This window comes from Micromonospora okii (assembly GCF_020884795.1).
GTDB classification, from domain to species: Bacteria; Actinomycetota; Actinomycetes; order Mycobacteriales; family Micromonosporaceae; genus Micromonospora; species Micromonospora okii.
In genome coordinates this window covers 107060-154165 of the sequence record NZ_BBZF01000016.1, presented here as the reverse complement: position 1 = coordinate 154165, position 47106 = coordinate 107060, and the positions used below count along the sequence as shown (strand labels likewise).

At 69.3% G+C, this 47106-nt stretch carries 54 protein-coding genes, 4 tRNA genes and 1 pseudogene; 6 read left to right on the top strand and 53 right to left on the bottom strand.

The features are described 5' to 3' along the window. The 49 genes from map to LPU43_RS12440 form a co-directional block, all read right to left on the bottom strand. The coding region (map, locus tag LPU43_RS12680; RefSeq protein ID WP_229400554.1) for a type I methionyl aminopeptidase at nucleotides 1-561 on the bottom strand (561 nt) is incomplete at its 3' end. A 90-nt stretch (nucleotides 562-651) separates the two neighbouring features. After that, complete coding sequence (locus LPU43_RS12675) at nucleotides 652-1305, bottom strand: adenylate kinase (RefSeq protein ID WP_229400552.1); 654 nt, start codon at nucleotides 1303-1305, stop codon at nucleotides 652-654. Continuing rightward, on the bottom strand, nucleotides 1306-2634 hold the full coding sequence (secY, locus tag LPU43_RS12670; RefSeq protein WP_229400550.1) for a preprotein translocase subunit SecY: 1329 nt from the start codon (nucleotides 2632-2634) through the stop codon (nucleotides 1306-1308). It abuts the gene before it with no gap. A gap of 237 nt (nucleotides 2635-2871) precedes the next feature. Then, nucleotides 2872-3315, bottom strand: coding sequence for a 50S ribosomal protein L15 (rplO, locus tag LPU43_RS12665; RefSeq protein ID WP_229400548.1), 444 nt, complete (start codon nucleotides 3313-3315; stop codon nucleotides 2872-2874). Then, nucleotides 3315-3497, bottom strand: coding sequence for a 50S ribosomal protein L30 (gene rpmD / locus LPU43_RS12660; protein WP_229400546.1), 183 nt, complete (start codon nucleotides 3495-3497; stop codon nucleotides 3315-3317). The genes rplO and rpmD overlap by 1 nt, the downstream gene beginning before the upstream one ends. After that, nucleotides 3497-4111 carry a 30S ribosomal protein S5 gene (gene rpsE / locus LPU43_RS12655; RefSeq protein ID WP_007073019.1) on the bottom strand — a complete coding sequence of 205 codons (615 nt, stop codon included), beginning with the start codon at nucleotides 4109-4111 and terminating at the stop codon, nucleotides 3497-3499. The genes rpmD and rpsE overlap by 1 nt, the downstream gene beginning before the upstream one ends. 33 nt (nucleotides 4112-4144) lie before the next feature. Continuing rightward, nucleotides 4145-4534 carry a 50S ribosomal protein L18 gene (rplR, locus tag LPU43_RS12650; RefSeq protein WP_229400540.1) on the bottom strand — a complete coding sequence of 130 codons (390 nt, stop codon included), beginning with the start codon at nucleotides 4532-4534 and terminating at the stop codon, nucleotides 4145-4147. Beyond that, nucleotides 4531-5073 carry a 50S ribosomal protein L6 gene (gene rplF, locus LPU43_RS12645; RefSeq protein ID WP_229400539.1) on the bottom strand — a complete coding sequence of 181 codons (543 nt, stop codon included), beginning with the start codon at nucleotides 5071-5073 and terminating at the stop codon, nucleotides 4531-4533. Before rplF ends, rplR begins: the two co-directional genes overlap by 4 nt. A 16-nt stretch (nucleotides 5074-5089) precedes the next feature. Next, complete coding sequence (gene rpsH / locus LPU43_RS12640; RefSeq protein WP_018784557.1) at nucleotides 5090-5497, bottom strand: 30S ribosomal protein S8; 408 nt, start codon at nucleotides 5495-5497, stop codon at nucleotides 5090-5092. 94 nt (nucleotides 5498-5591) lie between these two features. After that, entirely contained in the window at nucleotides 5592-5777 is a 186-nt protein-coding gene (locus LPU43_RS12635; protein ID WP_007073023.1) for a type Z 30S ribosomal protein S14, read from the bottom strand. Between the two features lies 1 nt (nucleotide 5778). Continuing rightward, nucleotides 5779-6348, bottom strand: a complete 570-nt coding sequence (gene rplE / locus LPU43_RS12630; RefSeq protein WP_145773674.1) for a 50S ribosomal protein L5 — start codon at nucleotides 6346-6348, stop codon at nucleotides 5779-5781. Then, nucleotides 6348-6668 (bottom strand): 50S ribosomal protein L24, encoded by a 321-nt coding sequence (gene rplX / locus LPU43_RS12625; RefSeq protein WP_013288626.1) that lies wholly within the window; start codon nucleotides 6666-6668, stop codon nucleotides 6348-6350. The genes rplE and rplX overlap by 1 nt, the downstream gene beginning before the upstream one ends. Continuing rightward, complete coding sequence (gene rplN, locus LPU43_RS12620; protein ID WP_007465279.1) at nucleotides 6665-7033, bottom strand: 50S ribosomal protein L14; 369 nt, start codon at nucleotides 7031-7033, stop codon at nucleotides 6665-6667. The genes rplX and rplN overlap by 4 nt, the downstream gene beginning before the upstream one ends. Nucleotides 7034-7130: 97 nt before the next feature. Continuing rightward, nucleotides 7131-7409: a 30S ribosomal protein S17 gene (gene rpsQ, locus LPU43_RS12615; RefSeq protein WP_229400537.1), complete on the bottom strand. Its 279-nt coding sequence runs from the start codon at nucleotides 7407-7409 to the stop codon at nucleotides 7131-7133. Further along, a complete protein-coding gene (gene rpmC, locus LPU43_RS12610) occupies nucleotides 7406-7642 on the bottom strand; it encodes a 50S ribosomal protein L29 (RefSeq protein WP_074472523.1) in 237 nt (78 codons plus the stop codon). The genes rpsQ and rpmC overlap by 4 nt, the downstream gene beginning before the upstream one ends. After that, a complete protein-coding gene (rplP, locus tag LPU43_RS12605) occupies nucleotides 7642-8067 on the bottom strand; it encodes a 50S ribosomal protein L16 (protein ID WP_229400536.1) in 426 nt (141 codons plus the stop codon). Before rplP ends, rpmC begins: the two co-directional genes overlap by 1 nt. Nucleotides 8068-8070: 3 nt before the next feature. After that, nucleotides 8071-8937 (bottom strand): 30S ribosomal protein S3, encoded by an 867-nt coding sequence (rpsC, locus tag LPU43_RS12600; protein WP_229400534.1) that lies wholly within the window; start codon nucleotides 8935-8937, stop codon nucleotides 8071-8073. Then, entirely contained in the window at nucleotides 8937-9395 is a 459-nt protein-coding gene (gene rplV / locus LPU43_RS12595) for a 50S ribosomal protein L22 (RefSeq protein WP_229400532.1), read from the bottom strand. Before rplV ends, rpsC begins: the two co-directional genes overlap by 1 nt. A gap of 40 nt (nucleotides 9396-9435) precedes the next feature. After that, nucleotides 9436-9717, bottom strand: a complete 282-nt coding sequence (rpsS, locus tag LPU43_RS12590) for a 30S ribosomal protein S19 (RefSeq protein ID WP_046567212.1) — start codon at nucleotides 9715-9717, stop codon at nucleotides 9436-9438. A gap of 12 nt (nucleotides 9718-9729) precedes the next feature. After that, nucleotides 9730-10569, bottom strand: a complete 840-nt coding sequence (rplB, locus tag LPU43_RS12585; protein WP_229400531.1) for a 50S ribosomal protein L2 — start codon at nucleotides 10567-10569, stop codon at nucleotides 9730-9732. Nucleotides 10570-10581: 12 nt separating this feature from the next. Then, entirely contained in the window at nucleotides 10582-10884 is a 303-nt protein-coding gene (gene rplW, locus LPU43_RS12580) for a 50S ribosomal protein L23 (RefSeq protein WP_229400530.1), read from the bottom strand. Further along, nucleotides 10881-11531, bottom strand: a complete 651-nt coding sequence (gene rplD, locus LPU43_RS12575; RefSeq protein ID WP_229400528.1) for a 50S ribosomal protein L4 — start codon at nucleotides 11529-11531, stop codon at nucleotides 10881-10883. The genes rplW and rplD overlap by 4 nt, the downstream gene beginning before the upstream one ends. After that, entirely contained in the window at nucleotides 11528-12193 is a 666-nt protein-coding gene (gene rplC / locus LPU43_RS12570; RefSeq protein WP_229400526.1) for a 50S ribosomal protein L3, read from the bottom strand. Before rplC ends, rplD begins: the two co-directional genes overlap by 4 nt. 11 nt (nucleotides 12194-12204) lie before the next feature. Further along, nucleotides 12205-12513, bottom strand: a complete 309-nt coding sequence (gene rpsJ, locus LPU43_RS12565; RefSeq protein WP_007073037.1) for a 30S ribosomal protein S10 — start codon at nucleotides 12511-12513, stop codon at nucleotides 12205-12207. 357 nt (nucleotides 12514-12870) lie between these two features. After that, entirely contained in the window at nucleotides 12871-14064 is a 1194-nt protein-coding gene (gene tuf, locus LPU43_RS12560) for an elongation factor Tu (RefSeq protein ID WP_229400524.1), read from the bottom strand. Between the two features lie 222 nt (nucleotides 14065-14286). After that, nucleotides 14287-16383 (bottom strand): elongation factor G, encoded by a 2097-nt coding sequence (fusA, locus tag LPU43_RS12555; protein ID WP_255685317.1) that lies wholly within the window; start codon nucleotides 16381-16383, stop codon nucleotides 14287-14289. A gap of 77 nt (nucleotides 16384-16460) precedes the next feature. Next, nucleotides 16461-16931: a 30S ribosomal protein S7 gene (gene rpsG / locus LPU43_RS12550; protein ID WP_013735957.1), complete on the bottom strand. Its 471-nt coding sequence runs from the start codon at nucleotides 16929-16931 to the stop codon at nucleotides 16461-16463. 1 nt (nucleotide 16932) lies between these two features. Further along, nucleotides 16933-17307 (bottom strand): 30S ribosomal protein S12, encoded by a 375-nt coding sequence (gene rpsL / locus LPU43_RS12545; RefSeq protein WP_007465318.1) that lies wholly within the window; start codon nucleotides 17305-17307, stop codon nucleotides 16933-16935. Between the two features lie 727 nt (nucleotides 17308-18034). Next, a complete protein-coding gene (locus LPU43_RS12540) occupies nucleotides 18035-18403 on the bottom strand; it encodes a hypothetical protein (protein ID WP_229400522.1) in 369 nt (122 codons plus the stop codon). A 646-nt stretch (nucleotides 18404-19049) separates the two neighbouring features. Next, nucleotides 19050-19418, bottom strand: coding sequence for a hypothetical protein (locus tag LPU43_RS12535; protein ID WP_229400521.1), 369 nt, complete (start codon nucleotides 19416-19418; stop codon nucleotides 19050-19052). Nucleotides 19419-19562: 144 nt separating this feature from the next. Further along, a complete protein-coding gene (locus LPU43_RS12530) occupies nucleotides 19563-23450 on the bottom strand; it encodes a DNA-directed RNA polymerase subunit beta' (protein WP_229400519.1) in 3888 nt (1295 codons plus the stop codon). A 120-nt stretch (nucleotides 23451-23570) separates the two neighbouring features. Then, complete coding sequence (rpoB, locus tag LPU43_RS12525; RefSeq protein ID WP_229400517.1) at nucleotides 23571-27002, bottom strand: DNA-directed RNA polymerase subunit beta; 3432 nt, start codon at nucleotides 27000-27002, stop codon at nucleotides 23571-23573. A 576-nt stretch (nucleotides 27003-27578) separates the two neighbouring features. Continuing rightward, entirely contained in the window at nucleotides 27579-27965 is a 387-nt protein-coding gene (gene rplL, locus LPU43_RS12520; protein ID WP_229400515.1) for a 50S ribosomal protein L7/L12, read from the bottom strand. Between the two features lie 52 nt (nucleotides 27966-28017). Further along, the gene (rplJ, locus tag LPU43_RS12515; protein WP_229400514.1) at nucleotides 28018-28566 is read right to left on the bottom strand and encodes a 50S ribosomal protein L10; all 549 of its coding nucleotides are present in this window, start codon (nucleotides 28564-28566) and stop codon (nucleotides 28018-28020) included. A gap of 335 nt (nucleotides 28567-28901) precedes the next feature. Beyond that, a complete protein-coding gene (locus LPU43_RS12510) occupies nucleotides 28902-29591 on the bottom strand; it encodes a hypothetical protein (RefSeq protein ID WP_229400513.1) in 690 nt (229 codons plus the stop codon). Next, nucleotides 29588-30394, bottom strand: coding sequence for an ABC transporter ATP-binding protein (locus LPU43_RS12505; protein ID WP_229400511.1), 807 nt, complete (start codon nucleotides 30392-30394; stop codon nucleotides 29588-29590). The genes LPU43_RS12510 and LPU43_RS12505 overlap by 4 nt, the downstream gene beginning before the upstream one ends. A gap of 78 nt (nucleotides 30395-30472) precedes the next feature. Further along, complete coding sequence (gene rplA, locus LPU43_RS12500) at nucleotides 30473-31186, bottom strand: 50S ribosomal protein L1 (RefSeq protein ID WP_229400509.1); 714 nt, start codon at nucleotides 31184-31186, stop codon at nucleotides 30473-30475. 84 nt (nucleotides 31187-31270) lie between these two features. Continuing rightward, complete coding sequence (gene rplK / locus LPU43_RS12495) at nucleotides 31271-31702, bottom strand: 50S ribosomal protein L11 (RefSeq protein WP_229400506.1); 432 nt, start codon at nucleotides 31700-31702, stop codon at nucleotides 31271-31273. A gap of 183 nt (nucleotides 31703-31885) precedes the next feature. After that, nucleotides 31886-32608 carry a transcription termination/antitermination protein NusG gene (gene nusG / locus LPU43_RS12490; protein WP_229400504.1) on the bottom strand — a complete coding sequence of 241 codons (723 nt, stop codon included), beginning with the start codon at nucleotides 32606-32608 and terminating at the stop codon, nucleotides 31886-31888. Nucleotides 32609-32647: 39 nt separating this feature from the next. Continuing rightward, on the bottom strand, nucleotides 32648-33037 hold the full coding sequence (gene secE / locus LPU43_RS12485; protein WP_229400502.1) for a preprotein translocase subunit SecE: 390 nt from the start codon (nucleotides 33035-33037) through the stop codon (nucleotides 32648-32650). Between the two features lie 207 nt (nucleotides 33038-33244). After that, nucleotides 33245-33317: transfer RNA gene (locus tag LPU43_RS12480), tRNA-Trp, on the bottom strand. Between the two features lie 127 nt (nucleotides 33318-33444). Continuing rightward, the gene (locus LPU43_RS12475) at nucleotides 33445-33837 is read right to left on the bottom strand and encodes a MaoC family dehydratase (protein ID WP_229400500.1); all 393 of its coding nucleotides are present in this window, start codon (nucleotides 33835-33837) and stop codon (nucleotides 33445-33447) included. A gap of 2 nt (nucleotides 33838-33839) precedes the next feature. Next, nucleotides 33840-34286 carry a MaoC family dehydratase N-terminal domain-containing protein gene (locus LPU43_RS12470; protein WP_229400498.1) on the bottom strand — a complete coding sequence of 149 codons (447 nt, stop codon included), beginning with the start codon at nucleotides 34284-34286 and terminating at the stop codon, nucleotides 33840-33842. A 119-nt stretch (nucleotides 34287-34405) separates the two neighbouring features. Continuing rightward, nucleotides 34406-34573, bottom strand: a complete 168-nt coding sequence (gene rpmG, locus LPU43_RS12465; protein ID WP_092378713.1) for a 50S ribosomal protein L33 — start codon at nucleotides 34571-34573, stop codon at nucleotides 34406-34408. Between the two features lie 133 nt (nucleotides 34574-34706). After that, a tRNA-Met gene (locus LPU43_RS12460) sits at nucleotides 34707-34779 on the bottom strand. A gap of 25 nt (nucleotides 34780-34804) precedes the next feature. Further along, a tRNA-Thr gene (locus LPU43_RS12455) sits at nucleotides 34805-34877 on the bottom strand. 124 nt (nucleotides 34878-35001) lie between these two features. Next, the gene (locus tag LPU43_RS12450) at nucleotides 35002-37533 is read right to left on the bottom strand and encodes a bifunctional diguanylate cyclase/phosphodiesterase (RefSeq protein ID WP_229400496.1); all 2532 of its coding nucleotides are present in this window, start codon (nucleotides 37531-37533) and stop codon (nucleotides 35002-35004) included. 107 nt (nucleotides 37534-37640) lie between these two features. Beyond that, entirely contained in the window at nucleotides 37641-37781 is a 141-nt protein-coding gene (locus tag LPU43_RS12445) for a hypothetical protein (RefSeq protein WP_229400494.1), read from the bottom strand. An 851-nt stretch (nucleotides 37782-38632) separates the two neighbouring features. Further along, nucleotides 38633-39367, bottom strand: coding sequence for an alpha/beta fold hydrolase (locus LPU43_RS12440; protein WP_229400492.1), 735 nt, complete (start codon nucleotides 39365-39367; stop codon nucleotides 38633-38635). 83 nt (nucleotides 39368-39450) lie between these two features. Between LPU43_RS12440 and LPU43_RS12435 the strand changes: the two genes are divergently transcribed. Beyond that, nucleotides 39451-40407, top strand: a complete 957-nt coding sequence (locus LPU43_RS12435; protein ID WP_229400490.1) for a helix-turn-helix transcriptional regulator — start codon at nucleotides 39451-39453, stop codon at nucleotides 40405-40407. A 170-nt stretch (nucleotides 40408-40577) separates the two neighbouring features. On the opposite strand, the gene LPU43_RS12430 is transcribed toward LPU43_RS12435, so the two are convergent. Continuing rightward, nucleotides 40578-41249, bottom strand: a complete 672-nt coding sequence (locus tag LPU43_RS12430; RefSeq protein WP_229400488.1) for a hypothetical protein — start codon at nucleotides 41247-41249, stop codon at nucleotides 40578-40580. Between the two features lie 44 nt (nucleotides 41250-41293). Beyond that, the gene (locus LPU43_RS12425; protein ID WP_306416132.1) at nucleotides 41294-41626 is read right to left on the bottom strand and encodes a site-specific integrase; all 333 of its coding nucleotides are present in this window, start codon (nucleotides 41624-41626) and stop codon (nucleotides 41294-41296) included. Between LPU43_RS12425 and LPU43_RS12420 the strand changes: the two are divergent. Then, nucleotides 41598-42088: pseudogene (locus LPU43_RS12420) on the top strand (bifunctional DNA primase/polymerase); the annotation flags it as partial. The gene LPU43_RS12425 and the pseudogene LPU43_RS12420 sit on opposite strands and share 29 nt — an antisense overlap. Before the next feature lie 22 nt (nucleotides 42089-42110). On the opposite strand, the gene LPU43_RS12415 reads toward LPU43_RS12420, so the two are convergent. Beyond that, nucleotides 42111-43280 (bottom strand): MrcB family domain-containing protein, encoded by a 1170-nt coding sequence (locus tag LPU43_RS12415; protein WP_229400486.1) that lies wholly within the window; start codon nucleotides 43278-43280, stop codon nucleotides 42111-42113. A gap of 124 nt (nucleotides 43281-43404) precedes the next feature. Here LPU43_RS12415 and LPU43_RS12410 point away from each other — a divergent pair, with 124 nt between their 5' ends. Further along, complete coding sequence (locus LPU43_RS12410; protein ID WP_229400484.1) at nucleotides 43405-43818, top strand: DNA cytosine methyltransferase; 414 nt, start codon at nucleotides 43405-43407, stop codon at nucleotides 43816-43818. A 417-nt stretch (nucleotides 43819-44235) separates the two neighbouring features. Here LPU43_RS12410 and LPU43_RS12400 read toward each other — a convergent pair. Continuing rightward, nucleotides 44236-44319, bottom strand: a tRNA-Tyr gene (locus LPU43_RS12400). Between the two features lie 150 nt (nucleotides 44320-44469). On the opposite strand from LPU43_RS12400, the gene LPU43_RS12395 reads away from it, so the two are divergent. The 3 genes from LPU43_RS12395 to LPU43_RS12385 all read left to right on the top strand — a co-directional run. Continuing rightward, nucleotides 44470-44964 (top strand): YajQ family cyclic di-GMP-binding protein, encoded by a 495-nt coding sequence (locus tag LPU43_RS12395; RefSeq protein ID WP_229400482.1) that lies wholly within the window; start codon nucleotides 44470-44472, stop codon nucleotides 44962-44964. 171 nt (nucleotides 44965-45135) lie between these two features. Beyond that, nucleotides 45136-46350: a PP2C family protein-serine/threonine phosphatase gene (locus LPU43_RS12390; protein ID WP_229400481.1), complete on the top strand. Its 1215-nt coding sequence runs from the start codon at nucleotides 45136-45138 to the stop codon at nucleotides 46348-46350. Between the two features lie 110 nt (nucleotides 46351-46460). Next, a partial coding sequence (locus LPU43_RS12385) for a hypothetical protein (protein ID WP_229400479.1) occupies nucleotides 46461-47106 on the top strand: 646 nt, incomplete at its 3' end.

Genomic DNA, 47106 nt, shown 5'->3' with positions numbered 1-47106 from the left:
CATCTCGGTGCCGATGCCGTGCCCGCCGTAGCCGTCGACGATGCCGTACCGACCGCCCTTGCGGACCGCGTTCTCCACCGCGTGGGAGATGTCGGTGAGCCGCCCCCGGCCGCTGGCCGCCCCGCGCGCCGCGGCGGCGATCCCGGCCCACATCGCGTCCTCGGCCACCGCGGCCATCTTCAGCAGCGCCGGGTCGACCTCCCCCACGCCGACCGTGATCGCCGCGTCGCCGTGCCAGCCGGCGAGGACGGCGCCGCAGTCGATCGAGATGATGTCGCCCTCCCGGAGCACCTGCTCCGGCGCGGGGATCGCGTGGACCACCTGCTCGTTGACCGAGGAGCAGATCGAGGCGGGGAAGCCGTGGTAGCCCTTGAACGAGGGGGTTCCGCCCGCTTCCCGGATGGTCGACTCGGCGATCGCGTCCAGGTCGGCGGTGCTGACCCCGGGGGCTACCGCCTCCCGCATCCGACGCAGCGCCTCGGCGACCACCAGGCCGGCGGCACGCATCTTCTCGATCTGGTCGGGGGTCTTCAGCTGGATGTCCAGCTGGGGACGGCGCATGGAGCCGGTACCTTTCGTCGCACGGAACAGCGGGGCACGTCGGACGTACCCCGCTGTTCGCACTCTATCCGCCGGAGCCGGCGGTCGTCGTCAGCCGCCGTAGGAGCGGAGGGCGTCGATGGCGCGGACGGTGACGTCCTCCACCGGGCCGGTGGCGTCGATGCCCACCAGCTTGCCCTGGGCGCCGTAGTAGTCGACCAGCGGCGCGGTCTTCTCGGCGTACTCCCGCAGCCGGGCGGCGATCGTCTCCGGCTTGTCGTCGTCGCGCTGGAACAGCTCGGCGCCGCAGCGGTCGCAGATGCCGTCCCGGGTCGTCGCGTCGAACTCGACGTGCCAGATCTTGCCGCAGCCCCGGCAGGTGCGCCGGCCCGACAGCCGCCGGATCACCTCGTCGTCGTCGACGACCAGCTCCAGCACCAGGTCCAGCGCGGTGCCGAGGTCGGCGAGGAGCTTGTCCAGCGCGGCGGCCTGCGGCGTGGTGCGCGGGAACCCGTCGAGCAGGAAGCCCTCGGAGGCGTCCGGCTCGGCGAGCCGGTCCCGGACCATGTTGATGGTCACCTCGTCCGGGACCAGCTTGCCCGCGTCCATGTAGCGCTTGGCCTCGACCCCGAGCGGGGTGCCCTGGGAAACGTTCGCCCGGAAGATGTCACCGGTCGAGATCTTCGGGACCGAGAGGTGCGCGGCGACGAACTCCGCCTGCGTGCCCTTGCCCGCACCCGGCGGGCCAACCAGAACGAGTCGCATCTACCGCAGGAACCCTTCGTAGTTCCGCTGCATGAGTTGGCTCTCGATCTGCTTCACGGTCTCCAGACCGACGCCGACCATGATGAGCACAGCGGTGCCGCCGAACGGGAAGTTCTGGAACTGCTGGTTGTTCAGCCAGATGAAGAAGAAGTTCGGCAGGACCGCGACGATGCCCAGGTAGAGCGCACCCGGCAGGGTGATCCGGCTGAGGATGAAGTCGAGGTAGTCGGCGGTCGGCTTGCCGGGGCGGATGCCCGGCACGAAGCCGCCGTACTTCTTCATGTTGTCCGCGACCTCGGTCGGGTTGAACGTGATCGAGACGTAGAAGTACGTGAAGAAGATGATCAGCAGGAAGTAGATCACGATGTGCAGCGGGCTCGACGGGTCGACCACGTTGTTCTGGATCCAGGCCTGGGTCTTGCCCGGGTTGGTCTGGTCGAAGAACTGGAGCGCGAGCTGCGGCAGGTAGAGCAGCGACGAGGCGAAGATGACCGGGATGACACCCGCCTGGTTGACCTTCAGCGGGATGTAGGTCGAGGTGCCGCCGTACATCCGCCGGCCGATCATCCGCTTGGCGTACTGCACCGGGATGCGGCGCTGCGCCTGCTCGATGAAGGTGACGGCGGTGATGACCACCAGGACCAGCGCGATCACGAGGAAGAACTTGGGCCAGCCCTGCTCCGTCTTGATCTTCCATCCCTCGCTGGGGAGGCGGGCGGCGATCGAGGTGAAGATCAGCACCGACATGCCGTTGCCGACGCCCCGGTCGGTGATCAGCTCGCCGAGCCACATCACCATGCCGGTGCCGGCGGTCATCGTCATGACCAGGATGGTCAGCGTCAGCCAGTCCGGGATGCCGGTGCCCTCGGGCACGATCGGGAACTGGTCGCACTTGTTCTGGAAGAGCTGGCCCGAGCGGGCCAGCGCCACGAACGCCGAGGCCTGGAGGACACCCAGCCCCAGGGTGAGGTAGCGGGTGTACTGGGTGATCTTCGCCTGGCCGGCCTGACCCTCCTTGCGGAGCTGCTCCAGCCGCGGGATGACCACGGTGAGCAGCTGCAGGATGATCGACGCGGTGATGTAGGGCATGATCCCCAGCGCGAAGACCGAGAGCTGGAGCAGTGCCCCGCCGGAGAACAGGTCCAGCAGGTTGAGCACGCCTGTCGACTCCCCCTGGAGGGTGTCGAGGCACTTCTGCACGTTGCCGTAGGAGACACCAGGGCTGGGCAGGGTCGCGCCGAGCCGGTAGATCGCGATGATGCCTACCGTGAACAGCAGCTTCTTGCGCAGGTCAGGCGTTCGGAACGCACTGAGAAAGGCGGACAGCAACTTCTTCCTCCTGCGCGAGGCGGGCCGCCGGTGGGTGTCCCTGGCGGGTCGGGGTGGGTGCCGGGCGAGTGCCCGATATCCATAGCTGGGAAGGGACTCTAACAGTCCGATGCCCGTCCGGGCAGGTGTGCCCGGCTACATAAATCGAATCCGATGTTACCCGGTGGGGGTCGTCGGCGTAGACCGAGACGCCCGCCCAGTCATCGAGGACTGGGCGGGCGCCACGGCTTCCTGTGCCTACAGCTCGGTGGCGGAGCCACCGGCGGCAGTGATCTTCTCCTTGGCCGACGCGCTGAACGCGTGCGCCGACACCTGGAGGGACACGCCGTTCAGGTCGCCGGTGCCGAGGACCTTGACCGGCTGGCCCTTGCGGACCGCACCGGCCTCGACCATCTCGGCCGGGCCGACCTGGCCGCCGTTGGGGAACAGCTCGGCGAGCTTGTCCAGGTTGACGACCTGGAAGACCACCTTGAACTTGTTCTTGAAGCCCTTCATCTTCGGCAGGCGCATGTGGATGGGCATCTGCCCACCCTCGAACGCCGCCGAGATGTTCTTGCGGGCCTTGGAGCCCTTGGTACCGCGACCGGCGGTCTTGCCCTTGGAGCCCTCACCGCGACCCACGCGGGTCTTCGCGGTCTTGGCACCGGGCGCCGGGCGCAGGTGGTGGACCTTGATCGTCATTACTCGACCTCCTCGACCTTCACGAGGTGGTTGACCGCGAAGATCATGCCGCGAATCTCCGGCCGGTCCTCCTTGACCACCACGTCGTTGATCCGCTTGAGACCGAGCGAGCGCAGCGAGTGACGCTGGTTCTGCTTGGTCCCGATCTCGGACCGGACCTGGGTGACCTTCAGGCGAGCCATCAGGAAGCCACCCCCGCCCGCGACGCGAGCATCGCGGCCGGCGCGACGTCCTCGACCGGCAGGCCACGACGGGCCGCGACGGCCTCCGGGGACTCCAGCCCCTTCAGCGCCGCCACCGTGGCGTGCACGATGTTGATCGGGTTCGACGAACCGAGGCTCTTGGAGAGCACGTCGTGGATGCCCGCGCACTCCAGCACGGCACGCACCGGACCACCGGCGATGACACCCGTACCGGCGGACGCCGGCTTGAGCAGCACCACGCCGGCGGCGGCCTCACCCGTCACCGGGTGCGGGATCGACGAGGCGATCCGCGGCACCTTGAAGAAGTGCTTCTTGGCCTCCTCGACACCCTTGGCGATCGCCGCGGGCACCTCCTTGGCCTTTCCGTAGCCCACACCGACGGTGCCGTCGCCGTCGCCCACGATCACCAGGGCGGTGAAGCTGAAGCGACGACCACCCTTCACGACCTTGGCGACGCGGTTGATCGCGACGACCCGCTCGAGGTGCGGGGTCTTCTCGACGGGCGCGTTTCCGCGGCCGCCCTCACGGCGGTTGTCGCGGCGACCACCCTCGTTGCCACCGGACCCGCCGCCACGGCGCTGTTGACCTGGCATCAGCAGCCTTCCTTCTCTCTCGTGACGGGGTTTCTAGAACTCGAGGCCGGCTTCGCGGGCGCCGTCGGCAAGCGCGGCGACCCGCCCCGCGTACCGGTTGCCACCGCGGTCGAAGACGACCTTCGAGATGCCGGCGGCCTTGGCGCGCTCGGCGAGCAGGGCGCCGACCTTGCCGGCCAGGGCGCTCTTGTCGCCCTCGGTGCCGCGCAGCGAGGCGTCCAGGGTCGAGGCCGACGCCAGGGTGTGACCCTTGGTGTCGTCCACGATCTGGGCCACGATGTGACGCAGCGACCGGGTGACGACCAGGCGGGGACGCTCGGCGGTGCCGCTGATGTTCTTGCGGACCCGGAAGTGCCGACGCGCACGCCCGACGGCGCGCTTGGCGGCAACGCCGCGGCGGCGCTTGAGCAGCGTGGCGCTCACTTCTTACCTGCCTTTCCAGCCTTGCGGCGGATGACCTCGCCCTGGTACTTCACGCCCTTGCCCTTGTAGGGCTCCGGCGGGCGGATCTTCCGGATGTTGGCGGCGACCTCGCCGACCAGCTGCTTGTCGACGCCGGCCACGTGGAACAGCGTCGGCTTCTCCACCGTGAAGGTGATGCCGTCCGGCGCGGGCACCAGCACCGGGTGCGAGAACCCGAGCGCGAACTCCAGGTCCTTGCCCTTGGCCGTGACGCGGTAACCGGTGCCGGCGATCTCCAGGCTCTTGCGGTAGCCCTCGGTCACACCGACGATCATGTTGGCGACCAGGGTACGGCTCAGGCCGTGCAGCTCCTTGGCCTTGCGCTCGTCGTTCGGCCGGTTGACGTGCAGCTGGCCGTCCTCGCCCCGCTCCGCCGTGATCGGCTCGGCGAGGGTGTGGGTCAGCTCGCCCTTGGGGCCCTTGACCTTGACGGTCGGGCCGTCGATCGTGATGTCGACGCCGGCAGGCACCGGGATCGACTTACGTCCAATACGCGACATTTCTACCTGTCTCCCGTTACCAGACGAAGGCGAGGACTTCCCCGCCAACGCTCCGCTTGCGGGCCTGCCGGTCGGTGAGCAGCCCCTGGGACGTCGAAATGATCGCCACGCCGAGCCCGCCGAGCACCCGCGGGAGCCCGTCCGACTTGGCGTACACCCGGAGACCGGGCTTGGACACGCGCTTGATGCCAGCCAGGCTCCGCTCGCGGTTCTGGCCGTACTTCAGCTCGACGACCAGTCGCTTGCCGACGGCGCCCTCCTCGGGCTCCTCGACCGACCAGGTGGCGATGTAACCCTCGGACTTGAGGACCTCGGCGATGTTCGCCTTGATCTTCGAGTAGGGCATCGTCACCCGGTCGTGGTACGCCTGGTTGGCGTTACGCAGACGCGTGAGCATGTCTGCGATCGGGTCGGTCATCGTCATGAAACTCGTCAACCTTTCTCGCCGGGGTTCCCCGGGCCAGGCCCGGGGCCTACGGCGAAGAGACAGTTCAGCACGCGCGGAGCGCGCCGGGCTATTACCAGGAAGCCTTGGACACGCCGGGCAGCTCACCGCGGTGGGCCATCTCCCGGATGCACACCCGGCAGAGCCCGAACTTGCGGTAGACCGCCTTCGGACGCCCGCACCGCTGGCAGCGGGTGTACGCGCGCACCGAGAACTTCGGCTTCGCGGCCGCCTTGAGGATCAGCGCCTTCTTGGCCATCTCAGTTCTCCTTGAACGGGAAGCCCAGGAGCTTGAGCAGCGCCCGGCCCTCGTCGTCGGTCGTGGCGGTCGTGACCACCGTGATGTCCATGCCCCGCTGCCGATCGATCTTGTCCTGGTCGATCTCGTGGAACACCGACTGCTCGGTCAGGCCGAACGTGTAGTTGCCGTGCCCGTCGAGCTTGCGCCCGTCCAGGCCGCGGAAGTCGCGGATACGGGGCAGCGCGATGGAGAGCAGGCGGTCCAGGAACTCCCACATCCGGTCGCCCCGGAGGGTGACCTTCGCGCCGATCGGCATGCCCTCGCGGAGCTTGAACTGCGCGATGGACTTGGTCGCCCGCCGGACCTGCGGCTTCTGGCCGGTGATGGTGGCCAGGTCACGCACGGCGCCGTCGATCAGCTTGGCGTCCCGGGCGGCCTCGCCGACACCCATGTTCACGACGATCTTGACCAACCGCGGCACCTGCATGGGGTTGCCGTAGTTGTGCTGCTCCTGCAGCTTCGCCACGATCTCGTTGCGGTACCGCTCCTTGAGGCGCGGCATGGTCTTGGTTTCGGTAGCCGTGGTCATCACAGGTCCTTACCGGTGCTACGCGCGATGCGGACCTTCTGGCCGTTGTCGTCGATCCGGTAACCGACGCGGGTCGGCTTGCCGTCGGAGTCCAGGACCATCACGTTCGAGACGTGGATCGGGGCCTCCTGGGTGACGATGCCACCGGTCTTGGCGCCACGCTGGGTGGTGCTGATGCGGGTGTGCTTCTTGACCCGGTTCACGCCCTCGACCAGGACCTTGTCCTGCCGCGGGTAGGCCGCGATGACCTTACCCTTGGCACCCTTGTCCTTGCCGGCGATGACGACGACCGTGTCGCCCTTCTTGACCTTCACGGTCACAACACCTCCGGCGCGAGGGAAATGATCTTCATGAACCGCTTGTCCCGCAGCTCCCGGCCCACCGGGCCGAAGATACGGGTGCCGCGCGGGTCGCCGCCGTCCTTGATGATGACCGCGGCGTTCTCGTCGAAGCGGATGTACGAGCCGTCCGGACGCCGCCTCTCCTTGGCGGTGCGGACGACGACGGCCTTGACCACGTCGCCCTTCTTCACACCGGCACCCGGGATCGCGTCCTTGACCGTGGCCACGATGACGTCGCCGATGCTCGCGTAGCGCCGACCGGAGCCACCGAGAACCCGGATGCACAGGATCTCCCGGGCACCCGTGTTGTCGGCGACGCGCAGTCGCGACTCCTGCTGAATCACGTCTATCTCCTATGTCTGCCGGTTCTCCGGCCGCCTGCCGCGGCCGGAGCCTGGCGGAACCTGCGCCCGACCGACGCCGGGCGAGCTCGAGCCTTCGCTACTTGGCCTTTTCCTGGATCTCCACGAGCCGCCACCGCTTGGTGGCGGACAGCGGCCGGGTCTCCATGATCAGGACCCGGTCGCCGATGCCGGCGGCGTTCTGCTCGTCGTGCACCTTCAGCTTGCTGGTCCGGCGCATGATCTTGCCGTACAGCGCGTGCTTGACCCGGTCCTCGACCTCGACGACGATGGTCTTGTCCATCTTGTCGCTGATGACCAGGCCCTCACGCACCTTCCGGCGGGCCCGCGCGTCGGCGGTGGTGGTGTTCTCACTCATGATGCAGTCACCTCAGTCGGCGCGACCGAGAGACCCAGCTCGCGCTCACGCATGATCGTGTAGATCCGGGCGATCTCCCGACGGATGACCTGCAGCCGCCGGTTGTTGTCCAGCTGCCCGGTTGCGGCCTGCACGCGGAGGTTGAACAGCTCCGCCTTCGCCTCGCGCAGCTTCGTGACCAGCTCCTCCTCGGAGAGCTCACGCAGCTCGGAGGCCTTGACGCCCGCTGCCATCAGGATTCACCCACTTCGCGCGTAACAATGCGGCACTTCATCGGGAGCTTGTGGATCGCGCGACGCATCGCCTCTCGCGCGATCTGCTCGTTGGGGAAGGACATCTCGAACAGGATCCGCCCCGGCTTGACGTTGGCCACCCACCATTCGGGCGAGCCCTTGCCGGAACCCATCCGGGTCTCGGCCGGCTTCTTGGTCAGGGCCTGGTCCGGGAAGATCGAGATCCAGACCTTGCCGCCACGCTTGATGTGGCGGGTCATCGCGATACGCGCCGACTCGATCTGCCGGTTGGTCACGTACGCCGGCTCGAGAGCCTGGATCCCGAACTCGCCGAACACCACGCGGTTGCCACCCTTGGACGCGCCACTGCGGTCCGGGTGGTGCGGCTTGCGGAAGCCCTTCGGGGGCTTGCGCGGCATCAGCATCTGTCAGCCCTCCTGCTGCGTTTCTGCCGGAGTCGAAGCGGCCGAGGCGACAGCAGCGCTGTCCACCGGCTCGCCGCTCGGCGTCTCGGCCTGCTGCGCGATGGTGGTCGCGGCAGCCCGGCCGGCCTCGGTACCACCGGCGGTCGTGCCGGACGAGCCGGACCGACCACGGCGCGGCCGCTCGGGGCGGTCGCCGCGCTCACGGCGCGGACGCGACGGAGCCTCGGCCGGAGCCTCCCGACCCGGCACCGCGTCGCCCTTGTAGATCCAGACCTTCACGCCGATGCGGCCGAAGGTCGTACGGGCCTCGAAGAAGCCGTACTCGATGTTGGCCCGCAGCGTGTGCAGCGGAACCCGACCCTCGCGGTAGAACTCGGTCCGGCTCATCTCGGCGCCGCCGAGGCGACCCGAGACCTGGACCCGGATGCCCTTGCAGACCGGGTTCTTCATCGCCGACTGCATCGCCTTGCGCATGGCCCGACGGAAGCTGACCCGGCTGGAGAGCTGCTCGGCGACGCCCTGGGCGACCAGCTGCGCGTCCGACTCGGGGTTCTTCACCTCGATGATGTTCAGCTGCACCTGCTTGCCGGTGAGCTTCTCCAGCTTGCCGCGGATCTTGTCGGCCTCCGCACCCTTACGGCCGATGACGATGCCCGGCCGGGCGGTGTGGATGTCGACGCGGACCCGGTCGCGGGTGCGCTCGATGTCGACCTTGGAGATGCCGGCACGCTCGAGGCCCTGGGACATCATGCGGCGGATCTTGACGTCCTCGCCGATGTAGTCCTTGTAGAGCTTGTCCGCGAACCAGCGGGACTTCCAGTCGGTCGAGATGCCGAGCCGGAACCCGGTGGGGTGAACCTTCTGACCCATTACTCGGCGCCCTCCGTCTTGCTCTCCGTCTCAGCGGCCTCGGCCTGCTGCGCCGGGGCGGCCTTCTTCGCCGCGGACTTCTTCGGCGCGGCCGGAGCCACCGCCTCGACCGCCACGGTGATGTGGCACGTGCGCTTGCGGATCCGGTACGCCCGACCCTGCGCCCGCGGCCGGAACCGCTTCATCGTCGGGCCCTCGTCGACGAACGCCTCGCTGACGAGCAGCGCGTCGGGGTCCAGCCGCTCGTTGTTCTCCGCGTTGGCGATCGCGCTCGCGAGCACCTTGTACACCTGCTCGCTCGCAGCCTGCGGCGCGAACTGCAGCACCGTGAGCGCCTCCTTCGCGGGCAGGCCGCGGACGAGGTTGACCACCCGGCGCGCCTTCATCGGCGAGATGCGCACGTGCCGCGCAATCGCCCGCGCGCCCGGAAGCACCGGAGCGTCGCCCTTTCCTGGCATCGCTGTAACCCCTTGTTCCTCTATCCGTATGCCCGCGGCGTCAGCGCCGGCGGCTCTTCCGGTCGTCCTTCTCGTGACCCTTGAACGTGCGGGTCAGCGCGAACTCGCCGAGCTTGTGCCCGACCATCGCCTCGGTGACGAACACCGGGACGTGCTTGCGTCCGTCGTGCACGGCGATCGTGTGGCCCAGCATCTCGGGGATGATCGTCGAGCGCCGCGACCAGGTCTTGATGACGTTCTTCGAGCCCTTGTCGTTCTGCGTCTCCACCTTCTTGATCAGGTGGTCGTCGACGAACGGGCCCTTCTTCAGGCTGCGAGGCATGTCTTATCTCCCTCAGCCGCGCTTACGCGTGGCGTAGCGGCGGCGGACGATCAGCCGGTCACTCGGCTGGCCCTTGCGACGGGTGCGGCCCTCGGGCTTACCCTGCGGGTTGACCGGGTGACGGCCACCGGAGGTCTTACCCTCACCACCACCGTGCGGGTGGTCGACCGGGTTCATGGCGACACCACGGACGGTCGGGCGCTTGCCCTTCCACCGCATCCGGCCGGCCTTGCCCCAGTTGATGTTCGACTGGTCGGCGTTGCCGATCTCGCCGACGCTGGCGCGGCAGCGCACGTCGACCCGCCGGATCTCACCGGACGGCATACGGAGGGTCGCGTACGCGCCCTCACGGCCGAGGAGCTGGATGCCGACGCCGGCCGAGCGGGCCAGCTTGGCGCCGCCGCCGGGACGCAGCTCCACGTTGTGGATCGTCGTACCGACCGGGATGTTGCGCAGCGGCAGGTTGTTGCCCGGCTTGATGTCGGCGCCCGGACCGGACTCGACGGCGTCGCCCTGCTTCAGGTCCTTCGGCGCGAGGATGTAGCGCTTCTCGCCGTCGGCGTAGTGCAGCAGCGCGATGCGCGCGGTGCGGTTCGGGTCGTACTCGATGTGGGCGACCTTCGCCGGGATCCCGTCCTTGTCGACCCGCTTGAAGTCGATCAGACGGTACTGGCGCTTGTGCCCGCCACCGTGGTGCCGCGTGGTGATCCGGCCGTGGGCGTTACGCCCGCCCTTCTTCGGCAGCGGAGCCAGCAGCGACTTCTCCGGCGTGGACCGGGTGATCTCGGCGAAGTCGGCGACGCTGGAGCCACGCCGGCCCGGCGTCGTCGGCTTGTACTTGCGGATAGCCATTGTCTACACCCCTCAGCTGACCGGGCCGCCGAAGGCCTCGATACGGTCACCGTCAGCCAGCTTCACGATCGCCCGCTTGGTGGCCTTGCGCTGCCCGAAACCAGTCTTGGTCCGCTTGCGCTTGCCCCCGCGGTTGAGCGTGTTGACCGTCAGGACGCGGACGTTGAAGATCTGCTGGATAGCGATCTTGATCTCGGTCTTGTTGGCGTCCGGGTGCACCAGGAAGGTGTACCAGTTCCGGTTCAGCTCGCTGTAGCTCTTCTCCGAGACGACCGGCGCGAAGATAACGTCACGCGGATCGGCGATCGTGCTCACTTGTCACCCTCCTCGGTGGTCTCGGCCGGAACACCGAGGAACTCGTCCAGGGCGTCCTTCGTGAAGACCACGTCGTCGGCCACCAGCACGTCGTACGTGTTGAGCTGGCCGGCCTCGATCAGGTGCACCCGCGGCTCGTTGCGCAGCGACACCCAGTTCAGCTCGTCGGTGCCGCTCAGCACGACCAGGACCCGGCGGGCCTCGGTCAGCTTCGCCAGCGCGGCCAGGGCGGCCTTGGTCGACGGCTTCTCGCCCGAGACGAACGCCTCGACGACGTGCACCTGCCCGGCGCGGGCCCGGTCCGACAGGGCGCCACGCAGGGCGGCGGCCTTCATCTTCTTCGGGGTCCGCTGGCTGTAGTCACGCGGCACCGGGCCGTGGACCACGCCACCGCCGGCGAACTGCGGCGCGCGGATCGAGCCCTGGCGGGCGCGACCGGTGCCCTTCTGCTTGTACGGCTTCTTGCCGCCGCCGGCGACCTCGCCGCGGGTCTTGGTCTTGTGCGTGCCCTGCCGGGCCGCCGCGAGCTGGGCCACCACGACCTGGTGCATCAGCGCGACGTTGGCCTGGACGTCGAAGATGTCCGCCGGCAGCTCGACCGAGCCGCTCTTGGCGCCTTCGGCGTTGAGGACGTCAACGGTGGTCACTTGGCCACACCGCCCTTCTTCACCTTGGTCTTGGCCGCGGTGCGCACCAGGACCAGCGCGCCCTTGGGGCCGGGGATGGCACCGCGGACGAGCAGGAGGTTGTTCTCGGTGTCGACCGCCTGGACGGTCAGGTTCTGGACGGTGTAGCGCACGCCACCCATCCGGCCCGCCATCCGGGTGCCCTTGAAGACGCGACCCGGGGTGGCGCAGGCGCCGATCGAGCCGGGCGAGCGGTGCTTGCGCTCGACACCGTGGCTGGCGCGCAGGCCGTGGAAGCCGTGCCGCTTCATCGGGCCGGCGTAGCCCTTGCCCTTGGTCTTGCCGGTGACGTCGATGGTGACGCCGGCCGGGAACTCCTCGACCGTGACCTCCTGGCCGAGCGAGTAGTCCGCGGCGTCCGTGGTGCGCAGCTCGACGATGTGCCGGCGCGGCGCCACGTCCGCCTTCGCGTAGTGCCCGCTGATCGGCTTCTTGACCTTGCGCGGGTCGATCGTGCCGTAGGCGAGCTGGACCGCGGAGTAACCGTCCTTCTCGGCGCTACGAACCTGGCTGACGACGCACGGGCCGGCCTGAACCACGGTCACCGGGACAACGCGGTTGTTGTCCCAGACCTGGGTCATGCCGAGCTTTGCGCCCAGGATCCCCTTGACTTGCCTGTCCATTTGTCCGGTCCCTACAGCTTGATCTCGATGTCGACGCCAGCCGGCAGGTCGAGGCGCATGAGCGAGTCGACCGTCTTCGGGGTCGGGTCGATGATGTCGATCAGCCGCTTGTGCGTGCGCATCTCGAAGTGCTCGCGCGAGTCCTTGTACTTGTGCGGCGAGCGGATAACGCAGAAACGGTTGATCTCCGTGGGCAGCGGCACCGGGCCCGCGACCTGCGCCCCGGTACGCGTCACCGTCTCGACGATCTTCCGAGCCGAGGAGTCGACGACCTCGTGGTCATAGGCCTTGAGCCGGATGCGGATCTTCTGTCCCGCCATGGTGGCTTCTGTTCCTTCTCTCGATGCCGCTGTGTTGCGGGCGCCTGCACCGGCTGGCACAGGCCCACTTCCGCCGACCCCCGCGGTCGGGCGTGTCGCGCCCTCGGGCCAGGCTCCGCCCCGGGACCCCGGAGCTTCTACCGACCACACGGTGGGTCATGACGCCGGGCGCGGAGGACCGCGACCCAAACGCCGTGCGAGGGTGGTTGGCCGCCAGGGGCAGGCCAACCACCCTACGCGCGACTGTTCAACGACCCGGAGGTCCAGCAGGTGCCGGACGCGGGCGGCGAACCGTCGTTACGCAACCTGACTAGTATGCCGCACTACGGACGGCGACGCTAATCGGGGTTACCCAGCTCACTTGACGATCTTGGTGACGCGACCCGCGCCGACCGTACGGCCACCCTCCCGGATCGCGAACTTGAGGTTCTCCTCCATCGCGATGGGCTGGATCAGCTTCACGGTCATCGTGGTGTTGTCGCCCGGCATGACCATCTCGGTGCCCTCGGGCAGCGTGACGACGCCGGTAACGTCCGTGGTCCGGAAGTAGAACTGCGGACGGTAGTTCTGGAAGAACGGGGTGTGCCGGCCGCCCTCCTCCTTGGAGAGGATGTAGACCGTGGCCTCGAACTCCGTGTGCGGGGTCGTGGTGCCCGGCTTGATGACCACCATGCCGCGCTCGACGTCCTCGCGCTTGGTGCCACGCAGCAGGAGGCCGACGTTCTCGCCCGCGCGGGCGTCGTCCAGGGTCTTCCGGAACATCTCGATCGCGGTGACCTTGGTCTTGAAGCCCTTCTCGCGGATGCCGACGACCTCGACGTCCTCGTTCGGGAGCAGCACGCCACGCTCGACACGACCGGTGACGACGGTGCCACGACCGGTGATCGTGAACACGTCCTCGACGGGCATGAGGAACGGCTTCTCGGTCTCGCGCTCCGGCTGCGGGATCGCGGTGTCGACCGCGCTCATCAGCTCGAGCAGCTTCTCCGTCCAGACCGGGTCGCCCTCGAGCGCCTTCAGCGCGGAGACCTGGACGACCGGCAGGTCGTCACCCGGGTACTCCTGCGAGGAGAGCAGCTCGCGGACCTCGAGCTCGACGAGCTCCAGGAGCTCCTCGTCGTCGACCATGTCGCTCTTGTTGAGCGCCACGACGATGTACGGCACGCCGACCTGGCGGGCCAGCAGCACGTGCTCGCGGGTCTGCGGCATCGGGCCGTCGGTCGCCGCGACCACCAGGATCGCGCCGTCCATCTGGGCGGCACCGGTGATCATGTTCTTGATGTAGTCGGCGTGCCCGGGGCAGTCGACGTGCGCGTAGTGCCGAGCCTCGGTCTGGTACTCGACGTGCGAGATCGAGATCGTGATGCCGCGGGACTTCTCCTCCGGCGCCTTGTCGATCTGGTCGAACGGCGTGTACGGGTTCAGGTCCGGGAACTGGTCGTGCAGGACCTTGGTGATGGCCGCCGTCAGCGTCGTCTTACCGTGGTCGATGTGACCAATGGTGCCGATGTTGACGTGCGGCTTAGTCCGCTCGAACTTCGCCTTCGCCACTGGTGTCCTCCTGTGGACTTTCTTGGTTCGTTCGCCCCGGTGCGCCGGTCGGCGCTTAGGACTCTGTCGACAGCCTTTCCGACCTGACGGTCGGAGAGCCTTTGTGGGTTCTGCGGCGATGAAGCCTACAGGCCCGGTCTCACACAATCCGATCGAGGTGGTCGCGGGCGGGGATGCCCTCCCGCGACCGGCCTCGAATCATCAAATCAGCTCAGGCGAGCGTCACTCACCCGTCGCCTTGGCGATGATCTCCTTGGCCACCGAGTTCGGAACCTCGGCGTAGGAGTCGAACTGCATGCTGTAGCTAGCCCGGCCCTGGGTCTTCGACCGCAGGTCGCCGACGTAGCCGAACATCTCCGACAGCGGCACCAGGGCCCGGACGACGCGGGCGCCGCTGCGCTCCTCCATCGCCTGGATGATGCCGCGCCGGGAGTTGAGGTCGCCGATGACGTCACCCATGTTCTCCTCCGGAGTGGTGACCTCAACGGCCATCATCGGCTCGAGGAGCGCGGGGTCGGCCTTGCGGGCCGCCTCCTTCATCACCATCGAGCCGGCGATCTTGAACGCCATCTCCGACGAGTCGACCTCGTGGTACTGGCCGTCCAGCAGGGTGAGCTTGACGCCCACCAGGGGGAAGCCGGCGAGGATGCCGTACTGCATGGCGTCCTGCGCGCCCGCGTCCACCGACGGGATGAACTCCCGGGGGATGCGACCACCGGTCACCGCGTTGGCGAACTCGTAGGTCGGGGCGTCGTTGCCCAGCGGCAGCGGCTCCAGGCTGATGATCACCCGGGCGTACTGGCCGGAACCACCGGTCTGCTTCTTGTGGGTGTACTCGACCTTGTCCACCTTGCGGCGGATGGTCTCGCGGTACGCCACCTGCGGCTTGCCGATGTTGGCCTCGACGTTGAACTCGCGGCGCATCCGGTCCACCAGGATGTCCAGGTGCAGCTCACCCATGCCGGAGATGACCGTCTGACCGGTCTGGTCGTCCAGCTTGACGCGGAAGGTCGGGTCCTCCTCGGCCAGCCGCTGGATGGCGGTGCTGAGCTTCTCCTGGTCGGCCTTGGTCTTCGGCTCGATGGCCACCTCGATGACCGGCTCCGGGAAGGTCATCGACTCCAGGATGACCGGGTTCGCCGGGTCGCACAGGGTGTCACCGGTGGTGGTCTGCTTCAGACCCTGCACCGCGATGATGTCGCCCGCCTGGGCCGAGCTGCGCTCTTCCCGCTTGTTGGCGTGCATCTGGTAGATCTTGCCGATCCGCTCCTTGCGGTCCTTGGTGGAGTTGACCACCTGGGAGCCGGACTCGAGCGTGCCGGAGTAGATCCGCACGTAGGTGAGCTTGCCGAGGTGCTTGTCCGTCTGGATCTTGAAGGCCAGACCGGAGAAGGGCTCCGACTTGGAGGGCTTCCGCTGCATCGGGGTCTCGCCGTCGGTGGCCGTGCCCTCGATCGCCGGGATGTCCAGCGGCGACGGCAGGTACGCGACGACGGCGTCCAGCATCGGCTGGATGCCCTTGTTCTTGAAGGCGGTGCCGGTGAGGACCGGGTTGGCCTTGCCGGCGATGGTGGACCGACGGATGGCGGCCTTGATCTCCTCGACGGAGATCTCCTCGCCCTCCAGGTACTTCTCCATCACCGCGTCGTCGACGTCGGCCAGGGTCTCCAGCAGCTTCTCGCGCCACTCGGCGGCGGAGTCGGCGAGGTCGGCCGGGATCTCCTCGACCGCGTAGTCCTCGCCCTTCTGGGTCTCGCCACGCCAGGTGAGGGCGCGCATCTCGACCAGGTCGACCACGCCGATGAAGTCGCTCTCGGCGCCGATCGGGATCTGCAGCACCAGCGGGGTGGCGTTGAGCCGGTCGATCATCATCTGTACGCAGCGGAAGAAGTCGGCGCCGGTCCGGTCGAGCTTGTTGACGAAGCACATCCGGGGGACGTTGTACTTGTCCGCCTGCCGCCAGACGTTCTCCGTCTGCGGCTCCACGCCGGCCACGCCGTCGTAGACCGCGACCGCACCGTCCAGCACCCGCAGCGACCGCTCCACCTCGACCGTGAAGTCGACGTGGCCGGGCGTGTCGATGATCTGGATCGTGTGGCCCTTCCACTCACACTTGGTAGCAGCGGAGGTGATGGTGATACCACGCTCCTGCTCCTGCTCCATCCAGTCCATGACGGCACCGCCCTCGTGGACCTCACCGATCTTGTACGTGATGCCGGTGTAGAACAGGATCCGCTCGGTGGTAGTGGTCTTACCGGCATCGATGTGCGCCATGATGCCGATGTTGCGTACGTTGGCGAGCGCGTCTGCGGCGGCCACTTCAATCCCTACTTATCGTCGTCTCGACTCAACTGGTGGCGGTTCCGGCGCCCGCGCGGGCGCCGGAACCATGTGTGTTACCAGCGGTAGTGCGCGAAGGCCTTGTTCGACTCGGCCATCTTGTGCGTGTCCTCACGCCGCTTGACGGCGGCACCGAGGCCGTTGCTCGCGTCCAGCAGCTCGTTCATCAGCCGCTCGACCATGGTCTTCTCGCGCCGCGCGCGGGAGTAGGTGACCAGCCAGCGCAGGCCCAGCGTGGTCGCCCGGGCCGGGCGGACTTCGACCGGCACCTGGTAGGTGGCGCCACCGACGCGGCGGCTGCGCACCTCGAGGGTCGGCTTGACGTTGTCCATCGCCCTCTTCAGGGTGACGACCGGGTCGGTGCCGGACTTCTCGCGGCAGCCCTCCAGGGCGGCGTACACGATGCGCTCGGCGAGCTGGCGCTTGCCACGCAGCAGGATCTTGTTCACGAGCTGGGTGACGAGCGGCGAGTTGTACACCGGGTCAGCGACCAGCGGCTTCCGCGGAGCGGGTCCCTTACGCGGCATCTCAGCTCTTCTCCTTCTTCGCGCCGTACCGGCTCCGCGCCTGCTTGCGGTTGCGGACACCCTGGGTGTCCAGCGAGCCGCGAACGATCTTGTAGCGCACGCCGGGGAGGTCCTTCACCCGGCCGCCGCGAACGAGCACGATCGAGTGCTCCTGGAGGTTGTGACCCACGCCCGGGATGTAGGCGGTCACCTCGATCTGGCTGCTGAGCTTGACGCGAGCGACCTTGCGCAGGGCCGAGTTCGGCTTCTTCGGGGTGGTGGTGTACACGCGGGTGCACACGCCGCGCCGCTGAGGGGAACCCTTCAGCGCCGGGGTCTTGGTCTTGGTCGTCTTGGCCTGTCGGCCCTTTCGGACCAGCTGCTGGATCGTGGGCACCGGGTCTCTCCGCTCCCTTCGACCGCCGTTCGGCGGCCGCGCCGTCTGCTCTCGTAGCCAGCCCTGATGGGAAGGCTCTCCTACATTCCGGCCAGGGCCGCCTCGCGGAGGCCCCGGCACCCGCGGTCGGGCGTGTCGCCCGGCTCACGGTCCCGGCGGCGTCGCTCGCGCGCCCACCGGGTTCTGTCACCGGCACGCGGTCGGACGCGGCCGGGTCTTCTGCTCTGTCGTGCCGCGGCGCGATCACCGGGCGAACCGGGTCCAGCGCACGCACGAGTTGCCCGGGCAGGCCCGGGCACGAGGGGAAAGAGTACCTATCACAGCCGCACAGGTCAAAACGGAGAGGCCCCGGAGATCGGTGTCACCGCCCTGCCGGCCGAACCGTCGCGCCCGCCCACCCGCGATGGGCACCCACGGCAACAAGTGTAACGGCTCCCTGCGGCCACGGCCCCTCGGCCCCGGACACCGCCCCGCGCCGCCGGCCCGCCCGGCGCGCGCCCGCCGCCCCGGCGTGTGCCCGCCGCCATGTCGCCGACATTGCGCGGTCCTGATCCCACGGAAGCCACCATGTCGCCGACATTGCGCCGGCCCGGCAAGCCCTGCGGCCCGGCGGCAGGCCGGGCGGGTGGCCAGACGGGTGGCCCCGGGCGCGGGCAGCAGGCCAGGCGAGCGGGCAGCAGGCCGGGTGGGTGGGAAGCAGGGAGGCCGGGCAGGTGATGCGGGCGTGTCAGGCCAGGGAGAGCAGGAGCGCCAGCCCCAGACCGAGCAGGCTGAGCGTGAGGCCCGCCGCGCCGCAGCCGATGCCGGCCAGCGCCAGACCCCGCCCCGTGAAGCGCACCGCAGGAGGCGACGCCGGCCGCCGCACCTGCCGGATGCCGAGCAGGCCGGTCACCACCGCCCCGCCCCCGGCCAGCACCCCGAGCACGGTGAACACCCCCGTCGCCCAGCTCCCCTGGCCGCTGACGGTGGCTCCCAGACAGATCACCAGGAGGGAGACCAGGGCGGCGGCGACCCCGGCCACCAGGGATCCGATCGCCAGCCCGGAGGTGACCGGCGGGACGTCGAGGTGCACCACGCCGAAAGGGGTGCCCGGCACCGGCTCGACCCGCTTCGGCGGCCGGGGTGCCTCCTTCGGCGGCGGCGGAACGTGACCCCAGCCACCCGCCGGCTGGCCCGGAAGGCCCGCCCCCACCGGATGTCCAGGCGTGGACGGGTGGTGGCCCACCCCTGGATACGCCCCGGTCGGATGCCCCGGCGCGGGAACCCCCAGCGGGTACGCCCCGGCCGACGGCTGGCCGGGCGCCGGGAGTTCCCCGGACGCCGCCTTCACTTCGGCGGCCGGCCTGGCCCACGGGCTCTCCCCCGCCGGCGCGGGTCCCCCACCCGAGGCGGGCGAACCGGCAGGGCCGGGTGAACCGTCCGGAACGGGCGCTCCGGTCGAAGCGGGCGAGCCGACAGGACCGGGCGAGCCGACAGGACCGGGCGAATCGACAGGACGGGGCCAACCGACAGGGCCAGGCGAATCGACAGGACCAGGCGAGCCGACAGGGCCGGGCGAACTGGTCGGGCCCGGGAGCGCGGCGGATCGCTGCGCCGGGTCACCCGAGGGCCGCGCCGGTTCCGTCACGAGGGCCTCCTGTCAGCGGTCGGTGTCCACCGCCGCGCGACGGACACGGGCCAGGCTACCGTCGCCGGCCCATCCGGCGTGGGCGGGCGGGGAAGCCGTCCCCCTCGGCGGTCGGTCAGTCGACGTTCGGAGCGAAGTCGTGCCCCAGCGGGGAGCCCGCGATCCGGACCACCCCGATCACCACGGCCATGACCACGCTCGTGGCGACGAGGACCAGCCCCGTCCACGCCAGCCGCTCCCCGCGCCGCAGCCAGGCCCCGCCGGTGAGGAAGCCGCCCGAGGCGTACGCCTCCCGGCGCGCCTGCCGGGCCAGCAGGAGGGCGAGCGTGGCCGGGACCACCCCGCCGACGAAGAGGCCGGTCAGCGCGCCGAGCAGGCCGAGGGCGAAGACCGCGCGGGCCTTCGTCGACCGGATCGGCTCGGGGTCGAGGGGATGGCGCGGCCCGTGCGGGGCGACGGGCACCTGCCCGGGCGCGGTCGTCATGCCACCATCATGCCCGCCCCCACCGACGATCCGGCCCGCCCGGCCGGGACGGCGGCATCCCCGCGCCGGAAACCGCCACCGGGGCGGGCCCGCGACGCGACGAGGCCCCCGGCGGGTGCCGGGGGCCTCGTCGTTTCCCACTGCCTAGCGGTACGACCCGAAGTCGAAGTCGTCCAGCGGAACCGCCTGCCCGCTGGCCGGCCCGAAACCGTAGTCGGTCTCCGGGTACCCGGTCATCGAGTAGACCTTGGCCTTGGCCTCCTCGGTCGGCTCCACCCGGACGTTGCGGTACTTGCTGATGCCCGTACCGGCCGGGATGAGCTTACCGATGATCACGTTCTCCTTGAGGCCGACCAGCGAGTCGCTGCGCGAGTTGATCGCCGCGTCGGTCAGCACCCGGGTGGTCTCCTGGAAGGAGGCCGCGGAGAGCCAGGAGTCGGTGGCCAGCGAGGCCTTGGTGATGCCCATGAGCACCGGGCGACCGGCGGCGGGCTCGCCGCCCTCGCCGACGAGCCGGCGGTTCTCCGACTCGAACAGCGCCCGGTCGACCAGCACGCCCGGCAGGAACTCGGTCGAGCCGGAGTCGATGACCGTCACCCGCTTGAGCATCTGGCGAATGATGATCTCGATGTGCTTGTCGTGGATGAGCACACCCTGCGAGCGGTAGACCTCCTGGACCTCACTGGTCAGGTGGACCTGGACCGCCCGCGGACCCATGATCCGCAGCAGCTCGTGCGGGTCGATGGTGCCCTCGGTGAGCTTCTCGCCGACCTCGACGTGGTCGCCGTCGTGGGCCCGCAGCCGGACCCGCTTGGAGATCTTGTCGTAGACGATCTCGTCGGAGCCGTCGTCCGGCACCACGATGATCTTCCGCGACCGCTCGCCGTCCTCGATCCGGATCCGGCCCGGGGTGTCGGCGATGGGCGCCTTGCCCTTCGGAATCCGGGCCTCGAAGATCTCCTGGACCCGGGGCAGACCCTGGGTGATGTCCTCACCCGCGACACCACCGGTGTGGAACGTCCGCATCGTGAGCTGCGTACCGGGCTCACCGATCGACTGGGCGGCGATGATGCCGACCGCCTCGCCGACGTCCACGGTCTTGCCGGTCGGCAGCGAGCGGCCGTAGCACGCCCCGCAGACGCCCAGCTTCGACTCGCAGGTGAGCACGCTGCGCACCCGCACCGTCTCCACCCCGGCGGCGACGATCGCGTCGACGAGGATGGAGTTGACGTCCTGGCCCCGGTGCGCGACGGCGGTCCCGTCCGGGCCCTTGATGTCGTCGGCCAGGGTCCGGGCGTGCACGCTGGTCTCGGCGTGCTCGTGGACGTACAGCTTGCCGTCGCGCCGCTCGCCGATCTGCATCGGGATGGCCCGGTCGGTGCCGCAGTCCTCCTCGCGGATGATGACGTCCTGCGAGACGTCCACCAGACGCCGGGTCAGGTAACCCGAGTCGGCGGTCCGCAGCGCGGTGTCGGCGAGACCCTTACGGGCACCGTGCGTGGAGATGAAGTACTCCAGCACGGAGAGACCCTCGCGGTACGACGCCTTGATCGGACGCGGGATGATCTCGCCCTTCGGGTTGGCCACGAGGCCGCGGATCGCGGCGATCTGCCGGAGCTGGAGCAGGTTACCGCGGGCACCCGAGTTGATCATCTTCCACAGCGGGTTCTCCTGCGGCAGCGCGGTGTCCATCTCCCTGGCGACCTCGTTGGTCGCCTTGGTCCAGATCTCGATGAGCTCGCCGCGACGCTCCTCGGCGGTCATCAGACCCCGCTGGTACTGCTTGTCGATCCGGTCGGCTTCCTTCTCGTACCGCTCCAGGATCTCCCGCTTGCGCGGCGGAGCGATGACGTCCTCCATGCCGATCGTCACGCCGGACCAGGTGGCCCAGTGGAAACCGGCCTCCTTGAGCCCGTCGAGGGTGGCCGCCAGGGCCACCTTCGGGAAGCGCTCGGCGAGGTCGTTGACGATCGCGGAGAGCTGACCCTTGCGGATCTCGTAGTTCACGAAGCGGTAGCCCTGCGGCAGCGTCTCGTTGAACAGCACCCGGCCCAGGGTGGTCTCGACGGTGATCGGGTCACCCTCGACCCAGCCCTCCGGCGCGACCCACTGCTCGCCGCCGGCGCCGTTGTCGACCCCGACCAGCCCGCGCAGGCGGATCCGCACCGGCGCCTGCAGGTGCAGCTCGCCGGCGTCGAACGCCATCCGCGCCTCGGCGTCGGAGCTGAACACCCGGCCCTCGCCCCGCTCACCGGTGGTGAGGTGGGTGAGGTGGTACAGGCCGATGACCATGTCCTGGGTGGGCATGGTGACCGGCTTGCCGTCGGCCGGCTTGAGGATGTTGTTCGACGACAGCATCAGGATGCGCGCCTCGGCCTGGGCCTCGGCGGACAGCGGCACGTGCACCGCCATCTGGTCGCCGTCGAAGTCGGCGTTGAACGCGGTGCAGACCAGCGGGTGGATCTGGATCGCCTTGCCCTCGACGAGCTGCGGCTCGAAGGCCTGGATGCCCAGGCGGTGCAGGGTCGGCGCGCGGTTCAGCAGCACCGGGTGCTCGCCGATGACCTCTTCCAGCACGTCCCACACGACCGGCCGCTGCCGCTCGACCATCCGCTTGGCGGACTTGATGTTCTGCGCGTGGTTGAGGTCGACCAGCCGCTTCATCACGAACGGCTTGAACAGCTCCAGCGCCATCTGCTTGGGCAGGCCGCACTGGTGCAGCTTCAGCTTCGGGCCGACCACGATGACCGAACGGCCGGAGTAGTCGACGCGCTTGCCGAGCAGGTTCTGCCGGAACCGGCCCTGCTTGCCCTTGAGCATGTCGGACAGCGACTTGAGCGGGCGGTTGCCCGGCCCGGTGACCGGCCGGCCGCGACGGCCGTTGTCGAACAGCGCGTCGACGGCCTCCTGGAGCATCCGCTTCTCGTTGTTGACGATGATCTCGGGCGCGCCGAGGTCGATCAGCCGCTTGAGGCGGTTGTTCCGGTTGATCACGCGGCGGTACAGGTCGTTCAGGTCGGAGGTCGCGAAGCGGCCACCGTCGAGCTGCACCATCGGGCGCAGGTCCGGCGGGATGACCGGGACGCAGTCCAGCACCATGCCGAGCGGCGAGTTGCGGGTGTTCAGGAACGCGGCGACGACCTTCAGCCGCTTGAGCGCCCGGATCTTCCGCTGGCCCTTGCCCGACCGGATGGTCTCGCGCAGGTTCTCGGCCTCGGCGTCGAGGTCCATGTTCTGGACCAGCGCCTTGATGGCCTCGGCGCCCATCGCGCCGGTGAAGTACTCGCCGAACCGGTCGCGCAGCTCCCGGTAGAGCAGCTCGTCGGTGACGAGCTGCTTCGGCTCCAGCTTGCGGAAGGTGTCGAGCACCTCGTCCAGGCGGTCGATCTCGCGCTGGGCCCGGTCGCGGATCTGGCGCATCTCGCGCTCTCCGCCCTCCTTGACCTTGCGCCGGACGTCCGCCTTCGCGCCCTCGGCCTCCAGCTCGGCCAGGTCGGCCTCGAGCTTGGCGGCCCGCTTCTCGATCTCCGAGTCACGGCTGTTCTCGGACTGCCGCTTCTCGGCCAGGATCTCGTTCTCGATGGTCGAGAGGTCGCGGTGACGCGACTCCGCGTCCACGCTCGTGATCACGTACGAGGCGAAGTAGATGATCTTTTCGAGGTCCTTCGGGGCGAGGTCCAGCAGGTAGCCCAGCCGGCTCGGCACGCCCTTGAAGTACCAGATGTGGGTCACCGGAGCGGCCAGCTCGATGTGACCCATCCGCTCTCGGCGGACCTTGGAGCGGGTCACCTCGACGCCGCAGCGCTCGCAGATGATGCCCTTGAACCGGACCCGCTTGTACTTACCGCAGTAGCACTCCCAGTCCCGCTGCGGACCGAAGATCTTCTCGCAGAAGAGCCCGTCCTTTTCCGGCTTGAGGGTGCGGTAGTTGATCGTCTCGGGCTTCTTGACCTCACCGTGCGACCACTGACGGATGTCGTCAGCGGTCGCGAGACCGATGCGCAGCTCGTCGAAGAAGTTGACGTCGAGCACTATGTCCCCTATGTCGTCGTCTTTATAGCTAGATCACGGGCGGGGTTGGGGGCCGGCCGCCCCCCGGAGGGATCAAGCTGACCGCCCGGAGCGGGGCGGCCGGCCCCCAACCCACACCACTTACACCTCTTCGACCGAGCTCGGCTCGCGCCGGGACAGGTCGATGCCCAGCTCCTCCGCGGCCCGGAACACCTCGTCGTCGGTCTCGCGCATCTCCAGGGCCACGCCGTCGCTGGAGAGCACCTCGACGTTGAGGCACAGCGACTGCAGCTCCTTGAGCAACACCTTGAACGACTCCGGAATGCCCGGCTCGGGGATGTTCTCGCCCTTGACGATCGCCTCGTAGACCTTGACCCGGCCCAGGACGTCGTCGGACTTGATCGTCAGCAGCTCCTGCAGGGCGTACGCGGCGCCGTACGCCTGCATCGCCCAGCACTCCATCTCACCGAAGCGCTGGCCACCGAACTGCGCCTTACCACCCAGCGGCTGCTGCGTGATCATCGAGTACGGGCCGGTCGACCGAGCGTGGATCTTGTCGTCGACCAGGTGGTTGAGCTTCAGGATGTAGATGTAGCCGACCGCGATCGGGTCCGGCAGCGGCTCGCCGGAGCGACCGTCGAACAGCTGCGCCTTACCGGTGGAGCCGATGAGCTGCTTGCCGTCCCGGTTGGGCAGGGTCGACGCGAGCAGACCGGAGATCTCCTCCTCGCGGGCACCGTCGAAGACCGGCGTGGCCACGTTGGTGTCCGGCTCGGACTCGTGCGCCTCGATCGAGCGGAGCTGACGCTTCCACTCCGCGTCGTCGCCGTCGACGCTCCACCCCGTCTTCGCCACCCAGCCGAGGTGCGTCTCCAGCACCTGGCCGATGTTCATCCGGGAAGGCACGCCCAGCGGGTTGAGCACGATGTCGACCGGGGTGCCGTCCTCCAGGAACGGCATGTCCTCGATCGGCAGGATCTTCGAGATGACGCCCTTGTTGCCGTGCCGGCCGGCGAGCTTGTCGCCGTCCTGGATCTTCCGCTTCTGGGCGACGTAGACCCGGACCAGCTCGTTCACGCCCGGGGGCAGCTCGTCGCCGTCCTCGCGGGAGAACGTGCGCACGCCGATGACCGTGCCGGTCTCACCGTGCGGCACCTTCAGCGAGGTGTCCCGGACCTCGCGCGCCTTCTCACCGAAGATCGCGCGGAGCAGCCGCTCCTCCGGGGTCAGCTCGGTCTCGCCCTTGGGCGTGACCTTGCCGACCAGGATGTCGCCGGGGACGACCTCGGCGCCGATCCGGATGATGCCGCGCTCGTCGAGGTCGGCGAGCATCTCCTCGCTGACGTTCGGGATGTCGCGGGTGATCTCCTCCGGGCCGAGCTTGGTGTCCCGGGCGTCGACCTCGTGCTCCTCGATGTGGATCGAGGTGAGCACGTCCTGCTGCACGAGGCGCTGCGACAGGATGATCGCGTCCTCGTAGTTGTGGCCCTCCCAGCACATGAACGCCACGAGCAGGTTGCGCCCGAGCGCCATCTCGCCCTCGTCCGTGCAGGGACCGTCGGAGATGACCTGGCCGGCCTCGACGCGGTCGCCCTCGAAGACCACCGGCTTCTGGTTGACGCAGGAGCCGGAGTTGGAGCGGCGGAACTTGTGCAGCAGGTACGTCCGGCGGTGGCCGTCGTCCTGGTGGATGGTGATGTAGTCGGCGCAGAGGTCCTCGACCACGCCACCGACCTCGGCGACCACCACGTCGCCGGCGTCGACGGCCGCCCGGTACTCCATGCCCGTACCGACCAGCGGGGCCTCGGCCTTGACCAGCGGCACCGCCTGGCGCTGCATGTTCGCGCCCATGAGCGCCCGGTTGGCGTCGTCGTGCTCGAGGAACGGGATCATCGCGGTGCCGACGGAGACCATCTGCCGGGGCGAGATGTCCATGTAGTCCACGGCGCCCGGCGCGACGTCCTCGGTCTCGCCGCCCTTACGGCGGACCAGGACCCGGTCCTCGGCGAACGAGCCGTCGGCGCGCAGCGGCGCGTTGGCCTGCGCCTTGACGTACCGGTCCTCGTCGTCCGCGGTCAGGTAGTCGATCTGGTCGGTGACCCGGCCGTCGACGACCTTGCGGTACGGCGTCTCGATGAAGCCGAACGGGTTGACCCGGGCGAACGTCGACAGGGCGCCGATCAGGCCGATGTTCGGGCCTTCCGGCGTCTCGATCGGGCACATCCGGCCGTAGTGGGACGGGTGCACGTCACGGACCTCGAAGCCGGCCCGCTCCCGGGACAGACCACCCGGGCCGAGCGCGTTCAGCCGACGCCGGTGGGTCAGGCCCGCCAGCGGGTTGGTCTGGTCCATGAACTGGGACAGCTGCGACGTACCGAAGAACTCCTTGATCGCCGCCACGACCGGGCGGATGTTGATCAGGGTCTGCGGCGTGATCGCCTCGACGTCCTGCGTCGTCATCCGCTCCCGGACGACCCGCTCCATGCGCGACAGGCCCACCCGGACCTGGTTCTGGATCAGCTCGCCCACGGTACGGATGCGGCGGTTGCCGAAGTGGTCGATGTCGTCGGCCTCGTAGCCGTCCTCACCGGCGTGCAGCCGGCACAGGTACTCCACGGTGGCGACGATGTCGTCCTCGGTGAGCGTGCCGGTGGTGATCGGCACGTCGAGCTGGAGCTTCTTGTTGAACTTGTAGCGCCCGACCTTGGCGACGTCGTACCGCTTCGGGTTGAAGAAGAGGTTGTCGAGGAGGGTCTGGGCGTTCTCGCGGGTCGGCGGCTCGCCAGGGCGCAGCTTCCGGTAGATGTCGAGCAGCGCCTCGTCCTGGCCGGCGATGTGGTCCTTCTCGAGCGTGGTCATCATCAGCTCGGACCAGCCGAACTTCTCGCGGATCCGCTCGGCGGACCAGCCGACGGCCTTGAGCAGGACGGTGACGGCCTGCCGGCGCTTGCGGTCGATGCGGACGCCGACCGTGTCGCGCTTGTCGATGTCGAACTCCAACCAGGCACCCCGGCTCGGGATGACCTTGACGCTGGAGAGGTCGCGGTCGGAGGTCTTGTCCGGCTGCTTGTCGAAGTAGACGCCCGGGGAACGGACGAGCTGGCTGACCACGACGCGCTCGGTGCCGTTGATGATGAAGGTGCCCTTGGGCGTCATCATCGGGAAGTCACCCATGAACACCGTCTGGCTCTTGATCTCGCCAGTGGTGTTGTTGGTGAACTCCGCCGTCACGAACAGCGGGGCGCAGTAGGTCAGGTCCTTCTCCTTGCACTCCTCGATCGAGGCCTTGACCTCGTCGAAGCGCGGAGCCGAGAAGGAGAGCGACATGGTGCCGGAAAAGTCCTCAATGGGACTGATCTCGTCGAGGATTTCCGCGAGACCCGAGCGTGCGTGAGGGTCGTCCGCCGACCGGCCCTGCCAAGCCTCGTTGCCGACGAGCCAGTCGAACGACTCGTTCTGGATGGCGAGGAGGTTGGGGACCTCGAGGTGTTCGGTGATCCTGCCGAAAGAAACTCGGCGGGGAGCGAAAGCGCTCGACGTACGACTGGTCTTCGCAGGGCGGGAAGCTGCCAAGATGCGTCCTTCCGAGGACCGGTGCTGCAGAACGGCTGGTACGCGTGCACTCCAATGACCCCACCAGAAATACCCGGAATCGGACATTTCCGCGCAGGGGTCTAGACGGAAGGCAGCGCAAACTAGCAGTGTAGCCGAGAGGCTAACCGCTGTCCAGCCCACCCCGCAGGTCGTCGCGGAACGCGCCTCGGGACCCCTCGAACGGGGGCCGCACCGGGCCGCTCGGAACGCAGCGTACCTACGGAACCGCCCGAGTGTGGCGGTCGGACGATGCCGCCGCTGCCATTACCCGGATGGTGGCCGTCGCAAGCGCGGAAGGTCTTGCAGGTGTCAGCGTGCCTGGCAGCCCCGGGCCGCGTCAAGGCCCGGTCTGCTCCTCGACCGGTGTTTCCCACGACCGCGCGGCCCGCCGCCGCGCCGCGTGACCCCGCCTCCGCCGCTGATGCGCTGCTCAGGACGTTGCTCGCGGTCCCAACACGAACACGGCGGGCGACGATCCGATTTTCGATCGTCGCCCGCCGTGTCGGAGTGTGCCCTGGCTCACGCGAGCCAGGGGCGCGCTCGGTCCCGCCCCAATTACTTGAGGGTGACCTTGGCACCCTCGCCCTCGAGCTTGGCCTTGGCCTTCTCGGCGGTCTCCTTGTTGACCTTCTCCAGGATGGCCTTCGGCGCGGACTCGACCGCGTCCTTGGCCTCCTTCAGGCCCAGGCCGGTCAGCTCGCGCACGACCTTGATGACCTGGATCTTCTTGCCACCGTCGGCCTCGAGGACGACGTCGAACTCGTCCTTCTCCTCCTCGACGGGCGCGGCCGGGCCACCCGGGCCCGCCGGGCCGGCGACGGCGACCGGAGCGGCGGCGGTGACCTCGAAGGTCTCCTCGAACTGCTTCACGAACTCGGAGAGCTCGATCAGCGTCATCTCCTTGAACGCGTCGAGCAGCTCGTCGGTGCTGAGCTTCGCCATGGCTGGCGTCCTTTCCTCTGTTTGACTAAGAACGTGGGTGCGCCGCGCGGCCTCAGGCCGCCTCGGCGCCCTCCTGCTCGCGCTTCTTGTCCGCCAGGGCGGCCGCCGCGCGGGCTGCCTTGGAGAGCGGAGCCTGGAACAGGGCCGCGGCCTTGCTCAGGTTGCCCTTCATCGCGCCGGCCAGCTTGGCCAGCAGCACCTCGCGGGACTCCAGGTCGGCGAGCTTCGTGACCTCGGCCGCGGAAATGGCCTTGCCCTCGAAGACGCCGCCCTTGATGACGAGCTTCGGGTTGGCCTTCGCGAAGTCGCGAAGACCCTTCGCCGCCTCGACGACGTCGCCCGAAACGAAAGTCAGCGCGGTAGGACCGGTGAACAGCTCGTCGAGCCCGGAGATGCCCGCCTCGTTCGCGGCACGCTTCGCCAGCGTGTTCTTCGCGATCGTGTAGGTGGTCTCCTTGCCGAGCGAGCGCCGCAGCTGGGTGAGCTGGGAAACCGTCAGACCACGGTACTCGGTCAGCACCGCAGCACCCGCGTTGCGGAAGTTGTCGGTCAGCTCAGCGACGGCCGTGGCCTTGTCGGCCCGGATCGGCTTGTCCGCCATGTCCCTCCTCTCTCGTTGCTCCAGGCTGGTCCACCGGGAAGCCGGCGGGCTCCACGCGGTACCGGAGGGGACCACGACAACGAGAAAAGCCCCGGCGCAGGGCGCACGGGGCGAGGGCCGGCGGTTGCCTCGCGGTCGGCGGACCACGGGATAACATGCCGAGTTTCGCTTGCCGCCCTGCGCGGGTCGCCCGTCGAAGCGGGACCTTCGACCGTGCCAGGGCACGGTGACCAGCGGTCTCTGGGTGTAACTTCGCCGTCAGGTTACGCGACCCGCCCCACAGCCGCCAAATCGCCTCCGGGTGCGCCCCGTCACTCCCCCGGCTCGCCCGCCGCTCAGACGCGGACGCGGCGGCGCCAGGCGTACCCGGCGAGCAGCGTCGCGCTCCAGGCGACGGCCCACCCGGTGAGCACGGCCACCGTGGCGGCCGACGGGCCGGCGGCGGTCGCCCGGGCGACGGGCAGCACCGGGGGCGCCAGCCAGGGCGCCACCGACGAGGACAGACCGAGGACCAGCGAGCCGACCGCGCCGAGCGCCAGCACCGCGACGCCGTACCCGGCGCTGCCCGTCACGGCCCGGCTGGCCAGCGCGCCCAGCGCCACCGCGGCGGGCAGGGCGAGCAGGTGCGCCCAGACGCCGAGGGCCACCCCGGCCGCCACCGACCGGCCGTCGGGCCCCACCTGGCTGGTCACCCCGCCGACCAGCCAGGGGAAGACCAACGCGACGACGGTCGTGCCGAGGCCGGCCACGAGCGCCGCCAGCAGCCCGGCGGCCCACTCCCGGGCGGCTCCGGCGAGCACCAGGGCGAGCCGGCGCTGCACGTCCGGCTCGACGTCGAGCAGGATCTTGGTCTGCCACGCCAGCACCGGGAAGAGCACCACCGCGGACACGCCGTACGCCTCGCCCGGCTGGGCCCGACCCCCGCCGTAGAGGACGCCGAGGGCGAGCAGGCCGGCCAGCAGCGGGGCGAGCGCCCGTCCGGTGCGCAGGAAGGCCGCCAGCCGCAGCCGTACGAGCGCGGTCACCGGGGCGCCCGCCCGGCCGCTTCGGAGGCGTCCACCGCGCTGGTTGCCGCGCCCGGCGGGGTGGGTGGGGTGCCGCGTACCCGGAGGACGTGGTGGCCGTCGGCGCGGAGCCGGGCCACGGTGCCGGCGGCCCGCGCGACCGGGACCGCGAGCTCGACCACGACGAACGCCTCGGGCGACGCGTCGGCCGGGGCCTGGGCGGTGACGGTGCCGTCGGCGACCGTCCAGCGGGCGGCGCCCGGCAGCCGGGCAGTCTCGCCCCGGTGGTCGCTGACCAGCACCGACCCGCCGGCCGCCAGCACCTCGTCGATCAGGGTGGGGACCAGTTCCCGGGCGGTGGCGTCCAGCCCCTCCCAGGGCTCGTCGAGGATGAGCAGGCCGGGCCGGCGGAGCAGCGCCTGGGCCAGACCGACCTTCTGGGCGGTGCCCTTGGACAGCTCGGGCAGCCGCACCCCGTGGAAGCGGGTGAGGCCCAACCGCTCGGTCCACCGCAGGACGGCCCGGTCGGCCTCGGCCCCGCCCAGCCCGGCGACGCGGGCCATGCCGGCGAGGTACCGCCCTACGGTGAACGGCTGGTCGGCGGGGAAGCGCTCCGGGACCCAGCCGACGTGCCGCGGCCGGTCGACGACCCGGCCCCGGGCGGGCCGGAGCACCCCGGCCGCGAGCTGGAGCAGGGTGGACTTGCCGACGCCGTTGCGGCCGAGCACCACGGCGGCCTCGCCCGCGCCCAGCCGCAGGTCGGCCTCCCGCAGCACCCACGGACCGCGCCGGTGGTACCGGAGCCAGACACCCTCCCACCGCATGCCGCGAGCCTGCCACACCGGACAGACGGACGGGGCCCCGCCACGAGTCGTGGCGGGGCCCCGGCGAGGCGACGGTGCTCAGGCCTCGACGCCCTCCTGCAGGTTCTTCACCAGGTTCGGGTCGACCGGGACGCCCGGGCCCATCGTGGTGGTGAGGGTGACCTTCCTGAGGTACTTGCCCTTCGCCGCCGACGGCTTGGCCCGCAGCACCTCGTCGAGGACCGCGGCGTAGTTGTCGACGAGCTGGGCCTCGGAGAACGAGGCCTTGCCGATGATCAGGTGGAGGTTGGAGTGCTTGTCCACCCGGAAGGTGATCTTACCGCCCTTGATGTCCGCGACCGCCTTGGTGACGTCCATGGTCACCGTGCCGGTCTTCGGGTTCGGCATCAGGCCGCGCGGGCCCAGGATCCGCGCGATCCGGCCGATCTTGGCCATCTGGTCCGGCGTGGCGATCGCCGCGTCGAAGTCGAGCCAGCCGCCCTGGATCCGGGCGACGAGCTCGTCGGTGCCCACCTCGTCCGCACCGGCGGCGGCGGCCTCCTCGGCCTTCGCGCCGGCGGCGAAGACGATCACGCGGGCGGTCTTGCCGGTGCCGTGCGGCAGGTTGACCACACCGCGGACCATCTGGTCCGCCTTGCGGGGGTCGACGCCGAGGCGCATGGCGACCTCGACCGTGGCGTCGAACTTCGTGCTGGTGGTGTCCTTGGCGATCTTCACGGCCTCGGCGGGCGTGTAGAGCTTCGACCGGTCGATGACCTCGGCGGCCTTGCGGTAGGTCTTGCTGCGCTGCATCTGTGGTTACTCCTGTGGTCTATGGCGGGCCGCGGCGTCCGCGAGCCCTCCCACGAAACTGGTCGAGAAAGCGGTGCGACGAGGTCAGTCGGCGACGGTCAGGCCCATCGACCGGGCGGTGCCGGCGATGATCTTCTCAGCCTGCTCGACGTCGTTGGCGTTGAGGTCGGCCATCTTCTTCTCGGCGATCTCCCGCAGCTGGGCGCGGGTGACGGAGCCGACCTTCTCCTTGTGCGGGACGCCGGAGCCCTTCTGCACGCCGGCGGCCTTGATCAGCAGCCGGGCGGCGGGCGGGGTCTTCAGCACGAAGGTGAAGGTGCGGTCCTCGTAGACGCTGATCTCGGCCGGGACGATGTCGCCCCGCTGGGACTCGGTCTGCGCGTTGTAGGTCTTGCAGAACTCCATGATGTTCACGCCGTGCTGGCCGAGCGCGGGGCCGACCGGCGGCGCCGGAGTGGCCTGGCCCGCCGGCAGCTGAAGCGTGAACGTCTTGACGAGCTTCTTCTTCGGAGGCATGTCTCTTCCTGGGGCTTGGAACGGGGAAAGGTGCCGGCCGGTGGACGCGCACGGTCAGCGCGTTGCGACAGCCGACGTTCTAGGGTAGCGCAATGCTGCGCCGCCCCCTGCGCCGAGGTCGGCGAGGGGGCGGCAACGGCGACGCCGGCGGCGGGCCGGAGCCCACCGCCGGCGGTCGGAGCGTCAGATCTTGGTGACCTGGTTGAAGTTCAGCTCGACCGGGGTCTCCCGGCCGAAGATCGACACCAGCACCTTGAGCTTCTGCTGGTCGGCGTTGATCTCGCTGATCGTCGCCGGCAGCGAGGCGAACGCGCCGTCGGTGACGGTGACCGAGTCGCCGACCTCGAAGTCCAGGACCTTGATCTCGGGCTTGGCCTTCTTCTGCTCGGTCTCGACCGCCGGGGCCAGCCACTTGATGACCTCGTCGAGGCTCAGCGGGGCCGGCCGGTCGGCCCGGTCGGTCGCCCCCACGAAGCCGGTGACCCCGGGAGTGTTCCGCACGCAGGAGTAGGACTCCGCGGTCAGCTCCATGCGGACCAGGATGTAGCCCGGGAAGACCTTGGCCTGGATCTGGGACCGCTTGCCGTTCTTGACCTCGACCTCTTCCCGGGTCGGGACCTCGACCTGGTAGATGTAGTCCTCCATGTCGAGGGACGTGATCCGGGTCTCGAGGTTGGTCTTGACCTTGTTCTCGTAGCCGGCGTACGAGTGCACCACGTACCAGTCGCCCGGCGCGTAGCGCAGCTTCTGGCGCAGCTCCGCCACCGGGTCGTAGTCCTCGTCCGGGGCAGGCTCGGTGGTCGGAAAGTCCGGCTCGCTGGCGGCCTCGACCGACTCATCGTTGGCCGCCGTCGCCACCGCGGACTGGTCCTCCGTGGTCTCGGCGGTCTCGTCGTACTCAGGCACGCTTGCTCACTTCCGTCACTATCGGCTTGAGTCAGCCGCTCAGCTGGGGTTGCCGAAGACCCACAGCACGCCCTTGGCGAAGGCGTAGTCCAGGCCCGCCACGATCGTCAGCATCACGGCGACGAAGGTGACCACGACCGCGGTGTAGGTCAGCAGCTCCTTGCGGGTCGGCCAGATGACCTTACGCAACTCCGCCACGACCTCGCGGAAGAACCGCGCGATGCGGGCGAACAGCCCCACCCGCTCGGTGTCCTTGCGGGTCTTCCTCTCGTCGGCCGACTCGGCCTTGGCCCGCGCCCGGGTGGCCGTGCCACCCCGGGAAACCGGCTCGTCCGCGTCGGCGGAGTCGTCGGCGGCCACCTCGTCGACGACCTCGTCGTTCAGACGGTCGTCGCCGGCGTCCTCGCTGCGCCGCTTACTCTCGGCCACTTCGCCCTCCGTCGCGGAGTCGGGTCGCACACCGGTGCGGCGTGCGGCGTTGGTCACGCCGACCGGACCAACCGTCCCGCGACGGGCCGCGGCCGGCGGATCGACGGACAGGCCCGATGCCTCGGAACCGCCCTGCCGATGCCACCACCACGGGCCGGACGCCGCCTGGCGGCGGCGCGACCCACGGGAACGGTCAGGCCTGAGGCGCAGGGGTGACAGGACTTGAACCTGCAGCCTGCGGTTTTGGAGACCGCTGCTCTGCCAATTGAGCTACACCCCTGTGCGGCAACGCTCGCCCGCCCCGGCCACAAAGCACCGGGCGGGGTCACTTGCCCCACGGCGGACCAGTGTACGGGTAGCAGGGCCACTTTCCCAACCGGTCCACCCCCTCGCGTGCCGGAAAGCCCTCAGCGGGGCGTCCGGATCACCGCCCGCGCCTGCGAGAGCACCTTCTCGCCCCGGCAGGTCGCGGTGATGTCGAGCCTGGTCAGACCCGCCTCGCCGGTCTCCTTGACCTTGGCGGTCACCTCGATCTCGGTGCCGGTGTCGTCGTCCGGAACGACCACCGGACGGGTGAACCGGACCCCGTAGTCGACCACCGCGTCGGGCGCGCCGGCCCACTCCGTGACCGCGCGGCCGACCAGGGCCATGGTGAACATCCCGTGCGCGATCACCCCGGGCAGGCCGACCTTCGTGGCGACCCGGTCGCTCCAGTGGATCGGGTTGAAGTCGCCCGAGGCGCCCGCGTAGCGGACCAGATCGGCCCGGGTGACCCGGAAGGTCTTGGTGGGCAGCTCCATGGTCACGCCTCCCCGCGTACGACGATCTTGGACCAGACGGCGACCACCGGCTCGCCGTCGGCCGTGCTGACGTCCGTGCGGGTGGTCAGGAAGTCGTGCCCGCCCCGACTGCTGACGTCCTCGATGGTGTTCACACAGACCAGCTCGTCGCCCGCCACCACCGGACGGGTGTACGCGAAGCGCTGGTCGCCGTGCACCACCCGGCTGTAGTCCACCCCGAGGGCCGGGTCGTCGACGATCTGCTGGGTGGTGGCCATGGTGAGCAGCACGGGAAAGGTCGGCGGGGCGACCACGTCCCGGTGCCCGAGCGCGCGGGCGGCCTCCGGGTCGTGGTAGGCGGCGTCGGTGGCGCCGATCGCCGTGGCGAACTCGCGGATCTTTTCGCGGCCCACCTGGTAGGGGGCGGTCGGCGGATAGCTCCGGCCGACGAAGGACGGGTCCAGGGACATGCCCGAGAACCTACACGGAAAGCACGAAAGCCGACCCGAGCGGACGGGCGGCGGGGAGCCGCGCGTCCGCTCGGGTCGGCGATCGGTGTTCGTGCCGGCCGGCTCGCGCCGGCGACGGGTCAGCGGGTCTCGCGGTGGGCCGTGTGCCGGCCGTCCCGGGGGCAGAACTTCTTCAGCTCGATGCGGTCCGGGTCGTTGCGGCGGTTCTTGCGCGTGATGTAGTTGCGCTCCTTGCACTCCACACACGCCAGAGTGATCTTCGGCCGGACATCGGTAGCCTTCGCCACGGCGGAGTGCCTTCCTCGCTAACGGTCATCAACTACAGCGGCCCAGCGTACGCGCTGGAGACGCAGACATGCAAAGTGGGCGCCGAGGCGCCCATTCCACCGGTCACCGGGAGACAAGCCCGGAGAGCCAGAGTAGCGGTGGCCGGACTTGAACCGGCGACACAGCGATTATGAGCCGCTTGCTCTGCCATCTGAGCTACACCGCCGAGGCGGGTCCAGCCGGACCCTTTGAGCCCCCTTACGGAATCGAACCGTAGACCTTCTCCTTACCATGGAGACGCTCTGCCGACTGAGCTAAGGGGGCCTGCGCGATCACTTGGTGGCCGCGCAGACGTAAGAGTACACGGCCCGGCCCCGGAGGTGAAATCGGATCTCCCCACCGTCGCGCCCCGCGGCGTTCACTCTGGTCAGGAGCGTTTTCGGCGAGATCAGGGCACGACGCGCAGCCGGCGGGCGTCCGAGCCGACGAGCGCCTCGGACTCCACCTGGGCCCCGAACCACGCCTCCAGCCGCTCGTACGGCAGCGGGCGGCTGAACAGGAAGCCCTGACCGATCTCGCAGCCGATGTCCTGGAGCAGCTCCAGGGTCAGCTCGCTCTCCACCCCCTCGGCCACCACGGCGAGGCCGAACTGCTGGGAGAGGGTCACCACGGCGTTGACGATGGCCAGGTCCCCGGGGTCGGTGGCCATGCCCTGCACGAACGACCGGTCCACCTTCACCTCGTGCACCGGCAGCCGCCGCAGGTACGCCAGCGAGGACGAGCCGGTGCCGAAGTCGTCCACCGACAGTCGGACGCCGAGATCACGCAACCGGCGCAGGGTGGGGATCGGGCGGTCGGTGCCGTCGAGCACCCCGGCCTCGCGGATCTCGAAGGTGAGCCGGTGCGGTGGGACGTCGTACTCGGCGAGCAGCTCGCGCACCCGGTCGGGGAAGTGCCGGTCGGTGAGCGTACGGGCGGAGAGGTTGACCGCGACGGCGAGCGGCTGCGCGTCGTGCGTCCACTCCCGGCTGCGCCGCAGCCCCTCCCGCAGCACCACCTCGGTGAGCCGGCCGAGCAGGCCGGTGTGCTCGGCCACCGCGACGAAGTCCTCCGGGGTGACCTCGCCGTGCGCCGGGTGCTCCCAGCGGGCCAGGCACTCCACCCCGACCAGCCGGCGGTCCCGCAGCGTCACCTTGGGCTGGAAGTAGACCTCCAGCTCGCCGTCGTCGAGGGCGCGGCGCAGGTCGCCCGCCAGGCCCAGCCGGCGCAGCGACCGGGACTCCAGGGCCGGGTTGAACAGGTGGATGCCGCCGGGCATGGACTTCGCCGCCGTCGCCGCCAGGTCGACCCGTTGCAGGAGGGTCGCGGCGTCGCTGCCGTGGTCCGGGTGCACGGCGACCCCGACCGCCGTGTCCACGTCGAGGGTGAACGCGTCGAAGACCATCTCGGCGCGGATCTCCTCGCGCAGCCGCGCGGCCAACTCCAGTGCGGCCTCGGCGTTCTCCAGCCGGAGGGTGACCAGGAACTCGTCGCCACCGGCCCGGCCGACCAGGGCCGAGGAGGGGGCGGAGGCGCGCAGCCGGTCGGCGACCTCGACGAGGACCTGGTCGCCGGCGGCGTGCCCGAGCGACTCGTTGACCTGGCGCAGCCCGTCCACGTCGAAGAGCAGGACGGCGACCACCTCGCCGGGGGCCCGGATGCGGACGGCCTCGTCGAGCGCTCCGGAGATCCGTCGCCGGTTGGGCAGCTTGGTCAGCGTGTCGTGGTACGCGTCGTGGCGCAGCCGGTCGACCAGCCGGGAATTCTCCAGGGCCACCGCCGCGTGCGCGGCCACCGTCTCGATCACCGGCACGTCGGCGGGGGTGAAGTGGCCCACGTCGCTGAGCCGGTTGACCACCTCGAGCGTGCCGATCACCGCCTCACCGGAGCGCAGCGGCACGATGATCGCGTCCTTGGCCGAGGCCGCCCGGAGCATCGCCAGTTGCTCCCGGCCGCCGCCGAGCCGCGCGCCGACCGCGAGGGTCTGCCGCTGCCGCACCACCCGCTCCCGCATCGCCGACGGGACCTTGGAGAAGTCGAGCAGGCCGCGGCCGTCCACGCGGGCGGTCAGCAGCACCTCGGGATGCCGGCCCTGGGCGGGCAGCCACAGGGTGGCGTACTCGGCCTGCATGAGGGCCCGGGCCCGGCCGAGCAGGGCGTCCGGCAGGGTGCCGTCCTGGCCGCTGCCGCTCATGGCGCGGGTCAGCTCGTAGATGTCGGCGAGGCTGCGATGCTGGCGCAGCACCTGCGCGTACGCCCCGTAGACCACGGCCGCCGTCACCGCGAGCGCCCCGAGCGGCAGCAGCGACCAGTAGGTGGTCGTCACCGCGAGCAGGATGATCAGGCCGACGGTGGTGTTCACCCCCGCCACCACCAGCGGCACGGTGGACGTGCGGACCACCTCCAGGCCGGCCTGCCAGCCCTGGAGGAGGGTGATGACGCCGACCACGGCGGCGAGGGTGACCAGGGTGATGGTGCTGACCGCCGCGGAGAGGATGCCCCATGTCCCGGGCCCCACGCCCCGGATCGGGGGGAGCGCCAGCAGGACCAGGCCGGCGAGGGAGGTCGCCGCGGCGGAGCGGGCGACGTTGAAGGCGAACTTGGCCGAACGGAGCCGTCGCCGGAGCTGGACGACGAGGGCGGCGAGGATGGCCACCAGCACCAGGGTCAGCGGGGGGAGGTAGTACAGCGCCAGGACCAGCGGGATCTCGGTGATCGTGGCGGAGAGCGTCTGTCGCCGGACGACGAAGCTCAGGACCGGCAGGTGCGCGGCGACCAGGGCGATGAACAGCAGCAGGCCGACGCCCCAGGAGCCGTACGGCTGCGGATCGACCAGGGCGATCAGCAGGCAGCAGATGACGGCCAGGAACGCCAGCGGCCCGGTTATCAGCCAGGCGAGGTCAGTCCCGCGTCGTCGCACGGCTGCCGCACGGCTCGTCATCCTGCTCCCTTGTCGTCACCGAGAGTGAACTCCGCGCCGATGCCTGGTCGCTTCCGCCGTCGCCCGGTGGCCGGACGACGGCGGATGTCACACGAACCGCGAAGAACCTAGTTCCACTCGAACTCGAGGCTCACCAGCGCACTGGCGCCGGAGTTGCCGGCGACGGAGGCAACCGAGCCGAGGCCGGCGGCGAGCGCGAACATCATCAGGGTCATGCCGAGCAGCCGACCCAGCTTTTGAGTAGGCATCTGTGGGGCTCCTGTCACGAAATGGGCAGCACGGGGGGCGTGAAGATTCCATGATGGTGCCACACGCACTGAGGGCAACAAAGCCCTCGACGGGTTGGCTCCGCCTGGACGGCAGCAAGTCCGACCGATCGGCAGTAGGACCTGCCTGGCGGGGTGATACCCCTGCGTGCCCACGTTGCACGGGGTGCTTCATTTGGCGAACACTCGGACCTAGTGCGCCAATCACGGAAACTCATCGAGTGCATCTAAAGCCGCATGACGCCGCTGCACGGACATGACACCACACTGGAGCCGATATCGAAAGGGACCAAAGTCCCGACTCTGGCTCTGCGTGGCTCCACTACCCGGTGCCCCACGCCGGTCCCGCGCTACGACACACCGCTCGCGCCTCCCCCTGTGTCGCGTTCGGACCTGTCGGTCGCGGACGGTCGACCGCGCACCCGACCTGCCGCGTCGAGGGAGGACCTCATCGGATGATCCCGGCGTCCTGGGGTGCTGAAGCCGTCTCGGGGCGCGATAACCAGGCCATCGGCGATGACTATGGGGCCGGATGAGTCCGCCGCCCGGCCAGACGCGGGTGCGTGCAGGGTGCCCCCGCAGACACCAGTCGCGGACAACGCTTCGTTCATCGTCGTACGCGGCACGGATGTCACCAGGGGCGATATTCCGTCCGCGCATTCGTTGCCCAGATCGGCGGCCAGGGCGTCTTGCGCCTGCATGGCGAAGACGTGGCAGACGACCGCCCCGGCGGGTTCTTTCCGCACGCCGCCAGCCAGGGCCTGCACTTGGGCCCGTAGCCGGCGGACGCGCTGGTGGTTGAGCATCGGCGGTGACCTCTGGTTCCGTCCGGCTCAGGCGGCTGACCTGTCGAGGACGTCGGCGAGTTCGTCAGCCGCCGACAGCATCGGCCAGTGTCCGGTGGCGAGGTCGAAGCGCCGCCACGGAGGCTGGTTGAGGAAGGCAAGCATCGGCATCCCGGAATCGAGCAGAGCGGTGAAGTCGTTACAGGCCACCAAGACGCGGTCCACGCCGGGGTCGGGCTCGGTGGGACCGGCGAGGCGCTGCTCGTAGGTCCCGAACGGCTGGGGGGTCGCACGGAGGCGCATGAGGTCCTGCTGGGCCTCGCCCAGGCCGTCGATGCTGCTGGAAAGGCTGAGAACCTCGAAGGGCGGCATCGGCAGGCGCCACCCGTCACCGAAGTCAGCAACCTGCCGCCGCAACTGCTCGACCACCTCGGGAGGCATGAGGTCAAGCATGCGCATGCCCTCGGCGAACGGGGCGCTGTCTACGTAGATCAGCCGTTCCAGCCGTTCGCCGAGGCGGCCGGCGGCTCCGCTGACCGGTGCCGCCCCGTAGCTGTGAGCGACCAGGCTGACGCTGTGCAAGTCATGCCGCTCGACAAAGCCGACAATGTCCGCGATGTGGGTGTCGAGGTCCGTTCCCGGGCCGGCCTGGTCGGCGCGCTCCCCCAGGCCGGTCAGCGTCAGCGGCAGCGCCGTGTGGCCGAGGGCCCGCAGCGCGCGAGCGGTTTCTTCCCAGGCCCACGCGCCCAACCAAGCGCCGGGAACCAGTACGAAGGTAGCCATGTGATCTCCCTGAAATCGAAGTTGCCCGCGATTAGTGTTGAGGGAAAACAGGACGATCTCCGCCCTAAATCATGGAGTGACTTGTGTCTCCCCCCTTGGCCCGTGTGCTGACTCTCCTGGAGCTCCTCCAGTCGAAGGGGGCGTTGACCGGGGCGGAGCTTGCCGACCGGCTGGCCACTGATGTCCGCACCGTGCGCCGCTATGTCACCCACCTGCGCGATCTAGGCATCCCGGTGCAGGCCGAACGGGGCCGGTACGGCGGATACCGCCTGGCGCCGGGCTACCGAATGCCGCCCCTGGTGCTGACCAACGACGAGGCCCTTGCCGTCGTCCTGGGCCTACTCGCCGCACAGCGCGTCGGCATGGGAACGGCCACGCCAGCCAGCGCGGGCGCGCTCGCCAAGATCGAACGGGTGCTTCCGCACGCCCTACGTGAACCGCTCGCCGCCGTACAGCAGACCTTGTTTTTCACCGCCAACCCCGTGACCCCGCAGGCACCCGAAACTGCCGTCCTGCTCGCCCTGGCCCACGCAGCACACGCCCACACGACCGTCAACATCCAGCACCAGTCGTGGCGCGAGGATCGCACCGCACGCGATCTCGACCCGTACGGGGTGGTCTTCCACGCCGGCCGCTGGTATGTCGTCGGCCATGACCACCTGCGCGGCAGCCTGCGCACCTTCCGCATCGACCGCATCGCCTCCGTCGCCCCACGAGCCACCACCTTCACCCCACCCGACGACTTCGATCCGGCCGCACACCTGGCCGCCACCCTGGCCGAGGGGCCCTACCGCTGGGAGGTCGAAGTCCTCATCCACGGCCCCCTTCACGAGATCGCCCGCAGGCTGCCCCGCTCCGCCGTGACCCTCACCGCCCGAGAAAACGGCGTCCTCATGCGCACACGGGCAGAACGCCTCGACGGCATGGCCCACATGCTCGCCTCCCTCGAATGGCCCTTCACCATTCACCGCCCCGACGAACTACGCCCGGCCCTCAAAAAGCTGGCCGCCCAACTCATCGCAGCTGCAGAAAGTCTGTAGGGAGTTCTGGCCAGAAAGCACGGGCGGTACGTGCCGACCGCCCGCCAGCCGACCCCAACCAACAACACCTATGGGAAGGCATGGCGCGGCGCGGGGGCCAAGGTACTCACGGGCCGTTTCGCACCTGGTGGCGGGTAGAGGATTCGAACCTCTGTAGCTTGCGCACGGATTCACAGGGCGTCAGCGATCTTGGGTCGGTCACCGTCGCTGAACAGCCGTTTCTCTCCTCGGGTCCCGTGCGTGACGCGCGGCTGCCCACTATCCGCCCACCGTGGGCGCCCCTCCTCACGGCCCTCCCTCACCCCAACCCGGGCGACTGCGCGAGCGAGGCAGGCTCCACCGCATCCTCGTGCATCATCGTCGCAGTCTCGGCCAAAACCCGGTTGACGGCCCACACGTCGACCAAATTCGTCGCGTACCCGGCGATAGCCGAACGTACGGCCACTGCCTGGCTTCCGATCTGACGCCCTCCCGTGATGACCACCTTTTTGTGAATTATCCAGTTCGGTCATCGCGAGGGCAAACGGAGTCCCACTCTTATAGAGGCCCATGGTCGTGACTCCTGGCGGATTCGGAGGCGTCGGCGAATCTTCCAAGGTCATCGCGCCGCCTTCGAATACCAACGTCTGGGCTTCCTCGAAGGCGGTGTCGGCGCGTTGCAGGAACCTGGCGTGGACCAAGCGCTTCTCGGCAGACAGGCTCACAGATATGTTGATCATGCCTTGGGCCTTGGTCAGTTCGATCTGATGCCGTCTGCCTGAGTACGCGGTCCATACGGTGCCCGCCACACCGGCGATGCCGACCACAGCGGTCACGACGGGTCCAAGCCACTCCCATGTCATCCAGCCATCGTGACGAGTAGAAACAAGACCAACACGGCTTGTGATCATCCGAGGGCGTCGCCGATCTTGTCGTCCATGGTGTCGTCTCCCCCGTCGATGCAGTTGGCGTAGACACGGAGCAGGACGGCGACGCCGTGGCCCAGGCGGCGGGCGACCTCGGTCGACGGGACGCCAGCGTTCAGCCAGAGCGAGGCCGCCGCGTGCCGCAGGTCGTAGGGCCGGCGGACGAGCGGTGAGGCGATTTGCGATTCGGTCAGCGCCTTCTCGCGGGCGACCTTCCACCACCGGTCGTACACCGACTCGGAGAGCGGACCGCCGTGCAGGCCCCGGGCGGGATCGGGACCGTCCCCAGCCGCCGGGCCGGCGCTGTGCAACACGGCCGGAGAGCGCGGCAAAGGTCTCGGCTGGCTGGTCGACACCCGTGCCCATGGTGGCTACGTCGTCGCGGTCGGAGCACCGTCGCGGGCCGCCCCTACGCGGTCGCCCGTGACCTGCCGGTCGCCGACCTTCCCGGCTGGCTCGCCGCACGCCTCGCCCCCGCCCCCCTGCCGCCGCAACGCCCGGTCTCCGTCGATCTGCCGACCGGCCGGTCCGGCGCCTACCTGGACGCCGCGATCAACAGGCATCTCGACCACCTCCGACGCGCCGCCGAGGGTAAACGCAACCACACGCTCTACGTCTCCGCGGTCGCCCTCGGCCAGCTCGCCGCCGGGGGAGGGCTGCCCCTCGACCAAGCCGCCGCGCTGCTGGAACAGGCCGCGCTGTCGATCGGCCTCCCCCGGTTCGAGACGCTGCGCACGGTCCGCTCCGGCCTCGCCGCCGGTGCCCGCCGCCCCCGGCGGTCGCCGCATGAACGCCAACCTAAAGTTCAGCACGGGGCACGCGGTAGCTGTACGCCCGCGGCACCAGGTCTGCGGCGTCGATCAGCCACGGCGTCGTGAACTGCGGCCGACCGGCACTGCACACCACCGGATCGCCCGCCTGTACCTGGATTTCCGACACCACGTACAGGCCGTGGGCGGCTGGGCACTTCTCCTGATCCTGGTTGTGACGGACCTCGCCCGGGGTCAACGTCACCTCCTCGCCGCGGGTCTGTGTCCCCTTCACCTCGACGTGCAGCGCGGCACCGTCCGGACGCGTGCACTCCAGGTCGTACCCGCGGTGGAGGTGGCCGACTCGCCCTACCTTCCAGCCGTCCTGTTCGAGCTCATGGATCGCACAGTCTTCCGCGTACACCTCGATCGCTCGGCGGGTCGCGGGGTCGAGTTGCCGACCTTGCGACCGTCGGACGCTGTTTCTAGTCGCGCGGGCAACAAGCGATTCCCGGGGGCTATTCTTTTCGTCTATCGCCGCGGCGGGCCGGATGACTGGAGCCCGGTACAGCTGGGCCAGCAGAGGCAGCATCGCCGCGAGGTCGCTGTACAGGTCTTCGTCGTCGGGCACGGCGCCCGACACGTACTCGTAGGCGACGATATCGCCGGCCTCATAATTTTGGACTCGCTGCCTGCTCTCGGCGCCCACGGTCGACATGCTCGCCCACGCGAGATCAATCGAGAGGCGGCCCGCCGTCGCGGGCAGCGTTGCCGCGAAATCGATGATTGCCGCCCGTGCCTCGGCCGCCCGGGTGGTCAGGACCTCAAGTTTGGTGATCGGCCGCATGGCGCCGGACCGGAACTCGCTGGTGCCTTGGTTCAGGGAGAGGTACACCCGCGATCCGTCTGCGGCGAACAGGTAGACGAGGTAGTAGCCGCTGGTTGCGCTAGGCGAATGAGCAGGCGAATAGAGCCGGACCCAGGGTACCGGGCTGTAGTTCGACTGCCGTCCGCCGGCCTTGACTCGCAAATCGAAACGAAGCCGCTCAATCGGCGCAATGTCTCCGACGGCGACAGTGAGATCGGCGGCACAGTCACGCAGCAGGTCGTCTCGCGACGCCATGGCAGGCGTCTGGTCCTTGGAGTACTCCCCGGCCAGGTCAAGAACGCGTTGCAACGTCGTACTCAGTCCCACAGAAATCCCCCACCCCGTGATCATGGTCGTTCCGCCGCAAAGGTTCTAACACTCCAACCACTGTTCGTGCGATACCCCGGTCCAGGCAGATGGTTGGACGACAACGCGCCTCGGGCGGCTCACCGCGTCCGTACGAAGCGGAGCGCAGATGAACGTACTCGACCTCTTCGCCGGTATCGGTGGCCTCTCCCTCGGGCTACAACGGGCCGGAATGCGCATCGTCGGCCACGTCGAGATCAACCCGTTCTGTCGCGCCGTCCTGCACAAGCACTGGCCGGAGGTTCCCGCCCATGACGACGTTCGCACTGCCGTCGCCTGGTGGCGCACGGAGACGCGGCCCCGGATCGATGTCGTGGGCGGCTACCCCAGCCAACCCGACTCGGTCGCCGGCCCCAAGCTCGGTGCCGCCATGTCCGGTGGCTCTGGCCCGACATGGCGGAAATCATCGCTGCTCTGCAGCCCACCTGGGTTATCGGAGAAAACGTCCTCGGAAACGGCCGGATGTTCGTCACCCGTCGCGGCCCCGGTGGACACTACCGGCCCACCGCCGCGCAGCCGCTGACGAACAACGCCTACGGAACCGCCTGGCGCAAGGCTCGGGAGAAGATACTCATACCCACACAGCAGCGCTCCCCGCCGGCGCGTCGACCGTACGACCTGCGTCACGCCGCTGTGTCTCTCTGGCTCAACGCCGGGGGTTTCCGCTCCGCAGGTCACCGAGCGGGCCGGGCACAGTGTGCACGTCCTGATGAAGGTCTACGCAAAGTTCATCGACGGTTAGCAGGAGGCCGCTAGAGGCGGATCGAGAACGCGCTGAGGACCGAGGACCAGGAGGCTGAGGACCAGGAGGATCTTGACCGAAATTTGCCGCGCATTTGCCGTGAAGAGTGAGATCCAACGGCTCTGAGTGAGACTCAGTGGGACCAACGAGAGAGGCCCCTCACCGCTGTTTCAGCAGGTGAGGGGCCTCTCTACCCTGTGGTGGCGGGTAGAGGATTCGAACCTCTGTAGCTTTCGCGACGGATTTACAGTCCGCTCCCATTGGCCGCTCGGGCAACCCGCCAGGGCGTCGCCGCCGTGTCTTGCGCGGCAGCGGAGCCAAGGATAGCGGTTGCTCCCCGGTGTAGCGCAACCGGGTACCGTCAGGGGGTCGTGCCGCTGGTCAGCGGGCGACGCGTACGTGCACTGACCGCCGGACAGCAGGAGCATGAGCATGGCAGCGAACCCGTCGTTCGACATCGTGAGCAAGGTCGACCGGCAGGAGGTCGACAACGCCCTCCACCAGGCGGAGAAGGAGCTCGCGACGCGGTTCGACTTCCGGGGCACCGGCGCGGAGGTCTCCTGGTCCGGGGAGGAGGCGATCAGCCTCCAGGCGGAGACCGAGGAGCGGGTCCGGGCGGCCCTGGAGGTCTTCAAGGAGAAGCTGATCAAGCGGAACATCTCGCTGAAGTCCCTGGACGCCGGCGAGCCGCGCGCCTCGGGCAAGGTTTTCAAGATCGATGCCAAGGTGATCCAGGGCATCGACTCGGAGAAGGCCAAGGCCATCAGCAAGAAGATCCGCGACGAGGGTCCGAAGGGCGTCCAGGCACAGATCCAGGGCGACCAGTTGCGGGTCACCGGCAAGAAGAAGGACGACCTCCAGGCCGTCATCTCCCTGCTCAGGGGTGAGGACTTCGGCCTGGCCCTCCAGTTCACCAACTATCGCTGACGGGTTTCGATGGGCCGCTGCCCCCGCGGCCCATCGCCTGTGACCGCAGGCAGGTAGGCAACACCCCGGCCACGCCACTCCCGGCCCACCTGGCGGTGGCGCTCCGTCGCCCCTGTGCCCGACCGGGTGCCTCGCAGCAGAACTTCCCCCGGCGAGAATTACGCTCCTCGGGTGAGCGGCGCGAGGAGCACGAGAGACGAGCAGCGGTTACGCCACATCGAGGCGGTGACCGACGCCACCCTCTCCCGCCTCGACGCCGCCGACCTCTTCGACGAGCTGCTCGACCGGGTCCGCGACCTGATGGGGGTCGACACGGCCGCGATCCTCCTGCTCGACGTACGCGCCCAGCAGCTCGTGGCCACCGCCGCGCGAGGGCTGGAAAAGGAGGTCCGCCAGGGTTTCCGGGTTCCGCTCGGCCGGGGATTCGCCGGCCGGATCGCCGCCACCCGGCAGCCGGTCGTGATCGAGGATGTCACCCCGGACAAGGTGATCAACCCGGTTCTCCTGGAGACCGGCGTCCGGTCCCTACTGGGCGTGCCGATCACGGCGCGCGGCGACCTCGTCGGCGTCCTGCACGTCGGCACCCTCACCCCGCGCCGGTTCACCTCCGACGACGTCCGCCTCCTGGAGCTGGTCGCCGAGCGGGTCGGCCTGGCCAACCGGGACCGCGCCCACACTTTGGACCAGACCGCCGCCCTCGCCCTGCAACGCAGCCTGATCCCCACCGAGCTGCCCAACGTGGCCGGGCTGGAGATGGCCGGGCGGTACGTCCCCGGGCACGCCTCCGGCGTGGGCGGTGACTGGTACGACGTCTTCCTCCTCCCCTCGGGCTGCCTGGGGATCGTCATGGGTGACGTGTCGGGGCACGGTTTGCAGTCGGCGGTGGTGATGGGGCGGGTTCGGAGTGCACTGCGCGCGTACGCGCTGCTCAGCGACGATCCCGCCGAGGTGCTGGCCCTCCTCGACCGGAAGGTGGTCCACTTCGAGGCCGGCAGCCTGACCACCGCGCTCTACGCGATCGTCTCCCCGGACGGGTCGACTCTGCGTATCTCCCTGGCCGGGCACCTGCGCCCGGTGCTGGCCGCGCCCGGCCGGCCGAACGACATGCTTGACGCCCGCGTCGATCCGCCGCTCGGCATCGGTCGTCCGCCACCGAGGCGGCACACGACCGAGCTGGACTTCCCGCCCGGCGCGGTCTTGGTCTCGTACACCGATGGGCTCGTGGAGCGGCGCGGCGAGATCCTCGACGACGGCATCGCCCGGCTGATGGACGCGGTTGCGCTCGCGCCCGTCGAGACCGTGTGCGGCACCGTCATGGCGACCCTCGGTGCCGAGCACCCGGTCGACGACATCGCAGTGCTGGCCGTCCGCCGGTTGCCCGACTGAGGGATCCGCTTTGCGTCCACCTTGCGGGGGATTCACCCCATTTTCGCGTTACGCAGTCCTTTTACTCCTCGTTGCCCCCCTTGTCAACAGTCCACGACACGGGGGATTACATGAGCAAGACCTCTGCGCCGCACAGACCAACCCGCATCCGCGGTCGGTTGGCGGCCTTCGCGCTGCTGGTCGGCGCCCTGCTGCTCGCGGCCGGCTCGCCGGCGGCTGCCGACTCCACGATCAACATCAACCCTGGAAACGTGCCGACGACGGCGGCCCAGTTCAGACAGGAGTGCAGCCCCAACCTCGGCGGCGGGCCCTACGCGGACGAGGACGTGTGGGTATTCAACCTGCCGGGCAACCAGACGACCAGCGGTAACTTCCTGTCGGTCACGGCGACCTTCAGCACGCCGACCGGCACCGTCACGAGGACGATCCCGACCGATCCCAACAGCGCGATCGTCAACAACCTGGGGACCAGCAAGGCATGGATCCGGCTCCCGGCCGGCTGGACGCTCACCGGCGCCACCGCCGTGATCTCGGGTGAGGCGGACTTCTTCGTGCTCACCCACACCTGTGCGGCGTCGAACCCGCAGGTGAACCCGAAGCTGACGCTGACCAAGACCGGCAGCCCGGCGACCGGGGTAAAGGCCGGCGACACCGTCACCTACACCTACAAGGTCACGAACGACAGCACCGGCACCACCAACCCCATCACCACCATCGCCGTCACCGACGACACCGTCACCGGCATCACCTGCCAGA

Bases quoted from the DNA above. Each gene is read 5' to 3' on its own strand.
- LPU43_RS12675 (WP_229400552.1), bottom strand. From the start codon at position 1,305: ATGCGACTCGTTCTGGTTGGCCCGCCGGGTGCGGGCAAGGGCACGCAG.
- rplO (WP_229400548.1), bottom strand. From the start codon at position 3,315: ATGACGATCAAGGTCCACCACCTGCGCCCGGCGCCCGGTGCCAAGACC.
- rpmD (WP_229400546.1), bottom strand. From the start codon at position 3,497: ATGGCTCGCCTGAAGGTCACCCAGGTCCGGTCCGAGATCGGGACCAAG.
- rpsE (WP_007073019.1), bottom strand. From the start codon at position 4,111: ATGCCAGGTCAACAGCGCCGTGGCGGCGGGTCCGGTGGCAACGAGGGT.
- rplF (WP_229400539.1), bottom strand. From the start codon at position 5,073: ATGTCGCGTATTGGACGTAAGTCGATCCCGGTGCCTGCCGGCGTCGAC.
- rpsH (WP_018784557.1), bottom strand. From the start codon at position 5,497: ATGACGATGACCGACCCGATCGCAGACATGCTCACGCGTCTGCGTAAC.
- LPU43_RS12635 (WP_007073023.1), bottom strand. From the start codon at position 5,777: ATGGCCAAGAAGGCGCTGATCCTCAAGGCGGCCGCGAAGCCGAAGTTC.
- rplE (WP_145773674.1), bottom strand. From the start codon at position 6,348: ATGACCACGGCTACCGAAACCAAGACCATGCCGCGCCTCAAGGAGCGG.
- rpsQ (WP_229400537.1), bottom strand. From the start codon at position 7,409: ATGAGTGAGAACACCACCACCGCCGACGCGCGGGCCCGCCGGAAGGTG.
- rpmC (WP_074472523.1), bottom strand. From the start codon at position 7,642: ATGGCAGCGGGCGTCAAGGCCTCCGAGCTGCGTGAGCTCTCCGAGGAG.
- rplP (WP_229400536.1), bottom strand. From the start codon at position 8,067: ATGCTGATGCCGCGCAAGCCCCCGAAGGGCTTCCGCAAGCCGCACCAC.
- rpsC (WP_229400534.1), bottom strand. From the start codon at position 8,937: ATGGGTCAGAAGGTTCACCCCACCGGGTTCCGGCTCGGCATCTCGACC.
- rplV (WP_229400532.1), bottom strand. From the start codon at position 9,395: ATGCCAGGAAAGGGCGACGCTCCGGTGCTTCCGGGCGCGCGGGCGATT.
- rpsS (WP_046567212.1), bottom strand. From the start codon at position 9,717: ATGCCTCGCAGCCTGAAGAAGGGCCCGTTCGTCGACGACCACCTGATC.
- rplB (WP_229400531.1), bottom strand. From the start codon at position 10,569: ATGGCTATCCGCAAGTACAAGCCGACGACGCCGGGCCGGCGTGGCTCC.
- rplC (WP_229400526.1), bottom strand. From the start codon at position 12,193: ATGGACAGGCAAGTCAAGGGGATCCTGGGCGCAAAGCTCGGCATGACC.
- rpsJ (WP_007073037.1), bottom strand. From the start codon at position 12,513: ATGGCGGGACAGAAGATCCGCATCCGGCTCAAGGCCTATGACCACGAG.
- rpsG (WP_013735957.1), bottom strand. From the start codon at position 16,931: ATGCCGCGTAAGGGACCCGCTCCGCGGAAGCCGCTGGTCGCTGACCCG.
- LPU43_RS12535 (WP_229400521.1), bottom strand. From the start codon at position 19,418: ATGACGACCGCGCCCGGGCAGGTGCCCGTCGCCCCGCACGGGCCGCGC.
- rplL (WP_229400515.1), bottom strand. From the start codon at position 27,965: ATGGCGAAGCTCAGCACCGACGAGCTGCTCGACGCGTTCAAGGAGATG.
- rplJ (WP_229400514.1), bottom strand. From the start codon at position 28,566: ATGGCGGACAAGCCGATCCGGGCCGACAAGGCCACGGCCGTCGCTGAG.
- LPU43_RS12505 (WP_229400511.1), bottom strand. From the start codon at position 30,394: ATGCGGTGGGAGGGTGTCTGGCTCCGGTACCACCGGCGCGGTCCGTGG.
- rplA (WP_229400509.1), bottom strand. From the start codon at position 31,186: ATGCAGCGCAGCAAGACCTACCGCAAGGCCGCCGAGGTCATCGACCGG.
- rplK (WP_229400506.1), bottom strand. From the start codon at position 31,702: ATGCCTCCGAAGAAGAAGCTCGTCAAGACGTTCACGCTTCAGCTGCCG.
- LPU43_RS12475 (WP_229400500.1), bottom strand. From the start codon at position 33,837: ATGGAGCTGCCCACCAAGACCTTCCGGGTCACCCGGGCCGATCTGGTC.
- LPU43_RS12470 (WP_229400498.1), bottom strand. From the start codon at position 34,286: ATGTCCCTGGACCCGTCCTTCGTCGGCCGGAGCTATCCGCCGACCGCC.
- LPU43_RS12450 (WP_229400496.1), bottom strand. From the start codon at position 37,533: ATGACGAGCCGTGCGGCAGCCGTGCGACGACGCGGGACTGACCTCGCC.
- LPU43_RS12445 (WP_229400494.1), bottom strand. From the start codon at position 37,781: ATGCCTACTCAAAAGCTGGGTCGGCTGCTCGGCATGACCCTGATGATG.
- LPU43_RS12440 (WP_229400492.1), bottom strand. From the start codon at position 39,367: ATGGCTACCTTCGTACTGGTTCCCGGCGCTTGGTTGGGCGCGTGGGCC.
- LPU43_RS12430 (WP_229400488.1), bottom strand. From the start codon at position 41,249: ATGACATGGGAGTGGCTTGGACCCGTCGTGACCGCTGTGGTCGGCATC.
- LPU43_RS12415 (WP_229400486.1), bottom strand. From the start codon at position 43,280: ATGATCACGGGGTGGGGGATTTCTGTGGGACTGAGTACGACGTTGCAA.
- LPU43_RS12410 (WP_229400484.1), top strand. From the start codon at position 43,405: ATGAACGTACTCGACCTCTTCGCCGGTATCGGTGGCCTCTCCCTCGGG.
- LPU43_RS12395 (WP_229400482.1), top strand. From the start codon at position 44,470: ATGGCAGCGAACCCGTCGTTCGACATCGTGAGCAAGGTCGACCGGCAG.